This is a genomic window from Streptomyces sp. CA-288835 (assembly GCF_050936385.1).
GTDB lineage: Bacteria > Actinomycetota > Actinomycetes > Streptomycetales > Streptomycetaceae > Streptomyces.
The window spans coordinates 8,875,403-8,928,671 of record NZ_JBNJMW010000001.1 but is presented as its reverse complement, the minus strand read 5'-3'; the positions used below and the strand labels follow the sequence as shown (position 1 = coordinate 8,928,671).

59 protein-coding genes and 1 riboswitch (2 of these 60 cut by a window edge) are annotated in these 53,269 nt (G+C 69.8%); of the genes, 33 read left to right on the top strand and 26 right to left on the bottom strand.

Going from position 1 to position 53,269, the window contains the following annotated elements; translation table 11 throughout:
- Together ACQEVY_RS40375 and ACQEVY_RS40370 are read right to left on the bottom strand one after the other, a co-directional pair.
- On the bottom strand, positions 1-765 hold the 5' portion of the coding sequence (locus ACQEVY_RS40375; protein WP_432954847.1) for an NADPH:quinone oxidoreductase family protein. 213 nt of this gene lie to the left of the window's left edge; 765 of the gene's 978 nt are visible here — the first part of the coding sequence; it begins with the start codon at positions 763-765; the stop codon falls past the left edge of the window.
- An 87-nt stretch (positions 766-852) separates the two neighbouring features.
- Positions 853-1,467: a helix-turn-helix domain-containing protein gene (locus ACQEVY_RS40370; RefSeq protein ID WP_432954845.1), complete on the bottom strand. Its 615-nt coding sequence runs from the start codon at positions 1,465-1,467 to the stop codon at positions 853-855.
- Between the two features lie 77 nt (positions 1,468-1,544).
- On the opposite strand from ACQEVY_RS40370, the gene ACQEVY_RS40365 reads away from it, so the two are divergent.
- The 5 genes from ACQEVY_RS40365 to ACQEVY_RS40345 all read left to right on the top strand — a co-directional run bounded on the left by ACQEVY_RS40365 (position 1,545) and on the right by ACQEVY_RS40345 (position 6,928).
- The gene (locus ACQEVY_RS40365; protein ID WP_432954843.1) at positions 1,545-2,477 is read left to right on the top strand and encodes an NAD(P)/FAD-dependent oxidoreductase; all 933 of its coding nucleotides are present in this window, start codon (positions 1,545-1,547) and stop codon (positions 2,475-2,477) included.
- A 564-nt stretch (positions 2,478-3,041) separates the two neighbouring features.
- Complete coding sequence (locus tag ACQEVY_RS40360) at positions 3,042-4,589, top strand: ATP-dependent DNA ligase (protein ID WP_432954841.1); 1,548 nt, start codon at positions 3,042-3,044, stop codon at positions 4,587-4,589.
- The gene (locus tag ACQEVY_RS40355; RefSeq protein ID WP_432954840.1) at positions 4,586-5,053 is read left to right on the top strand and encodes an NUDIX domain-containing protein; all 468 of its coding nucleotides are present in this window, start codon (positions 4,586-4,588) and stop codon (positions 5,051-5,053) included. Before ACQEVY_RS40360 ends, ACQEVY_RS40355 begins: the two co-directional genes overlap by 4 nt.
- 224 nt (positions 5,054-5,277) lie before the next feature.
- Complete coding sequence (locus ACQEVY_RS40350; protein ID WP_432954838.1) at positions 5,278-6,663, top strand: NADP-dependent succinic semialdehyde dehydrogenase; 1,386 nt, start codon at positions 5,278-5,280, stop codon at positions 6,661-6,663.
- Positions 6,664-6,688: 25 nt separating this feature from the next.
- On the top strand, positions 6,689-6,928 hold the full coding sequence (locus ACQEVY_RS40345) for a DUF6213 family protein (RefSeq protein ID WP_432954837.1): 240 nt from the start codon (positions 6,689-6,691) through the stop codon (positions 6,926-6,928).
- A gap of 16 nt (positions 6,929-6,944) precedes the next feature.
- On the opposite strand, the gene ACQEVY_RS40340 is transcribed toward ACQEVY_RS40345, so the two are convergent.
- Both ACQEVY_RS40340 and ACQEVY_RS40335 read right to left on the bottom strand, forming a co-directional pair.
- A complete protein-coding gene (locus tag ACQEVY_RS40340) occupies positions 6,945-7,619 on the bottom strand; it encodes a transcriptional regulator (RefSeq protein ID WP_432954835.1) in 675 nt (224 codons plus the stop codon).
- 81 nt (positions 7,620-7,700) lie between these two features.
- Positions 7,701-8,927, bottom strand: a complete 1,227-nt coding sequence (locus ACQEVY_RS40335) for an acyl-CoA dehydrogenase family protein (RefSeq protein WP_432954834.1) — start codon at positions 8,925-8,927, stop codon at positions 7,701-7,703.
- Positions 8,928-9,098: 171 nt separating this feature from the next.
- Between ACQEVY_RS40335 and ACQEVY_RS40330 the strand changes: the two genes are divergently transcribed.
- Positions 9,099-9,743 (top strand): TetR family transcriptional regulator, encoded by a 645-nt coding sequence (locus ACQEVY_RS40330; protein WP_328773170.1) that lies wholly within the window; start codon positions 9,099-9,101, stop codon positions 9,741-9,743.
- A gap of 121 nt (positions 9,744-9,864) precedes the next feature.
- Here the strand turns inward: ACQEVY_RS40330 and def are convergent, their stop codons facing one another.
- Complete coding sequence (gene def, locus ACQEVY_RS40325) at positions 9,865-10,404, bottom strand: peptide deformylase (protein ID WP_432954833.1); 540 nt, start codon at positions 10,402-10,404, stop codon at positions 9,865-9,867.
- A gap of 147 nt (positions 10,405-10,551) precedes the next feature.
- Between def and ACQEVY_RS40320 the strand changes: the two genes are divergently transcribed.
- The 7 genes from ACQEVY_RS40320 to ACQEVY_RS40290 all read left to right on the top strand — a co-directional run bounded on the left by ACQEVY_RS40320 (position 10,552) and on the right by ACQEVY_RS40290 (position 18,318).
- On the top strand, positions 10,552-11,790 hold the full coding sequence (locus ACQEVY_RS40320; protein WP_432954831.1) for a MurT ligase domain-containing protein: 1,239 nt from the start codon (positions 10,552-10,554) through the stop codon (positions 11,788-11,790).
- A 53-nt stretch (positions 11,791-11,843) separates the two neighbouring features.
- The gene (locus ACQEVY_RS40315) at positions 11,844-12,572 is read left to right on the top strand and encodes a type 1 glutamine amidotransferase (RefSeq protein WP_432954829.1); all 729 of its coding nucleotides are present in this window, start codon (positions 11,844-11,846) and stop codon (positions 12,570-12,572) included.
- 226 nt (positions 12,573-12,798) lie between these two features.
- Positions 12,799-13,824: a 6-phosphofructokinase gene (locus ACQEVY_RS40310; RefSeq protein WP_432954827.1), complete on the top strand. Its 1,026-nt coding sequence runs from the start codon at positions 12,799-12,801 to the stop codon at positions 13,822-13,824.
- A 105-nt stretch (positions 13,825-13,929) separates the two neighbouring features.
- A complete protein-coding gene (locus tag ACQEVY_RS40305) occupies positions 13,930-14,883 on the top strand; it encodes a cytochrome c oxidase assembly protein (RefSeq protein WP_432954826.1) in 954 nt (317 codons plus the stop codon).
- Positions 14,884-15,058: 175 nt separating this feature from the next.
- Positions 15,059-16,249: a DUF6777 domain-containing protein gene (locus ACQEVY_RS40300; protein WP_432954824.1), complete on the top strand. Its 1,191-nt coding sequence runs from the start codon at positions 15,059-15,061 to the stop codon at positions 16,247-16,249.
- Positions 16,250-16,277: 28 nt separating this feature from the next.
- Positions 16,278-18,146, top strand: coding sequence for a protein kinase domain-containing protein (locus tag ACQEVY_RS40295; protein WP_432954822.1), 1,869 nt, complete (start codon positions 16,278-16,280; stop codon positions 18,144-18,146).
- 13 nt (positions 18,147-18,159) lie between these two features.
- Positions 18,160-18,318, top strand: coding sequence for a hypothetical protein (locus ACQEVY_RS40290; RefSeq protein ID WP_165264169.1), 159 nt, complete (start codon positions 18,160-18,162; stop codon positions 18,316-18,318).
- A 55-nt stretch (positions 18,319-18,373) separates the two neighbouring features.
- Here ACQEVY_RS40290 and ACQEVY_RS40285 read toward each other — a convergent pair whose 3' ends face one another.
- The 4 genes from ACQEVY_RS40285 to ACQEVY_RS40270 form a co-directional block, all read right to left on the bottom strand.
- Positions 18,374-19,588 (bottom strand): sensor histidine kinase, encoded by a 1,215-nt coding sequence (locus ACQEVY_RS40285; protein ID WP_432954820.1) that lies wholly within the window; start codon positions 19,586-19,588, stop codon positions 18,374-18,376.
- Between the two features lie 16 nt (positions 19,589-19,604).
- Positions 19,605-21,347, bottom strand: a complete 1,743-nt coding sequence (locus ACQEVY_RS40280) for a cation acetate symporter (RefSeq protein ID WP_432954818.1) — start codon at positions 21,345-21,347, stop codon at positions 19,605-19,607.
- 72 nt (positions 21,348-21,419) lie between these two features.
- On the bottom strand, positions 21,420-21,776 hold the full coding sequence (locus ACQEVY_RS40275; RefSeq protein ID WP_165339017.1) for a hypothetical protein: 357 nt from the start codon (positions 21,774-21,776) through the stop codon (positions 21,420-21,422).
- 13 nt (positions 21,777-21,789) lie between these two features.
- Positions 21,790-22,545, bottom strand: a complete 756-nt coding sequence (locus ACQEVY_RS40270; protein WP_328773159.1) for a LytR/AlgR family response regulator transcription factor — start codon at positions 22,543-22,545, stop codon at positions 21,790-21,792.
- 113 nt (positions 22,546-22,658) lie between these two features.
- On the opposite strand from ACQEVY_RS40270, the gene ACQEVY_RS40265 reads away from it, so the two are divergent.
- The 5 genes from ACQEVY_RS40265 to ACQEVY_RS40245 all read left to right on the top strand — a co-directional run bounded on the left by ACQEVY_RS40265 (position 22,659) and on the right by ACQEVY_RS40245 (position 27,191).
- Positions 22,659-23,153 carry an Lrp/AsnC family transcriptional regulator gene (locus ACQEVY_RS40265; protein ID WP_432954816.1) on the top strand — a complete coding sequence of 165 codons (495 nt, stop codon included), beginning with the start codon at positions 22,659-22,661 and terminating at the stop codon, positions 23,151-23,153.
- Positions 23,154-23,316: 163 nt separating this feature from the next.
- Positions 23,317-24,147 carry a dimethylargininase gene (gene ddaH / locus ACQEVY_RS40260; RefSeq protein ID WP_432954814.1) on the top strand — a complete coding sequence of 277 codons (831 nt, stop codon included), beginning with the start codon at positions 23,317-23,319 and terminating at the stop codon, positions 24,145-24,147.
- Positions 24,144-25,409 carry an ornithine--oxo-acid transaminase gene (gene rocD, locus ACQEVY_RS40255; RefSeq protein ID WP_432954813.1) on the top strand — a complete coding sequence of 422 codons (1,266 nt, stop codon included), beginning with the start codon at positions 24,144-24,146 and terminating at the stop codon, positions 25,407-25,409. The genes ddaH and rocD overlap by 4 nt, the downstream gene beginning before the upstream one ends.
- Before the next feature lie 108 nt (positions 25,410-25,517).
- Positions 25,518-26,342, top strand: coding sequence for an SAM-dependent methyltransferase (locus ACQEVY_RS40250; RefSeq protein WP_432954812.1), 825 nt, complete (start codon positions 25,518-25,520; stop codon positions 26,340-26,342).
- A gap of 120 nt (positions 26,343-26,462) precedes the next feature.
- A complete protein-coding gene (locus ACQEVY_RS40245; RefSeq protein WP_432954810.1) occupies positions 26,463-27,191 on the top strand; it encodes a lysophospholipid acyltransferase family protein in 729 nt (242 codons plus the stop codon).
- Between the two features lie 76 nt (positions 27,192-27,267).
- Here ACQEVY_RS40245 and ACQEVY_RS40240 read toward each other — a convergent pair whose 3' ends face one another.
- Positions 27,268-28,857 carry an alpha/beta hydrolase gene (locus tag ACQEVY_RS40240; RefSeq protein WP_432955650.1) on the bottom strand — a complete coding sequence of 530 codons (1,590 nt, stop codon included), beginning with the start codon at positions 28,855-28,857 and terminating at the stop codon, positions 27,268-27,270.
- 249 nt (positions 28,858-29,106) lie between these two features.
- On the opposite strand from ACQEVY_RS40240, the gene ACQEVY_RS40235 reads away from it, so the two are divergent.
- Positions 29,107-29,565 carry a hypothetical protein gene (locus ACQEVY_RS40235; RefSeq protein WP_432954808.1) on the top strand — a complete coding sequence of 153 codons (459 nt, stop codon included), beginning with the start codon at positions 29,107-29,109 and terminating at the stop codon, positions 29,563-29,565.
- Positions 29,566-29,603: 38 nt separating this feature from the next.
- Here ACQEVY_RS40235 and ACQEVY_RS40230 read toward each other — a convergent pair whose 3' ends face one another.
- The 8 genes from ACQEVY_RS40230 to ACQEVY_RS40195 form a co-directional block, all read right to left on the bottom strand.
- Positions 29,604-30,116 carry a hypothetical protein gene (locus tag ACQEVY_RS40230; protein ID WP_432954807.1) on the bottom strand — a complete coding sequence of 171 codons (513 nt, stop codon included), beginning with the start codon at positions 30,114-30,116 and terminating at the stop codon, positions 29,604-29,606.
- 261 nt (positions 30,117-30,377) lie between these two features.
- Entirely contained in the window at positions 30,378-31,169 is a 792-nt protein-coding gene (locus tag ACQEVY_RS40225) for an urease accessory protein UreD (protein WP_432954805.1), read from the bottom strand.
- Positions 31,166-31,840 carry an urease accessory protein UreG gene (gene ureG, locus ACQEVY_RS40220; protein WP_432954803.1) on the bottom strand — a complete coding sequence of 225 codons (675 nt, stop codon included), beginning with the start codon at positions 31,838-31,840 and terminating at the stop codon, positions 31,166-31,168. Before ureG ends, ACQEVY_RS40225 begins: the two co-directional genes overlap by 4 nt.
- Before the next feature lie 464 nt (positions 31,841-32,304).
- On the bottom strand, positions 32,305-32,979 hold the full coding sequence (locus ACQEVY_RS40215; RefSeq protein ID WP_432954801.1) for an urease accessory protein UreF: 675 nt from the start codon (positions 32,977-32,979) through the stop codon (positions 32,305-32,307).
- A gap of 12 nt (positions 32,980-32,991) precedes the next feature.
- Positions 32,992-34,713, bottom strand: a complete 1,722-nt coding sequence (locus tag ACQEVY_RS40210; RefSeq protein ID WP_432954800.1) for an urease subunit alpha — start codon at positions 34,711-34,713, stop codon at positions 32,992-32,994.
- Positions 34,706-35,017 (bottom strand): urease subunit beta, encoded by a 312-nt coding sequence (locus tag ACQEVY_RS40205; RefSeq protein WP_033324988.1) that lies wholly within the window; start codon positions 35,015-35,017, stop codon positions 34,706-34,708. The genes ACQEVY_RS40210 and ACQEVY_RS40205 overlap by 8 nt, the downstream gene beginning before the upstream one ends.
- A 16-nt stretch (positions 35,018-35,033) precedes the next feature.
- On the bottom strand, positions 35,034-35,336 hold the full coding sequence (locus ACQEVY_RS40200; protein WP_432955649.1) for an urease subunit gamma: 303 nt from the start codon (positions 35,334-35,336) through the stop codon (positions 35,034-35,036).
- A 148-nt stretch (positions 35,337-35,484) separates the two neighbouring features.
- Positions 35,485-36,114, bottom strand: coding sequence for a TetR/AcrR family transcriptional regulator (locus ACQEVY_RS40195; protein WP_432954798.1), 630 nt, complete (start codon positions 36,112-36,114; stop codon positions 35,485-35,487).
- Between the two features lie 123 nt (positions 36,115-36,237).
- On the opposite strand from ACQEVY_RS40195, the gene ACQEVY_RS40190 reads away from it, so the two are divergent.
- Complete coding sequence (locus ACQEVY_RS40190; protein WP_432954796.1) at positions 36,238-37,278, top strand: ABC transporter permease; 1,041 nt, start codon at positions 36,238-36,240, stop codon at positions 37,276-37,278.
- A gap of 130 nt (positions 37,279-37,408) precedes the next feature.
- Here the strand turns inward: ACQEVY_RS40190 and ACQEVY_RS40185 are convergent, their stop codons facing one another.
- Positions 37,409-38,143 (bottom strand): TetR/AcrR family transcriptional regulator, encoded by a 735-nt coding sequence (locus tag ACQEVY_RS40185; protein ID WP_432954794.1) that lies wholly within the window; start codon positions 38,141-38,143, stop codon positions 37,409-37,411.
- Positions 38,144-38,168: 25 nt separating this feature from the next.
- The gene (locus ACQEVY_RS40180) at positions 38,169-39,374 is read right to left on the bottom strand and encodes a serine hydrolase domain-containing protein (protein WP_432954792.1); all 1,206 of its coding nucleotides are present in this window, start codon (positions 39,372-39,374) and stop codon (positions 38,169-38,171) included.
- A gap of 179 nt (positions 39,375-39,553) precedes the next feature.
- Between ACQEVY_RS40180 and ACQEVY_RS40175 the strand changes: the two genes are divergently transcribed.
- Positions 39,554-40,381: an SDR family NAD(P)-dependent oxidoreductase gene (locus ACQEVY_RS40175; protein WP_432954791.1), complete on the top strand. Its 828-nt coding sequence runs from the start codon at positions 39,554-39,556 to the stop codon at positions 40,379-40,381.
- An 85-nt stretch (positions 40,382-40,466) separates the two neighbouring features.
- On the opposite strand, the gene ACQEVY_RS40170 is transcribed toward ACQEVY_RS40175, so the two are convergent.
- Positions 40,467-40,745: a type II toxin-antitoxin system Phd/YefM family antitoxin gene (locus ACQEVY_RS40170; protein ID WP_033324984.1), complete on the bottom strand. Its 279-nt coding sequence runs from the start codon at positions 40,743-40,745 to the stop codon at positions 40,467-40,469.
- 69 nt (positions 40,746-40,814) lie between these two features.
- Here ACQEVY_RS40170 and ACQEVY_RS40165 point away from each other — a divergent pair, with 69 nt between their 5' ends.
- From ACQEVY_RS40165 to ACQEVY_RS40150, 4 genes are all read left to right on the top strand, one after another.
- Positions 40,815-41,450, top strand: a complete 636-nt coding sequence (locus tag ACQEVY_RS40165; RefSeq protein ID WP_432954789.1) for an ATP-dependent Clp protease proteolytic subunit — start codon at positions 40,815-40,817, stop codon at positions 41,448-41,450.
- A gap of 7 nt (positions 41,451-41,457) precedes the next feature.
- Positions 41,458-41,769 carry a hypothetical protein gene (locus ACQEVY_RS40160; RefSeq protein ID WP_432954787.1) on the top strand — a complete coding sequence of 104 codons (312 nt, stop codon included), beginning with the start codon at positions 41,458-41,460 and terminating at the stop codon, positions 41,767-41,769.
- Between the two features lie 390 nt (positions 41,770-42,159).
- Positions 42,160-42,310, top strand: a riboswitch (cyclic di-AMP (ydaO/yuaA leader).
- A 3-nt stretch (positions 42,311-42,313) separates the two neighbouring features.
- Complete coding sequence (locus ACQEVY_RS40155; protein ID WP_328773142.1) at positions 42,314-42,787, top strand: C40 family peptidase; 474 nt, start codon at positions 42,314-42,316, stop codon at positions 42,785-42,787.
- 80 nt (positions 42,788-42,867) lie between these two features.
- Positions 42,868-43,422, top strand: coding sequence for a DUF6328 family protein (locus tag ACQEVY_RS40150; RefSeq protein WP_432954785.1), 555 nt, complete (start codon positions 42,868-42,870; stop codon positions 43,420-43,422).
- 16 nt (positions 43,423-43,438) lie between these two features.
- Here ACQEVY_RS40150 and ACQEVY_RS40145 read toward each other — a convergent pair whose 3' ends face one another.
- Entirely contained in the window at positions 43,439-44,062 is a 624-nt protein-coding gene (locus ACQEVY_RS40145; protein WP_432954783.1) for a LysE family translocator, read from the bottom strand.
- 100 nt (positions 44,063-44,162) lie between these two features.
- Between ACQEVY_RS40145 and ACQEVY_RS40140 the strand changes: the two genes are divergently transcribed.
- Complete coding sequence (locus ACQEVY_RS40140; protein WP_432954781.1) at positions 44,163-45,080, top strand: LysR family transcriptional regulator; 918 nt, start codon at positions 44,163-44,165, stop codon at positions 45,078-45,080.
- A 32-nt stretch (positions 45,081-45,112) separates the two neighbouring features.
- Here the strand turns inward: ACQEVY_RS40140 and ACQEVY_RS40135 are convergent, their stop codons facing one another.
- The gene (locus ACQEVY_RS40135) at positions 45,113-45,556 is read right to left on the bottom strand and encodes an ATP-binding protein (protein WP_432954780.1); all 444 of its coding nucleotides are present in this window, start codon (positions 45,554-45,556) and stop codon (positions 45,113-45,115) included.
- 286 nt (positions 45,557-45,842) lie between these two features.
- Here ACQEVY_RS40135 and ACQEVY_RS40130 point away from each other — a divergent pair, with 286 nt between their 5' ends.
- A complete protein-coding gene (locus ACQEVY_RS40130; protein ID WP_432954778.1) occupies positions 45,843-46,700 on the top strand; it encodes a helix-turn-helix domain-containing protein in 858 nt (285 codons plus the stop codon).
- Between the two features lie 9 nt (positions 46,701-46,709).
- Complete coding sequence (locus ACQEVY_RS40125) at positions 46,710-46,937, top strand: DUF397 domain-containing protein (protein ID WP_432954777.1); 228 nt, start codon at positions 46,710-46,712, stop codon at positions 46,935-46,937.
- On the opposite strand, the gene ACQEVY_RS40120 is transcribed toward ACQEVY_RS40125, so the two are convergent.
- Positions 46,918-48,054, bottom strand: coding sequence for an 8-amino-7-oxononanoate synthase (locus ACQEVY_RS40120; RefSeq protein WP_432954776.1), 1,137 nt, complete (start codon positions 48,052-48,054; stop codon positions 46,918-46,920). The genes ACQEVY_RS40125 and ACQEVY_RS40120 overlap by 20 nt on opposite strands.
- Before the next feature lie 196 nt (positions 48,055-48,250).
- Between ACQEVY_RS40120 and bioB the strand changes: the two genes are divergently transcribed.
- The 4 genes from bioB (at position 48,251) to ACQEVY_RS40100 (ending at position 52,192) form a co-directional block, all read left to right on the top strand.
- Positions 48,251-49,381, top strand: coding sequence for a biotin synthase BioB (gene bioB, locus ACQEVY_RS40115; RefSeq protein ID WP_432954775.1), 1,131 nt, complete (start codon positions 48,251-48,253; stop codon positions 49,379-49,381).
- Entirely contained in the window at positions 49,374-50,654 is a 1,281-nt protein-coding gene (locus ACQEVY_RS40110) for an adenosylmethionine--8-amino-7-oxononanoate transaminase (protein ID WP_432954773.1), read from the top strand. Before bioB ends, ACQEVY_RS40110 begins: the two co-directional genes overlap by 8 nt.
- A gap of 31 nt (positions 50,655-50,685) precedes the next feature.
- The gene (gene bioD / locus ACQEVY_RS40105; protein ID WP_432954771.1) at positions 50,686-51,405 is read left to right on the top strand and encodes a dethiobiotin synthase; all 720 of its coding nucleotides are present in this window, start codon (positions 50,686-50,688) and stop codon (positions 51,403-51,405) included.
- Positions 51,406-51,511: 106 nt separating this feature from the next.
- Positions 51,512-52,192, top strand: coding sequence for a class I SAM-dependent methyltransferase (locus tag ACQEVY_RS40100; RefSeq protein ID WP_432954769.1), 681 nt, complete (start codon positions 51,512-51,514; stop codon positions 52,190-52,192).
- 179 nt (positions 52,193-52,371) lie between these two features.
- On the opposite strand, the gene ACQEVY_RS40095 is transcribed toward ACQEVY_RS40100, so the two are convergent.
- Both ACQEVY_RS40095 and ACQEVY_RS40090 read right to left on the bottom strand, forming a co-directional pair.
- Positions 52,372-52,716, bottom strand: coding sequence for a fic family toxin-antitoxin system, toxin component (locus tag ACQEVY_RS40095; RefSeq protein ID WP_432955647.1), 345 nt, complete (start codon positions 52,714-52,716; stop codon positions 52,372-52,374).
- 37 nt (positions 52,717-52,753) lie between these two features.
- The gene (locus ACQEVY_RS40090) at positions 52,754-52,981 is read right to left on the bottom strand and encodes a hypothetical protein (RefSeq protein WP_033324966.1); all 228 of its coding nucleotides are present in this window, start codon (positions 52,979-52,981) and stop codon (positions 52,754-52,756) included.
- Positions 52,982-53,175: 194 nt separating this feature from the next.
- On the opposite strand from ACQEVY_RS40090, the gene ACQEVY_RS40085 reads away from it, so the two are divergent.
- Positions 53,176-53,269, top strand: partial view of an ABC transporter ATP-binding protein gene (locus ACQEVY_RS40085; protein ID WP_432954768.1) — the 5' end (the start) only. It continues 827 nt past the right edge of the window; only the first 94 of its 921 coding nucleotides appear in the window; it begins with the start codon at positions 53,176-53,178; its stop codon lies off the right edge, out of view.

Genomic DNA, 53,269 nt, shown 5'->3' with positions numbered 1-53,269 from the left:
CAGGCCCATGATCGAGTAGTTCTTCACCAGGGCGTGGTTCAAGGCCGGACTGGGAATGGACCCGCTCGCGAAGCCGACCACCACGATCCGCCCTTCGAAGGCGACGACCTTGGCGGACTGCGCATACGCCTCGCCGCCGACCGGGTCGTAGATCACGTCAGCGCCCCGGCCGCCGGTCGCCTCCTTCACGGCGCCGATGACGTCCTCGGCGCGCCGGTCGACGACGACGTCGCACCCCAACTCCCGTGCCACGTCCGCCTTGTCGGCCCCGCCGACGACCCCGATGACCGTGGCGCCCGCGGCCTTGCCGAGCTGCACGGCCGCGCTGCCGACCCCTCCAGCGGCAGCGTGGACGAGCAGCGTCTCGCCGGCCTCCAGACCCGCCCGGCGGTGCAGACCGAACCATCCCGTCTGGTAGCCGATGTGCAGCGCCGCGGCCTCGGCGTCGTCGAGCGCCTCGGGTGCGGGCAGTACGGCCGCCGCGTCCGCGACCGCGTACTCGGCGAAGCCGCCGTACGGCAGGGCGGGATTGCCGATGACCCGCCGCCCGTCCTCAGTCTCACCGCAGATTTCCACGCCGGGCGTAAACGGCAGCGGCGGCCTGATCTGGTACTGCCCGCGGCACAGCAGAGCATCCGGGAAGTTGATGTTCGCGGCACGCACCTTGATCAGCACCTGGCCCTCGCCGGGCACCGGCCGCTCCACCTCCTCGAGCCGCATCACCTCGCCCGGCTCACCGTTCTGGTGCACTTGCCATGCCTGCATGCGGGGCCTCCACGAGACTGCTTCGTCTGACCGGGGTCGCTCTGCATACTAAGCGGTCGCTTGCCGATCAGGCTAGCGTCACGCACATCAAGACCGCTTCGGCCGTGCCCGTACATGCATCCGCTCCCCCTGCGGCCCGAACAGGCTGAGGAACTCCACCGGCCCCTCCCCCGTCGACCCGAACCAGTGCGGCACGCGTGTGTCGAACTCGGCGGCCTCCCCCGCCGTGAACACCACGTCATGCTCGCCCAGCACGAACCGCAGCCGCCCGGAGAGGACGTAAAGCCATTCATACCCCTCGTGGACACGAGGTTCCGGCTCCTCGTTCCCCTGCGGTACGAGCACCTTGAACGCCTGGAGTCCGCCGGGCTGGCGGGTGAGCGGCCAGTAGGTGCGCCCGTGCCGCTCGATCGGCTGGGACCGAACCCGCGGATCCCGCACCGGCGGAGCCCCCACCAGCTCGTCCAGAGCCACCTCATGAGCCCGGGCGATCGGCAACAACAGCTCCAGGCTGGGCTTGCGCAGGCCGGACTCCAGCCGTGACAGGGTGCTCACCGAGATACCGGTCACCTCCGACAACCCGGCGAGCGTCGCGCCCCGCTCCTTCCGGATCCGCCGCAGTCGGGGGCCGACTCCGGCCAGCACCTCGTCGGTGTCGGTGTCGGTGTCCCGCTCATTCCGATCCGTCTCGTGCTCGCTCATGAGCACATTGCAGTTTCGGCAAAGACATTTGTCAATTCGGCAGCGGTGGGGCGACCTTGTGCATGGAGGTGGTCACCATGACCGATCGTTACGAAGTGGTCGTCGTCGGAGGCGGCGCGGCCGGGCTGTCTGCCGCACTCGTACTGGGGCGCGCGCGGCGCCAGGTGCTCGTCGTCGACGCGGGCGAGCCGCGCAACGCGCCTGCCGCGCACATGCAGGGCTATCTGTCGCGGGACGGGATGTCACCCGCCGAGTTCCTCGCCGAGGGACGGCGAGAGATTCAGGCGTACGGGGTTGATCTGGTCCGGGACCGGGCGGTGGACGTCGCGCGGGACGACGCCGAGGAATTCGACGTCACGCTGGAGTCCGGGCGTTCCGTCCACGCTCGCCGGCTGGTCGTCGCCACCGGGCTCGCGGACGAGTTGCCGTCGGTGCCCGGGGTCGCGGAGCGGTTCGGGCGCGATGTGCTGCATTGTCCGTACTGCCACGGCTGGGAGGTCCGGGACCAGGCGTTCGGGGTGCTTGCGACGTCCGTCATGAGCGTGCACCAGGCGCTGATGGTCACGCAGTGGTCCAAGCACGTCACCCTGTTCCTGCACACGGTCGCCGAATCCGAACTCTCGGACGAGGATCTGCGGCACCTGGCCACGGCTGGCGTGCACGTTGTCCCCGGCGAGGTGGCGGGGCTTGTCGTCTCGGACGACCGCCTCACCGGGGTGCGTCTCGCGGACGGGGCCGTGCACGAGCGCTCCGTGCTCTTCGTCGCCCCGCGACCGGTCCCGCGCACGGGGCTCCTTGAGCGGCTGGGCGCCGAGCTCAAGGAGACGCCGTTCGGCGTGTATGCGGACGTGGACGAGTCGGGGCGCACGAGTGTGCCGGGGGTTTGGGCGGCGGGCAATGCCGTGGGGTTCTCGGAACAGGTGATCAACGCGGCTGCGTTGGGGTACCGGGCAGGGGCCATGATCAACGGGGACTTGCTGTTCGGCGACATCGCGGCTGCCTCCGCCTGAAGGGGGTTTCTTTTCCCCAGCCCCGCCCCTTCCCGAAACTGGGGGCTGCGCCCCCAGGCCCCCTGCCTCCGGCGGGGTGGGTGGGGCGCCTACGGCGGGTGAGTGCCTACCGGGGTGGGGTGACATGTTGTGTCGCGGCTGCGGGTGCGTTGTGGCTGGTCGCGCAGTTCCCCGCGCCCCTAAACAGCCTGCGACTGCCCGCACCCCTGAAGAGCAAGCGAACCGGAAAAGCCCGCACCCCGACGAAACCGGCACCCTCCCGCCGGTGAGAGGGGACGTGGGCCGGTGCGTCCTATGCCCGTCGCTTAGCTTCGGTCTGGGCACAGCTACGCCCTGTGTCAGCAAGGGGCCGTATGCCCTGTTGGCGACGGGCTGACGCACCGGACCGCGGCCCCGCACCCACCAACCACCTAGGGGCGCGGGGAACTGCGCGAGCAACCACAACGAACCGTCAGTCGACAACGAACCCAACCGCCCAACCGCCGGAGGCACCCCGCGGGGCTGGGGAAAGAAAACCCCCCGCTCCGCCGCACGCGGAGCGCGTCGCCGTAGCACCATGGCCACATGCTGTTCGCCCGGCTAGCCCGCGTATCGCAAGAGGTCGCCGCCACCTCGGCCCGGTCCCGGAAGATCGGCCTCCTGGCCGAGCTGTTCCGGGACGCGGAAGCCGAGGAGGCCCCGATCGTGATCCCGTACCTGGCGGGACGCCTCCCGCAGGGACGGATCGGCGTCGGCTGGAAGGTCCTCAGCCGCCCCGTCGCCCCGGCCGAAGAGCCCACGCTCAGCGTGCGAGACGTGGACGCCCGCCTGACCACGCTCGCCAAAGTCTCCGGCCCCGGCTCCCAGGCCGAACGCCAACGCCTGGTCGGCGAGCTGCTGGCGGCAGCCACCGCGGACGAGCAACGGTTCCTGTTCGGCCTGCTCAGCGGAGAGGTACGACAGGGCGCCCTCGACGCCGTAGCCGTAGAGGGGCTCGCCGAGGCGACCGGGGCACCCTCCGCGGACGTACGGCGCGCGGTCATGCTGGCCGGTTCGCTGCAGACCGTGGCGCAGCGCCTGCTGGCGGACGGCCCAAACGCCCTCGCCGAGTTCCGGCTCACCATCGGCCGCCCGGTCCTGCCCATGCTGGCGCACAGCGCCACATCCGTGGCGGAGGCGATCGACAAGCTCGGCGCCTGCGCCGTCGAGGAGAAACTGGACGGCATCCGCGTCCAGATCCACCGCGACGGCGACGCCATACGCCTCTACACCCGCACCCTGGACGACATCACCGACCGCCTGCCCGAACTCACTGCCGCGGCAAGGGAGTTGAAGGGCGAGCGATTCATCCTGGACGGCGAGGTCATCGCGTTCGACGAGGACGGACGGCCGAAGTCCTTCCAGGACATCGCCGGACGCGTCGGCTCCCGCACGGACGTCGACACGGCGGCCAGGGCCCTGCCCGTCGCCCCCGTCTTCTTCGACGCACTGTCCGTGGACGGTCACGACCTGCTCGACCTGCCGTTCGCCGACCGCCACGCGGAACTGGCCCGGCTGGTGCCCGAGCCGATGCGAGTGCGGCGCACGCTCGTGGCGGATCCGGCGGACGGTGAGGCGCGCGAGGCCGCGGAACGGTTCCTCGCGGAGACGCTGAAGCGCGGCCACGAGGGCGTCGTACTGAAGGGCCTCGACGCCCCCTACAGCGCGGGCCGACGCGGTGCCTCCTGGCTCAAGGTCAAACCCGTACACACGCTGGACCTGGTGGTACTGGCCGCCGAGTGGGGGCACGGGCGGCGTACCGGCAAGCTCTCCAACCTGCATCTCGGGGCGCGGAATGCGGACGGCTCGTTCGCCATGCTGGGCAAGACGTTCAAGGGCATGACGGACGCGATGCTGGCCTGGCAGACCGAGCGGCTGCGCGAGCTCGCCGTCGAGGACAACGGCCACGTGGTCACCGTACGGCCCGAGCTCGTCGTCGAGATCGCCTACGACGGCCTGCAGAAGTCCACCCGCTACCCGGCCGGCGTCACGCTCCGCTTCGCCCGCGTCGTCCGCTATCGCGAGGACAAGACCCCGGCGGAGGCCGACACCGTCGAGACGCTGCTCGCCGCACACCCGGAGGTGACCCGGTGAAAGCCTCACGCCGCAGCGCGGGCCTGCTCCTGTTCCACCACACCGGCAACGGCCTGGAGGTACTGCTCGGCCACATGGGCGGCCCGTTCTGGGAGCGACGCGACGCCGGCGCGTGGACCGTACCGAAGGGTGAGTACGAGCCCGACGAGCCGGCCTGGGACGCGGCCCGCCGGGAGTTCCGCGAGGAACTGGGCCTGGAACCGCCCGACGGCGAGGCCGTACCGCTCGGCGAGGTCCGCCAGGCGAACGGCAAGATCGTCACCGCGTGGGCGATCGAGGCCGACCTCGACCCGGCGACGGTGGTCCCGGGAACGTTCGAGATGGAGTGGCCGAGGGGCTCGGGCCAGCGCCAGAAGTTCCCCGAACTGAGCCGGGTGGAGTGGCTCGGGCTCGACCAGGCACGAGCCGTGATCGTCAAGGCGCAGGCAGAGTTCCTGGACCGCCTCGAGGAGCACGTCGGCTAGAAGGCCGACACCTGGGTACGCGGATGCCGACAAGGTGCCCCGAAGGGGCGCGGGGCTGTGACATATGCGGCTCCGCCGCGATGGGGGTCCCCCCGCTCGAGCGCAGCCGAGAGTGGGGGAGCGACCAGCCACAACCAACCCGCAGACCTGGACGGCGCTTCAATGAACGGCGCTTCCAGTACTGGCGCCCCCCATCGAAGCGCGCCCGTATCAGGAGGTCAGCCATGCCCATAGCAACCGTGAACCCGGCAACCGGCGAGACACTCAAAACCTACGACGCCCTCGGCGCCGAAGAGATCGAGCGCAGGCTCGCAACCGCCGACGCAGCGTTCCGTACGTACCGCACCACCTCATTCGCCGAGCGCGCCCAGCGGCTACGCCGAGCCGCCGACCTGCTGGAAGCAGACACGCAGGACACCGCCCGCGTCATGACCACGGAGATGGGCAAGCCCATCAAGCAGGCCCGCGCGGAGGTCGCGAAGTGCGCGAAGGCGATGCGCTGGTACGCCGACCACGCCGAGGAACTGCTCGCCGACGAGGAGGGCCCGGAGTCGGAGGCGCGTGACTCCGGTGCCTCCAGGGTGATCGTGCGCTACCGGCCGCTCGGCCCGGTACTCGCGGTGATGCCGTGGAACTTCCCGCTCTGGCAGGTGATCCGGTTCGCCGCGCCCGCGCTGATGGCCGGCAACGTAGGACTGCTCAAGCACGCCTCGAACGTGCCGCAGACCGCCCTCTACCTGGAGGATCTGTTCCACCGGGCGGGCTTCCCGGAGGGCTGCTTCCAGACGTTGCTCATCGGCACCGGCGAGGTCGAGGGCATCCTGCGTGACGAGCGGGTCAAGGCGGCGACGCTCACCGGCAGCGAACCGGCGGGCCGCGCGGTCGCCTCGGTCGCCGGTGACGAGGTCAAGAAGACGGTCCTTGAGCTGGGCGGCAGCGATCCGTACGTGGTGATGCCGTCGGCCGACCTCGACCGGGCCGCGAAGACCGCGGTGACGGCCCGGGTGCAGAACACCGGGCAGTCCTGCATCGCCGCCAAGCGGTTCATCGTGCACGCGGACGTGTTCGACGCCTTCGCCGAGCGCTTCACGGTGGGCATGAAGGCGCTGAAGGTCGGCGACCCGCTGGACGAGGACACGGAGGTCGGCCCGCTCTCCAGCGAGCAGGGCCGCGACGGTCTGGCGGAGCTGGTGGACGAGGCAGTGGAGAGCGGCGCGACGGTGCTGTGCGGCGGCGAACGGCCCGACCGGCCCGGCTGGTACTACCCGCCGACCGTCCTCGCCGACATCACCCCCGCCATGCGGATCCATCGCGAGGAGACCTTCGGCCCGGTCGCCACACTCTATCGCGCCGACGGCCTCGACGAGGCGGTGACGATCGCCAACGACTCGCCGTTCGGGCTGAGTTCCAACGTCTGGACCCGCGACGAGGCCGACATCGACCGCTTCGTACGCGATCTGGAAGCGGGCGGTGTCTACGTCAACGGGATGACGGCGTCCCACCCGGCGTTCCCGTTCGGCGGGGTCAAGCGGTCCGGCTACGGGCGCGAGCTGGCGGGCCACGGAATCCGCGAGTTCTGCAACATCACCACCGTATGGCACGGAGCGTGAGCGTTCCGCAGTTACGATCGCCTGTGTGAACCGCGAAGTGACCCTCCCTCTGATCGTCGACGACCGCGGCACTTTGCAGGTGGCGGCCGCCGATGTCAGCAAGCTGCTGCGCAACGTCGGCGGCCGGTGGCTGCATCTGGTGGAAACCGGTCAGGAGGGCCTCGACGAGGACACGGTGGCGACCCTCACGATCGAACTCGCCAAGCTGGCCGACCGTATCGACGTGGCCTGCATCGCGCACAGCAGCGGGACGTCGCCCGACTAAGACTTGTTCGGGCTCGCTAGGACTCGCCCCGGTCCAGCTCCCACAGCGTGTGCCAGAACATCTCCTCGTAGCGCTGCAGCAGGCGTCCGTAGCGATGGACCGCCTCCTCGCTGATCAACTCCGCGTCCAGCCCGGCCTGTACGGCGGCCACCGCCTTCTGCTCCAGGTCGGGCGAGGGTTCCGCGAACAGGTCGAAGAACCCGCAGGCCGCGTCGTCGAAGCCGTACTGGCGGCGCAGCGCCTCCGCGATGGTGGCGCAATAGCCGCCCCACGCCGAGAAGTTGGCGCTCAGCGCGAGCACGACGTCGGCCGGTGCGCCGTTCAGGGCGAGCCAGGCGACGTACGCGGGATACGCCTGGGCCCCCGCCAGCGGTTCGTACGCCGCCACCCGTGCCTCGTCCGCTCCGCAGGCGGCGAGCAGCGGGCCGAGCCGGTCATGGGCGAGGGCCTCTCCCTCCGCGAGCATGGTGAAGAAGGCGGCGCACTCGGGCTCGGCGGCCGACCGTTCCGCGAGATGCTGGAACGCCCGGCGGTCCGCGGCGATCACATAGCGCTGTTCCAGAGCGAGCGTGGCGAGGGTGTCACGCCGTGCCGCGCCCCGGCCGATCAGGGGCAGCAGCCGGTTGGCTTGCGGGTCGGGGGCGAGCTTTCCGGTGGTCGTCTCCAGCAGTTCCCTGGCTGTCCGCGCCATCGCCGCACTCCTTCGGCTCGACTGCGCTGCCTTTCCCGTACTCTCCAGGCTCTCACGGCACCGCCGACGGCTCAGGTGCCGTCAGCGGATCGGCATACCCGCGAGGGTGCGCGCGATCACCAGCCGCTGGATCTCACTCGTACCCTCGAAGATCGTGTAAATCGCGGCATCCCTGTGCATGCGCTCGACCGGGTACTCACGCGTGTAGCCGTTGCCGCCAAGGATCTGGATCGCCTCCGCCGTCACCTTCTTCGCGGTCTCACTCGCGAAGAGCTTCGACATGGAGCCTTCAGCAGCGGTGAACGGCTTCCCGTTGACCGCCATCCACGAGGCCCGCCACACCAGCAGCCGGGCCGCGTCGATGGACGTACGCATGTCGGCGAGCTGGAAGGCGACACCCTGGTTGTCGATGATCGGGCGGCCGAACTGCTCACGCGTCCGGGCGTAATCGAGGGCGACCTCGTACGCGGCCCGGGCCGTGCCCACGGCCATGGCGCCCACCGCCGGGCGAGACGCCTCGAACGTCGCCATCGCCGCGTTCTTCACGCGCTCGCCACCGGCCTTCGCCCGCTCCCGGGCCCGGGCCAGCCGCTCGTCCAGCTTCTCCTTGCCTCCGAGCAGGCAGGAGCCGGGGACGCGGACGTCCTCCAGTACGACCTCGGCGGTGTGCGAGGCGCGGATGCCGTGCTTCTTGAACTTCTGGCCCTGGGACAGGCCGGGCGTGTCCGGCGGGATGATGAAGGAGGCGTGGCCCTTGGAGCCGAGTTCCGGGTCGACGACGGCGACGACGACGTGGACGTTGGCGATGCCGCCGTTGGTCGCCCAGGTCTTGGTGCCGTTGAGGACCCACTCGTCCTTGGCCTCGTCGTAGACGGCTCGGGTGCGCATGGAGGCCACGTCGGAGCCGGCGTCGGGCTCGGAGGAGCAGAAGGCGGCGACCTTGACGTCGCCCGCGTCGCCGTACATCTGGGGGATCCAGGTGCCGATCTGCTCCTCGGTGCCGTTGGCGAGGACGCCCACGGCGGCGAGGCCGGTGCCGACGATGGAGAGGGCGATGCCCGCGTCACCCCAGAACAGCTCCTCCATGGCCATGGGGATGCCGAGGCCGGTGGGGTCGAAGTACTGCTGGGCGTAGAAGTCCAGGGAGTAGATCCCGACTTTCGCGGCCTCCTGGATGACGGGCCAGGGAGTCTCTTCGCGCTCGTCCCATTCGGCTGCAGCGGGGCGGATCACATCGGCGGCGAAGCCGTGGAGCCAGTCCCGGACCTCCTTCTGCTCGTCGTTGAGCTCCATGGTGAACTCGGCCATGTCCCCTCCAGCTACGGCACTCGCCTGTTACTTGCGGTAACAGTAACCTGTTACCCGTGGGTAGGAAAAGTCAACTCCCGGTTCCCCTCCGGCAGCCCGTTCGATGCAGAATCACAGCAGGGTGTTACGTTGCGCAGGGCGTCGCCGAATCAGAACGGGTGGGGAGAGCTCATGGACACCACACAGCGGACCGAGCAGCAGCGGTCCGCCGACCGCCGTCGGCGAGAGCTGCTGGAAGCCGCCGACCGGGTGGTGCTCCGCGACGGCCCCGGCGCCTCGATGAACGCCATCGCCGCCGAGGCCGGCATCACCAAGCCCATTCTGTACCGGCACTTCGGTGACAAGGGTGGACTGTACGCGGCTCTCGCCAAGCGGCACACGGACGCCCTGCTCGAGGCGCTGCGGGCCGCGCTGGACGCGCCGGCCGAGCGCCGCGAGCGGGTCGAGGCCACGCTGGACACGTACCTCGCTGCGATCGAGGCACGTCCGCAGGTGTACCGCTTCCTGATGCATCCGTCGGAGGGCGGCCCACAGAGCGACCAGGGCTTCGACGTCGGCCTGCACTCCGCTCCCCTGCTGCGCCGCATGGGCGAGGAACTCGGCAAGGTCATAGAGGAACGAGTCGACCTCGGCCCCGACAGCGCTCAGCTCGCGCGGGTGTGGGGACACGGCATCGTAGGCATGATGCACGCGGCCGGCGACTGGTGGCTGGGCGAACGGCCTTGCTCACGCGCGGAGTTGGTACGCAGTCTGGCGGACTTGCTGTGGGGTCGCTTGGCGGCGGCGGGCGACAAGGTGGGCGGGCCCAGCTTCTAACTCCGGTGCGCTGGAGCGCCCCGTAAGGGGCGCGGGGCTGTATCAATTTGCGGCTCCGCCGCGTGGGCGCGACCAGCCACAACGGACCCGCAGACCGCGTCAAACCGCCCCCCAACGGCACTCACCGACTCCAAGAAGCCCGCGCAGCAGCCCGCATAACCCGCCGGTGGCGCCACCCCTGGAGCCGATCCACATACACCCCGCCGTCAAGGTGATCACACTCATGCTGAAGGCACCGGGCGAAGAACCCGGTGCCATGGACCCGCACCAACTCACCGTCCAGCGTGGAACCTTCGACGACCGCGTGGTCGTACCGCTCCGTCCCCGCCTCGAGGCCCGGCAGTGACAGACACCCCTCGGGCCCGCGCAACAACAGCCCGTCCGCCTCGACCAGACGCGGGTTCACCAAGTGCCCCACATGGCGCCGCTCCTCGTCGTCGGGGCAGTCGTACACGAAGACCCGCAACGACTGACCGACCTGGTTCGCGGCGAGTCCGACGCCCTGAGCCGCGTACATGGTGGCGAACATGTCTTCGACGAGACGCGCCAGTTGGGGGCCGAAGTCGGTGACTTCCTCGCATGGTGTGTGCAACACGGGGTCGCCGAGGAGGGACAGCGTGAGGACGCGCCCTTGGGCGCCCGGGATCGAGCCGTGTCGCATGGCGGCAAGGGTACGGTCCTCAATGTCGCGCGGGCGCCGGGGAGGTGCCGCGAACCGGGCCCGTCGTGGATCTCGATAGGCTGAGGGCCACACGTTGCCGGCAGCAGGGCAGGGCGCGGCGTCGTACGCAAGGAGGATCGAGAACTGATGGCAGGCAACTCGGACCCGCTGTCGCCGCGGGCCAAGCTGGCCGTGACGGCGGGCAAGGCGGTCGCGGCTGCGTCGCGGGCCGCGGGCCGCGGCAGCGGATCGGTGATCGGCGGCCGGGTGGCGCTCAAACTCGACCCCGACCTGCTGGCCCGGCTCGCCCAGCACCTGGACGTCATCCTGGTGTCGGCCACCAACGGCAAGACCACCACGACGCGGCTGATCGCGGAGGCGCTGCGCGCCGCGGGCCCCGTCGTCTCGAACGCCCTGGGTGCGAACATGCCCGCCGGCATCACCTCCGCGCTGGCCGGTGGCTCGGACGCGCGGTACGCCGTCATCGAGGTCGACGAGAAGTACCTCGCAGGTGTGGCACGTGACACCGACCCGAAGGCCATCGCGCTCCTCAACCTCTCCCGCGACCAGCTCGACCGCGCCGCCGAGACCCGCATGCTCGCCGAGCACTGGCGGGAGGGCCTGGCCGGTTCGAAGTCCGTCGTGATCGCCAACGCGGACGACCCGCTGGTCGTGTGGGCCGCGTCCTCCTCGCCGAACGTCGTGTGGGTGGCCGCCGGGCAGATGTGGAAGGACGACGCCTGGTCCTGCCCGTCCTGCGGCGGTGTGATGCAGCGGCCGGGCGACGACTGGTTCTGCGGTGAGTGCGGTTTCCGCCGTCCGACGCCGAGTTGGGCGCTGGACGGCGACCATGTCCTCGACCCGCACGGTTCCGCCTGGCCGATCCACCTCCAGCTGCCGGGCCGCGCCAACAAGGCCAACGCCGCCTCGTCGGCCGCCGTGGCCGCCGTCTTCGGTGTGCCGCCGCAGGTCGCCCTGGAACGCATGTACCAGGTCCAGGCGGTGGCCGGACGCTACGACGTCGTGCAGTTCATGCAGCGTGACCTTCGGCTGCTGCTCGCCAAGAACCCGGCGGGCTGGCTGGAGACGTTCTCGCTGATCGACCCGCCGCCGACGCCGGTCATCCTGTCCGTGAACGCGCGTGGGGCCGACGGCACCGACACCTCCTGGCTGTGGGACGTCGACTACACCCGGCTGAGCGGGCACCCGATCTTCGTCATCGGCGACCGGAAACTGGATCTCGCGGTGCGTCTGGAGGTCGCGAACCAGACCTTCCAGGTCTGCGAGAACCTCGACCAGGCCGTGCAGATCGCACCGCCGGGGCGGATCGAGGTCATCGCGAACTACACCGCGTTCCAGGACCTGCGCCGCCGTGTCGGCAACTGACCGGCGTCAGCACGTGATCCGCGTCGGCAACTGACCACAGAGGACGATCATCAATGAGTGACAACAGCCTGCGTCTGGTGTGGATCTACCCGGACCTGCTGAGCACGTACGGCGACCAGGGCAACGCCCTCGTGGTGGAGCGCCGGGCCCGGCAGCGCGGCCTGGACGTGGCCCGGCTCGACGTACGCAGCGACCAGCCGATCCCCACCTCCGGCGACATCTACCTGATCGGCGGCGGCGAGGACCGGCCGCAGCGGCTCGCGGCCGAGCGGCTGCGCCGCGACGGCGGTCTGCACCGCGCGGTCGGCAACGGCGCGATCGTCTTCTCCGTGTGCGCCGGCTACCAGATCCTCGGCCACGAGTTCATCAACGACCTCGGGCAGCGCGAGCCCGGCCTCGGCCTGCTCGACGTGGTCTCCACCCGCGGCGAGGGCGAGCGCTGCGTCGGGGACGTACTCGGGGACATCGACGCGCCCCTCGGCCTGCCGCAGCTCACGGGCTTCGAGAACCACCAGGGCATCACCCATCTCGGCCCCACCGCGCGCCCGTTCGCCCAGGTCAGGCTCGGCAAGGGCAACGGCACGGGAGACGGTACGGAGGGCGCGTACAACGACACTGTCTTCGGGACGTACATGCACGGGCCGGTGCTCGCTCGCAACCCGCTGATCGCGGATCTGCTGCTCAAGCTCGCGCTGGACGTCAACGCGCTGCCGCCGATCGACGACCGGTGGTACGAGGCGCTGCGCGCCGAGCGGATCGCGGCCGCCCAGCAGCCTGCCTGAGATGGACTGATACGCGGATACGCCGATAAACGCGGCCAACAGCCCGTCCGGGACAGCCCGAGAGATGGTTCACAGCCCTTCTGGCGGCCCGGCCGCTCACCTGTGCGGGGGCGTCCAGCAGGCGGACGCGTGATGCGGACCCGCCCCCTGCCGCCGGTACGCTTGCCGGGTCCAGCCGGACAGCGCGGTCCGGTACCCGGCCCACGTTGAGAAGGTATTTCGGGCTATGCGCATTGGTGTCCTCACGTCCGGCGGCGACTGCCCCGGCCTGAACGCCGTCATCCGGTCCGTCGTACACCGCGCCGTCGTCGACCACGGCGACGAGGTCATCGGCTTCCGGGACGGCTGGAAAGGCCTTCTGGAGTGCGACTACCTCAAGCTCGACCTCGACGCGGTGAGCGGAATCCTGGCTCGCGGCGGCACCATCCTCGGCTCCTCCCGCGTACGACCCGAGCACCTCAGGGACGGCGTGGAGCGAGCCAAGGGGTATGTCGAGGAACTCGGGCTCGACGCGATCATCCCGATCGGCGGGGAGGGCACGCTCAAGGCGGCCCGCCTCCTGTCGGACGGCGGCCTGCCGATCGTCGGCGTGCCGAAGACCATCGACAACGACATCGCGGTGACGGACGTCACCTTCGGCTTCGACACCGCCGTCGGTGTCGCGACCGAGGCGCTTGACCGTCTGAAGACCACCGCCGAGTCCCATCAGCGCGTGCTGATCGTGGAGGTCATGGGCCGCCACACCGGCTGGATCGCGCTGCACTCGGGCATGGCGGCCGGCGCGCACGCGATCGTCGTGCCGGAACGCCCTTTCGACATCGAAGAGTTGGCCGCCAAGGTCGGCGAGCGTTTCTCGGCGGGCAAGAAGTTCGCCATCGTCGTGGCCGCGGAGGGCGCGAAGCCTCGCGAGGGCTCGATGGAGTTCGACGAGGGCGGCAAGGACATCTACGGGCACGAGCGGTTCGCGGGTATCGCCCGCCAGCTCTCCCTTGAGCTGGAGCACCGGCTCGGCAAGGAGGCCCGTCCGGTGATCCTCGGGCATGTGCAGCGTGGCGGCACCCCGACCGCGTACGACCGCGTCCTCGCGACCCGGTTCGGCTGGCACGCGGTGGAGGCGGTGCACCGCGGTGAGTTCGGCCGGATGACGGCGCTGCGCGGCACCGAGATCGCGATGGTGTCGCTCGCGGAGGCGGTCGAGAAGCTGAAGACGGTTCCGGATGAGCGGTACGCCGAGGCGGAGTGCGTCCTCTGATACGTACGTAACTGGCACTGCCCCCGCTCGCGACCGCGACTGGGGGCAGTTCTAGTCTGGGTGCGGACAGACAGCGCGCAACCAGTACGAATCAGGAGCCGGCGGATGGATCACAGCGGGCACGGCACGACCATGGATCTGCCGCCGTTCACGCTGGGACGAGGCCTCGAGTGGTCCGCGGACCCGTTCTTTCTCGTCGCCTGTCTGTTGGGGCTCGCCCTGTACGGGTGGGGCGTTGTGCGGCTGGTGCGGCGTGGGGACAAGTGGCCGGTCGGGCGGACCGTGGCGTTTGTCGTGGGCGTGCTGAGTGTGCTGCTCGTGATGTGCACCGGGCTCAATGACTACGGCATGGTCATGTTCAGCGTGCACATGGTGCAGCACATGGTGATCAGCATGCTGACGCCGATCCTGATCCTGCTCGGTGCGCCGATCACGCTGGCGTTGCGTGCCCTGCCGGTGGCCTCCCGTCGGGGCCACAAGGGGCCGCGTGAGCTGCTGCTGGCGCTGCTGCACAGCCGGTTCATGCGGATGATCTCGCATCCGGCGTTCACGATCCCGCTGTTCATCGCGAGCCTGTACGCGCTGTACTTCACCCCCATCTTCGACTTCCTGATGGGTTCGAAGACGGGCCACACCGTGATGATGTGCCACTTCCTCGCCGTCGGGCTCGCCTTCTTCTGGCCGATCATGGGCGTGGATCCCGGTCCGCACCGGCCTGGCTATCTGCTGCGGATGCTGGAGCTGTTCGCGGGCATGCCGTTCCACGCGTTCTTCGGTATCGCGCTGATGATGGCGTCCGGGCCGATGGTCGAGACGTACAAGAACCCTCCCGCGTCCCTCGGCATCGACGCGCTCTCGGACCAGAACGCGGCGGGCGGTATCGCCTGGGCGTTCAGCGAGATCCCGTCCGTACTCGTGCTGCTCGCGCTGCTCTTCCAGTGGTACCGCTCCGAACAGCGGCAGGCCCGGCGCACCGACCGGGCCGCGGATCGCGACGGGGACAAGGAGCTGGAGGCGTACAACGCCTATCTGGCCTCATTGAACGCGCGCACCCGCTGAGATAACAATTCCCACGCAAGGCCACTGAGTGCCCCTCCGCCACTCTGGGCACTCTGCCTAATTAATGCCTCTTCCAATTAAAGCGTGACTGAAAGGCTTTTCCATTCAGTAGCATGGCGCGCAAGCCCTGCTTCCGCTCTGCGGGGTGACGGGGGAACCGCCGGGGGGAGCGGTAATGACATTTCGCGCGCCCATGTACAAGGGCATTCAATCTTCAGTCCGCAGGACCGCATTTCTGCTGGTCGCTTTGCTGATCCTCAGCGGCTGCACTCAGGCCGACCGCCTCGTCCTCGTGAAGGCCGTGGCGGCCGGAGTTCCGGCTCTCGATCCTTTTTTCGATGAGAAAACCGGGCTCGGTGTGGATGCCGAGGTGCGTGGGGAACGGCCTCGGGGCGGCTTGCAGCAGGGCAACACGCCTGGGCTGTACGGGGGTTCGCGTAAGCAGGGCACCTGTGACGTCGACCGGCTCAAGGAATTCCTCATCGATCCGGAGAACCGCCGGAAGGCTCGGGAATGGGCACGAGTTGCCGGAATTTCTCCGGATGCGATCGAGGAGTACGTCGATCAACTCACACCGGTTCTCCTGCGTCACGACACTCTCGTGCGGAACCATGACTACAAGAAGGGCAGGGCGGTTGCCTACGACGCCTTGCTGGAGGCGGGAATCGCGGTTCTCGTGAACGATCAGGGATTGCCCGTCGTGAAGTGCTCCTGCGGTAATCCACTGCGTACTTTCGAGGGGGACCGCGAAGAGATCTCGGTGCGCTTCGAGGACGGCAACGAGAAGTGGCCGAGTTTCCGCGAGGACGCCGTGGTGTCGGTCGAACCGTCGCCCACCAAGCTCGACCGGATCGCGCTCGTGGACGTGGCCGACCCGGACAAGGGCATCGAACGGCCCGTCGGCACCGACGGCTCGGAGGACCGGACGTTCGACGCACGACGCGACGGCGGGGCCACGGGAGAGCCAGGCACCTCTGGGGAGCCGGGTTCCACCTCGCCCACCGAGACCTCGAGCGACTCTCCGGCTCCGACCGATCCTGCGGAACCCAATCCGACGGACCCCAGCGATCCGACGGAGCCCGATCCCGCGACGCCTGATCCGACGCAGACCTCCACGCCACCCACCGACACCCCTCCCCCGCCGACGCCGACCGACACGGAGCCCGCCGTTACCTCGCCGCCGGCGTCGACGGACAGCGCGACTCCACCGAGCGACGATCCGCCCCGTACGAGCTCATCACCGCCGACGAGCGAGCCGGTCACCAGCGAACCCGTCACCAGCGAGCCCGCTACCGGCGCACCCGCCACCAGCGACCCCGCGACCGACGCCCCCGCGAGCGGCGAGCCTGCCGCGAGCGCGGTCTGACCCACGACAGCACCCAGGGAGGGACGGGATGGCACCAGGCACATCGCAGTCGGGAGTGGGCCGGGTCATCGCGGGCCGGTATCTGCTGCTGAACCGGCTCGGCACCGGTGGCATGGGACACGTATGGCTCGCCCACGACCAGCAGCTCGCCTGTGAGGTCGCGCTCAAGGAGATCGTGTTCCGCGATCCCGCCGAGGCCGGCCGGCAGCGGGCGGCACGGGTCGCCCGGGCCCGCGCGGAGGCCCGGAACGCGGCGGGGCTGCGCGGCCATCCGCATGTGGTGACCGTGCACGACGTACTGGAACACGAGGGCCTGCCGTGGATCGTGATGGAGTACGTCGCGGGCGCCCTCGACCTGCGCGACCTGGTCACCCAGCGGGGCCCGGCGGCGCCCGCCGAGTGCGCCCGGATCGGTCTCGCCGTGCTGGACGCGCTGACCGCGGGCCACGAGCGGGGCGTCATGCACCGCGATGTGAAGCCCGCGAACATCCTTCTGGCGCCGGACCGTTCGGGTTCGCCGTACGCACGTGTCCTGCTCACCGACTACGGGATCTCCGTGCAGCCGGACTCCGCGGAGCCGCGCTGGACCATGACGTCCATGCTCGTGGGCACGGCCGGGTATCTGGCGCCCGAGCGGGCCCAGGGCGGGCCGCCCACCGCGGCCGCCGATCTGTTCTCGCTGGGCTGCACGCTCTACTACGCGGTCGAGGGCTGCGGTCCCTTCGACCGCGACACCGATCTGGCCGCGCTCACCGCGGTCGTCCTGGAGGAGCCCCGGCCGCCCCTGCGCGCGGGCGCGCTGGAACCGATCCTGGCCGCCCTGCTCACCAAGGACCCGGTCCACCGCGCCACGGCGGAGCAGACGCAGGCCGCGCTGTCCGCGATCGTCACGCCGCAGTCCCCACAGCGCACCCATGTCGATCCGGGTTCGCAACCGCAGTGGGCGCACGCCGAGACGGAGGTATCAGCCGTACCGACGCCAGGGCCTGCGCCAGGTCCCGGATTCGGGCCGCCTATCGCGTTGCAGTCACCCGTCCCGCCCAAATCGCCGACGTACGGGCCGCCGCCCGGCAGCCGGCGTCGCAAGCGCTCGAACGTCCTGCAGTCCGTGCTCGCGTGCCTCCTCGGCGTGGGCCTGACGCTCGGCGGGGTCTGGTACGCGATGGGCCGGCAGGCGGACGAGGGCGGTGCTGCGCAGCCGTACGGCGGGACCATCGGGCTCGCCGAGCCGCTCAAGGACGGCGACTGCGTCATCGCCGACTGGCCCGAGAGGCGTTTCGAGGGCACGCCACGGCTGAAGCTCGAGGACTGCCTCAAAGGGTCACCGGACGGGCAGGTCATGGCGGTGGTCGAGGCCGGATCCGCCGAGGAGGCGCGTACGAACGGGCCCTTCTACTGCGAGTCGCGCACCGAGGAGACCCGTAAGAAGCTCGCGGACGTACGCGGCTACGCCGTGCTGCCCACCGAAGCGGGCTTCGAGGCCGCAGGCCGGCGCACCGTATGTCTGCTGCTCGGGGTGAACGGTGGGGTGTACGGGCCGCTCGGGGACCACCGGGAGACGGGGCTGACATTCATCGACACGGCCAATATGCAGAAGCAGGACTGCCTGGACGAACGGTCCGACCGGGATGCCCGGCTGGCCTCCTGCGACGAGCCGCACGACCAGCGGGTGCTCGGCTTCACCCGGCTCGGCCCGGACACCACGCTCGAAGACGCGAAGCGGGAGTCCGTCGAGGCCTGCGCGGCGGATGTGCCGCCGATCCAGTACGGCTACGACCCGGGCCGCTACGAATCGGCGGCCTGGGCCGGGGAGAGCGGCTGGAAAACAGGCACCCATTTCGTCGTATGCACCGTGAAAAGGCAGGACGGGGGCACCATGGAGAGGGACGAACCATAAGGAGGGTGTTGCGATGCCCGGTTCTACGAAGACCATGGGGGTGCTCACCGTAGGCGGCCTGGTCATGGTCACGGCCTACACGGTGGCGCTCGGCAGCAATGGCTGGCTGTGGTTCGGCTGGGTCGTACTCGGCCTGATCACGCTGGCGATGGTGGCCTCACGCAGCACCTGATGCCCTTCGCGCGTCCTCCCCGGACCACCGGTCCAGAACCGGTCCGGGGAGGCTTTCATTCGCGGGACAGCCGTCCCGCGGAGTGCACGCCGGGCTGGTATTTGGGCAGCCTGGCGGTGATTTTCATGCCGGCGCCGAGGGCGGTCTCGATGACGAGGCCGTAGTCGTCTCCGTAGACCTGGCGCAGCCGGTCGTCGACGTTCGACAGGCCGATGCCGCCCGAGGGGCTGATCTCGCCTGCCAGGATGCGGCGCAGCCAGTCGGGGTCCATGCCGGGGCCGTCGTCCTCGATGGTGACGAGGGCCTCGGCTCCCGCGTCCTGTGCGGTGATGCTGATGTGGCTCTTGTCGACCTGGCCTGTGCCGCCCTCGAGGCCGTGTTTCACGGCGTTCTCCACGAGGGGTTGCAGACACAGGAAGGGCAGGGTCACCGGGAGTACTTCGGGGGCGATCTGCAGGGTGACCGAGAGGCGGTCCCCGAAGCGTGCCCTGACCAGGGTCAAGTAGTGGTCGATGGCGTGGAGTTCGTCGGCGAGCGTGGTGAAGTCGCCGTGCCTGCGGAACGAGTAGCGGGTGAAGTCGGCGAATTCCAGCAGGAGTTCCCGGGCGCGCTCGGGGTCGGTGCGGACGAACGAGGCGATCACCGCGAGCGAGTTGAAGATGAAGTGCGGGGAGATCTGGGCGCGCAGTGCCTTGATCTCGGCCTCGATCAGCCGCGTACGGGACTGGTCGAGATCGGCGAGCTCCAGCTGGACCGAGACCCAGCGGGCGACCTCTCCAGTGGCCCTGACCAGTACGGCGGACTCGCGGGGCGCGCAGGCGACGAGCGCGCCGTGTACTCGGTCGTCGACCGTGAGCGGGGCGACGACGGCCCAGCGCACCGGGCAGTCCGGTTCGACGCAGTCGAGGCGGAAGGCTTCGCCGCGGCCGTTCTCCAGCGGTCCGGCGAGCCGGTCCATGATCTGCGTCTTGTGGTGCTCGCCGACGCCTTCCCAGGCGAGGACGGTGTCCTGGTCGGTGAGGCAGAGGGCATCGGTGCCGAGCAGGGTGCGCAGTCGCCTGGCCGACTTGCGGGCCGTCTCCTCGGTGAGGCCCGCGCGCAGCGGAGGCGCGGCGAGCGAGGCGGTGTGCAGGGTCTCGAAGGTGGCGTGCTCGACGGGGGTGCCGAGTCCGCCGAGGCTCCGTGGGCGCGTGGTGCGCCTGCCGAGCCAGAAGCCGGCCGCCAGCAGCGGGAGTACGGCCACCAGGAGCCCGGCCAGGAAACCGCTCATGTCTCCACCACCCGCCTCATGCGTCAACTTCCTTCGCGCTCACGGCCGTTCGCACCTGCCCGCCCGACAACTGCTCCGGCAGATGGAAGCGGGCGAGGATCGCTGCCGTGCCCGCCGGTACCCGCCCGGGCGTGGCCAGCGACACCAGCACCATGGTCAGGAAGCCCAGCGGCACGGACCACAGCGCGGGCCAGGCGAGGAGTGCGTGCAGCGGGCCCGTGCCAGGGAAGCCCGCCATGGTCGCGGCGACCGCGAGCAGCGCCGAGCCGCCGCCGACCAGCATCCCGGCCGCCGCTCCGGGCGGGGTGAGCCGCCGCCACCAGATGCCGAGGACGAGGAGCGGGCAGAACGAGGACGCGGAGACGGCGAAGGCGAGCCCCACGGCGTCCGCGACGGGCAGCCCGCCCACGACCACGCTGGCCATCAGCGGCACGATCATCGAGAGCACCGTGCCCAGCCGGAAGTGCCGTACGCCCCGTGCCGGGAGCACGTCCTGGGTGAGCACGCCCGCCACCGCCATGGTCAGCCCGGACGCCGTGGACAGGAACGCGGCGAACGCCCCGCCCGCAACGAGCGCGCCCAGCAGGTCCCCGCCGAGTCCGCCGATCACGCGGTCGGGCAGCAGCAGTACGGCGGCGTCGGCGTCCCCTGTGAGGGTGAGCTCGGGGGCGTACAGGCGGCCCAGTGCGCCGTACACCGGTGGCAGCAGATAGAACGCGCCGATCAGGCCGAGTACGACGACCGTCGTGCGGCGGGCGGCGACGCCGTGCGGGCTGGTGTAGAAGCGGACGACCACATGCGGCAGTCCCATGGTGCCGAGGAAGGTGGCGAGGATCAGTCCGTACGTGGCGTAGAGCGGGCGGTCCTCGCGGCCTTCGGCGAGCGAGGTGGACATGCCGCCGTTACTGCCGCGGTCAGCGACGGGGACGTGGTCGCCCTTGGTGAAGCCGAGCCGGGTGCCCTGTTCGATGCGGTGGACGCCCTCGGAGAGCCGTACCTTCTCGTCCTCGTACCGCTCGCCGTCCACGGTGCCCGTCGCCGTGACGTTCAGCGGTTCGGCGAGCTTCAGGTCGAGGCCGCTGTCGACGCGGACGACGCGGTGTTCGCGGAAGGTCGCGGGTTCGTCGAAGGCGTTCCGTGGCGAGCCGTCGCCCTGCCAGGCGAGAACGAGGAACAGTGCGGGGACGAGGAGGGCGGTGAGTTTCAGCCAGTACTGGAAGGCCTGCACGAAGGTGATGCTGCGCATGCCGCCGGCGGCGACGGTGGCGACCACGACGACGGCGACGATGATTCCGCCGAGGGACTTGGGGGCGCCGGTCAGCACGTTCAACGTCAGCCCGGCGCCCTGCAGTTGGGGCAGCAGATACAGCCAGCCGACCCCGACGACGAAGGCGCCGGCCAGCCGTCGCACCGACTGGGAGGCGAGCCGTGCCTCCGCGAAGTCGGGCAGCGTGTAGGCGCCGGAGCGGCGCAGCGGGGCGGCCACGAAGAGCAGCAGGACGAGATAGCCCGCCGTGTAGCCGACGGGGTACCAGAGCATGTCGGGGCCCTGGACGAGGACGAGGCCCGCTATGCCGAGGAAGGAGGCGGCGGACAGGTACTCGCCGCTGATGGCGGCCGCGTTCAGCCGGGGGCCGACGGTGCGTGAGGCGACGTAGAAGTCCGAGGTGGTGCGTGAGATGCGCAGGCCGAAGGCGCCGACGAAGACGGTCGCGACGACGACGAGGGCGACCGCGGGAACGGCGTAGTTCTCGTTCACGGCTCAGCGGACCTCGTTCGGGTTCATGGCTACGGCTCAGCGGTCCTCAGTCATGGGTTCTCGGTCCCGTTCTCAGCGGTCCTCGACGAGGCGGACGAAGTCCCGCTCGTTGCGGTCGGCCCGGCGGACGTACCAGCGGGCGAGCAGCACCAGCGGCGGGTAGACGCAGAAGCCGAGGACGAGCCATTCGAGGTTGGTGCTGTCGTTCATGGAGGTGAAGACGAGCGGCAGCGGTCCCACGAGCAGAACGAGTACGCCGAACACCGTGAGTGCGGCGCGCAGCTGGCTGCGGATGAGCGAGCGGACGTAGGTGTGGCCGAGAGTCGTCTGCTCGTCGATCTCGGTGCGGGGACGGTAGCCGTTCAGCCGGCGGGTGCGGCGGGGCGGCCCCGTGACGACCACGCGGCGATCGGTCGGATCCTGTGCCACTGTCCGCGCCTCCTCAGCTTGCGGTCCGGCGCATCAGCAGTTCACGCAGCTCACGGGCGTGACGGCGGCTGACCTGCAGTTCTACGGGGCCGACCAGGACGCTCACGGTACCCGCGTCAAGCCGGAGCTCGCTGATGTGGCCGAGGGCGACGAGATGCCGACGGTGGATGCGGACGAAGCCGCGCGAGCGCCAGCGCTCCTCCAGGGTGGACAGCGGGATACGCACCAGATGGCTGCCCTGCGCGGTGTGCAGTCGCGCGTAGTCGCCCTGGGCCTCGACATGCGTGATGTCCTCGACGGACACGAACCGGGTGACCCCGCCCAGCTCGACCGGGATCTGGTCCGGGTCGGGCTCGTGCACGGGGATCAGCGGAGCCGCCTCCTTCAGTTCGGCGGCCCGGCGGACGGCCTCGGCCAGCCGTTCCCGGCGTACCGGCTTCAGGACGTAGTCGACGGCCTTGAGGTCGAAGGCCTGCACCGCGAAGCCCTCGTGGGCGGTGACGAACACGACGAGCGGGGGTTTGGCGAGGCCCGCGAGCAGCCGTGCCATGTCCAGGCCGTCGAGGCCGGGCATCTGGATGTCGAGGAAGATCACGTCGATCGCGTCGTCGCCGTCGGGGCCGCACTCCAGTGCGCGGTTGATCCGGCGCAGCGCCTCGGTCGCGTCGCTCGCGCCCTCGACGCTCTTCACCCGTGGATCGGCCTCCAGCAGATAGAGCAGCTCTTCGAGGGACGGCGGTTCGTCGTCGACGGCGAGGGCGCGCAGCATGAGGCTGGAGTCTAGGAGCAATCCGGACGTCTGCACACGGGCGAGACGGGCCTGTGACCTCTGGGCCTGCCGAGCCCTGAGGTGTGGCCGTCGGCGCTGGATACAGTGCGCGCATGAGCCCCAAGTCCGCGCCGTTCGACGAGCTCGACCGCAAGATCGTTACGGCCCTGATGGCGAACGCCCGCACCAGCTTCGCCGTGATCGGCGCGGAGGTGGGCCTGTCGGCCACCGCGGTCAAGCGCCGCGTCGACCGGATGCGCGAGACCGGTGTGGTCACCGGGTTCACGGCCACGGTGAAGCCTGCCGCGCTCGGCTGGCGTACGGAGGCGTACGTGGAGGTGTACTGCGAGGGCGCCGCCCCGCCGCGGCGGCTGGCGGAGGTGGTGCGCAACCATCCGGAGATCACCGCCGCGATGACGGTGACCGGGGGCGCGGACGCGCTGCTGCATGTACGGGCCCGGGACGTGGACCACTTCGAGGAGGTGCTCGAGCGGATCCGTACAGAGCCGTTCATCCGCAAGACGATCAGTTACATGGTGCTGTCGCATCTGCTTCCCGAGAGCCCGGAGGCGGGCGCGAACCAGCCCGCACCGGCCCCGGAGGAGTGAGCATCCGGATCCGCGCACCGATCGTGCGCTGAACCGCCTCAAGACGCAGCGTTCCTGCGCCGACGCGCAATTGTCGATGCTTGTCGCCCGTCTCCCCCGCTTCCTACCTTTGACTCACCCCCAGTCGTCACCTCGTCACCGTAGGAAGCGGAGGAACCCCTCTGTGCCCAACAGCCGTGTGTCGCGCCCGAAGCACTTTCTGGTCTGCGAACCCAGACACTTCGCCGTGCAGTACGCCATCAACCCATGGATGCATGAGGACACACAGGTCGACGTCGATCTGGCCCGCGGCCAGTGGGCGGAGCTGATCCGCGCCTACCGCGCCCACGGCCACACCGTCGACAGCGTCGAGCCGGTCGCCGGTCTCCCCGACATGGTCTTCGCGGCGAACTCCGCGCTGGTCGTTCAGGGCCGCGTCTTCGGCTCGCTCTTCCACGCGCCGCAGCGGCGGCCTGAATCGACCGCGTACGAGACCTGGTTCAAGAACGCGGGCTTCGACGTCCAGCACCCCGAGTCGGTCTGCGAGGGCGAGGGCGATCTCGTCCCGGTGGGCCCGTACATCCTGGCCGGCACCGGATTTCGTACGACTCCGGAGGCGCACCGCGAGGTGCAGGAGTTCTTCGGCGTCCCGACGATCAGCCTGCAGCTGGTGGACCCGTACCTCTACCACATGGACACCGCGCTGTTCGTCCTCGACGACGGAGGCGACGGCGCCGAGGCGAACATCGCGTACTACCCCGAGGCCTTCTCCCCGGGCAGCCGTGAGGTGCTCCAGCGGCTGTTCCCGGACGCGGTGATCGCCACGCGCCAGGACGCGATGGCGTTCGGGCTCAACTCCGTCTCGGACGGCCGCCATGTCTTCATCTCGCCCCGCGCCGAGACGCTCGCCGACCAGCTGACCCGCCACGGCTACGTTCCCGTCCCCGTCGACCTGTCGGAGCTTCACAAGGCCGGCGGCGGCATCAAGTGCTGCACTCAGGAGATCCGTTCATGACCGCTCCCGCGCGTACGCGTACCTCCGCAGACCTGATCCGCGCCGAGGAGCCCGTCCTCGCGCACAACTACCACCCGCTGCCCGTGGTCGTCGCGCGCGCCGAGGGCGCCTGGGTCGAGGACGTCGAGGGCCGCCGCTACCTCGACATGCTGGCCGGCTACTCGGCCCTCAACTTCGGCCACCGCCACCCGGCGCTGATCCAGGCCGCGCACCGTCAGCTCGACCAGCTGACGCTCACCTCGCGCGCCTTCCACAACGACCGGCTGGCCGAATTCGCCGAGTCCCTGGCCGAGTTGACCGGCCAGGACATGGTGCTGCCGATGAACACGGGCGCCGAGGCCGTGGAGAGCGGCATCAAGGTCGCCCGCAAATGGGCGTACGAGGTGAAGGGCGTCCCCGCGGACCAGGCGACCATCGTGGTGGCCGACGGCAACTTCCACGGCCGTACGACCACCATCGTCAGCTTCTCCACCGACGAGTCGGCCCGCGCGGGTTTCGGCCCGTTCACGCCCGGCTTCCGCATCGTCCCGTACAACGATCTCGCCGCGCTCGAGGCGGCGGTCGACGAGACGACGGCGGCCGTCCTGATCGAGCCGATCCAGGGCGAGGCGGGCGTGCTCATCCCGGACGACGGCTACCTCGCCGGCATACGCGAACTGACCCGGCGGGCCGGGTGCTTGTTCATCGCGGACGAGATCCAGTCGGGCCTCGGGCGTACGGGCCGGACACTGGCCGTCGAGCACGAGGCGGTCGTCCCGGACATGGTGCTGCTCGGCAAGGCGCTCGGCGGCGGCATCGTCCCCGTCTCCGCGGTCGTCGCGCGCCGCGACGTGCTCGGCGTGCTGCGGCCCGGCGAGCACGGCTCGACGTTCGGCGGCAATCCGCTGGCCGCGGCGGTGGGTTCCGCGGTCGTCGAGCTGCTCGGGACCGGTGAATTCCAGCGCAGGGCCGCCGAGTTGGGGGTGACGCTGCGTGAAGGGCTGGCCGCCCTCGAGGGCAAGGGCGTACGGAGCTTCCGGGCGCGGGGACTGTGGGCGGGCGTCGACGTCGACCCCGCGATCGGCACCGGCCGCGAGATCAGCGAACGCCTCATGCGCGAGGGAATTCTCGTCAAGGACACCCACGGCTCGACGATCCGCCTTGCACCGCCGCTGACCATCACCGACGAGGAACTCCGTTCGGCTCTCGGGACTCTGGAGAAGGTTCTGGCGGAAGGGGCCTGCGGGCAGAAGGGGACTGAAGGGAGAAAGAACCCGCGGTAGCCGGGGCCGGAGCCACGAACTGCTTTATCCTTTATGGTGATTGGTTCCGGCCAAGCGGGCTAGATTGTGCACTGTCCCAGTCAGTGATGAGCGAAAAGAGCCACAGGGATGTCCGAAATCTCGACTCCAGACACCCAGGGCACCAAGCGGAATCCCAAGCTCAAGACCAATGTGTCGCACTCCGCGCGTATCTGGAACTACTGGCTGGGCGGCAGGGACAACTACCAGATAGATCAGCAGGTCGGCGATCAGATCCTGTCCTACGTACCGGAAATCTCCCGCTCGGCTGTCGCGGACCGGCACTTTCTGGCGCGCTCAGTGCGGTTTCTCGCCGGTGAGGCGGGAATCCGGCAGTTCCTGGACATCGGCACGGGCCTCCCGATCGTCGACAACACCCACGAGGTCGCCCAGCGCGTCGATCCCGCCTGCCGCGTCGTCTACGTGGACAACGACCCCATCGTGCTGAGCCACGCCCGCGCCCTGCTCACCAGCACGCCCGAGGGTGCCACCGACTACATCGACGCCGACGTGCACGCCCCCGAAACGATCCTCCAGGCCGCCGCCCGGACGCTGGACTTCAGCCGGCCCGTGGGGATCACGATGCTGGGCATCCTCAACTTCGTACTCGACACCGATGAGGCCCGCTCCATCGTGCGGCGGCTCATGGACGCCGTGCCCTCCGGCAGCCACCTGGTCGTCTCCCACCCGACCACGGAGGTCGACGGCCTTGCGATGGCCCGGGCCGTCCACTACTGGAACACCCAGGGATCGGCGCCGATGACGCTGCGTACCCGCGAAGAAATCCTGGGACTCTTCGACGGACTGGAACTCCTCGAGCCGGGCGTCGTCTCCTGTCCGCGCTGGCGACCCGACTGCCCGCGGGAAGAGATCGTCGACGTGACGCATTTCTGCGGAGTCGCCCGCAAGCCATAGCGCCCCCACGGTTAACACAGGCCCGCGCCTGCACATACACTGGCGTCTCTCCCGCGTACCTATTGACCTGCTAGAACACGGCGGTTGAGCCGATCCGGCGGAGTGAGGAGCGACAACCCCATGTTCTATTACGTGCTCAAGTACGTGATCTTGGGACCCCTGCTGAGACTGGTCTTCCGTCCCAAGATCGAGGGGCTCGAGCACGTACCGGCGGAGGGCGCGGCCATTGTCGCCGGTAATCATCTGTCGTTCTCGGACCATTTCCTGATGCCCGCGATCCTCAAGCGGCGGATCACGTTCCTGGCGAAGGCGGAGTACTTCACGGGCCCCGGTATCAAGGGCCGGCTGACGGCCTACTTCTTCCGCAGCGCCGGGCAGATCCCGGTGGACCGCTCCGGCAAGAAAGCAGGTCAGGCGGCCATCCGCGAAGGGCTCGGGGTGCTGAGCAAGGACGAACTCCTCGGCATCTATCCGGAGGGCACGCGCTCGCACGACGGCCGCCTCTACAAGGGCAAGGTGGGCGTCGCGGTCATGGCGCTCAAGGCCCAGGTCCCCGTCATTCCCTGCGCGATGATCGGCACCTTCGAGGCCCAGCCGCCCGGAAAGAAGATCCCGAACATCCACCCCGTGGTGATCCGCTTCGGCAAGCCCCTCGACTTCTCCCGCTATGCCGGCATGGAGAACGAGAAGGCGATCCTGCGCGCCATCACCGACGAGATCATGTACGCCATCCTCAGCCTCTCCGAGCAGGAGTACGTCGACCAGTACGCGGCTGTCGTCAAGGCCGAGGAAGCCGAGAAGAAGGCCGCCGAGAAGGGACGCAAGTTCCCGCGGCTGCCGCTGAGTTGAGCGTACGAGGAAGGGGGCGGCCGGAGCTTCCGGCCGCCCCCTTCTCCTTTCGTACGGGTCGTACGGGTCGTACGGGCTACGGGGTGGGCGTGGCGTGCGGGGCGCACGTCACGTCGGCCGCGTCGACCTTGCCGGTGAGCAGGTAGGCGTCCACCCGCTCGTTGATGCACGGGTTGGCGAGCCCGGTGACGCCGTGCGAGCCCGCGTTCTTCTCGGTGATCAGACGGGAGCCCTTGAACCGCTTGTGCAGCTCGAGCGCGCCCTCGTACGGAGTGGCCGCGTCCCGGGTGGCCTGCACGATCAGCACGGGCGGCAGACCCTTGCCGGTCTTCACGTTCACCGGCGTCTGCTGCTTGACCGGCCAGGTGGCGCAGGGCAGGTTCAGCCAGGCGTTGGCCCACGTCATGAACGGGTACTTCTTGTGCAGCTCGGTGTTGTCGTGGTCCCACTTCTTCCAGCTGGTGGGCCACTTGGCGTCGGTGCACTCGACGGCGGTGTAGACGGCGTTGCCGTTCTCCGAGGCGGCGTTGCCCGCGGTGTCCGACGGGTCCGGAGCGGCGGCGTCGACAAGCGCCTGGGTGTCACCGGCGACGTACTTGCTCCACACCTGCGCGGTGGGCGCCCACGAGGAGTCGTAATACGGAGCGCTCTGGAAGAAGCTGATGAGCTCGGCCGGACCGACGACCCCGCCGATCGGGTTCTTCTTGGCCGCGGCCCGCAACTTCAGCCACTGGGCCTGGACTTCGGCCCGCGTGTCGCCCAGGTGATAGGTCGCGTCGTTCTTGGCGACCCAGTCCTGCCAGTCCTTCCAGCGCATCTCGAAGGCGACGTCCTGGTCGAGGTTGGCCTCGTACCAGATCTTCTCGCGCGAGGGGTTCACGACGCTGTCGGCGACCATGCGGCGCACATGCGTCGGGAACATCGTGCCGTAGACGGCGGCGATGTATGTGCCGTACGAGACGCCGAGGAAGTTGAGCTTCTTCTCGCCGAGGGCGGCCCGGATGACGTCCAGGTCGCGCACGGTGTTCGGCGTGGTCATGTGCGGCAGCATCTCGCCGCTGCGCTCCTTGCAGCCGGCCGCGTACTCGGCGGCGAGCTTGCGCTGGGCGCGCTTGTCGGCCTCGGAGTCCGGCACCGGGTCCATCTTGGGCGCCTTCACGAACTCCTGGGGATCGGCGCAGGAGATGGGCGCCGAGTGGCCGACACCGCGCGGGTCGAAGCCCACGAAGTCGTACGCCTTCGCCGTGTTCACCCACAGCGGCGCCTTGGTGGTGACCCGGCGCGGGAAGCGCAGGCCCGAACCGCCGGGGCCGCCGGGGTTGTAGATGAGGGCGCCCTGGCGCTCCGCCTTGGTGCCCGTGTTGCCGATGCGGTCGACGGCGAGCTTGATCTGCTTGCCGTTCGGCTTCGCGTAGTCGAGCGGCACCGTGACCCAGCCGCACTGGATGGGCTTCTCAAGTCCCCAGTCGGCCGGACAGTCCTGCCATGTGATGCCGGCCTTGGCGGCCCGTGCCGCCGCGATCGCCGTACCGCGCGCCTCGCGATCCTGGCCATGGCGGCTGTCCGCACTGGCCGACGGTGCCGCGACGGCTCCGGCTATCAGCGTCGCCGTAACGAACACTCCGGCCGAGCCGAGCGCTGCCGCCTTCTTCTTCGGCGGTCTCATACCCGTCAAGTGGGCCTCCCCGTACGTGTGATGGTCGGTACGGGGATCCTTCCGGCTGCGACCTCCCTGAGAACAGGGGTGACTTGGCTTCTTTGCCAATCCGATAACCGGTAACTACTTGCCCGTTGAGCGGAGATGACGTGTCCTCACGGAAGATCGGCCGATCTCACTGAGAACCTTGACCGATGCCGTGGGCGTTCATCTCACGACGTTGACGACCGTACGGCGGGTCACTCAGAGTGCTTCCTCATGGAGAGCGACGATGAAGATCTGGTGGGCGAGGGGAGCCTGACGGCCGAGGAGGAAGCAGAGCTCGTCGATCTGATCCAGGACCTGATCGGGCTGATGCTGTCGGTGAGGATCGAAGCAGAACCACCCGTACCCGGGGTGGCCGAGCGGCTCGCCCGGCAGATCCGGATGGGCATCGGCGAGCCGGACTGTCGCATCCAGGTCAGCGACGACGGCGCGGATGCGGTGCTCGGGCCGATGAGACTGGACGCCGACGACTCTGCCGGTGCGTTGCGAAGTGCCATGATCACCCTCGGCGGCTCCTGGGGTGACGTCGTCAACATCACGACGAGTACAGACCCGGTCCATTACGCCAACCGGGCCGCCGTCGACGGCCCGGATGAGGCCGGGGTCGCACGGATCCACCTGTGGGCGGCAAACGCGTGGGACCTGGCGCGATACATCGAGGAGCACTCCTGAGCACACGGCCACTGCTCCCACTCCGCCGACCGGCGCGGCTACCGGCGGGAACGGGCGCGCAGTTTGGCGCGCACTTTGGTGCGCAGTTTGGACATCCAGTTCGGCCGCCAATGCATCACGGCCAACGTCGCGACCAAGCTGCCGAGTGTCGCGAGGAAGGCCCCCGGATAGAGGAGTTCCACCCAGCATGGCTGCCACTCACTGTGGCAGGGGCCCGAGGAGCCCTTTGCGGGGATCACGCGGGATGCGGCCAACGCGCTCACCAGGGCCACGGCCGCGTACACGATGCCGGCCACGACCCACCGGGGTGAGTACTTGCTCCCGTTCGAGGAGCCCCGGCGGAAGGAGCGCTTGGCAGCCGTGAACGTGATCGGGAGCAGCGCGCCGACGGTGGCGCCGAATCCGATGCCCGACGCCGGCCAGTACTCGGACAGCTGCCACAGCTCATCACCGAGCCACAGCGACAGTGCAAGAAATCCGATGACGGCTACGACCGCAGCGGCCTGCTTGGCGTTCTTCTTCCAGCTCGTGCTGGGCCCCGAACGCTTCATCAGCGATCCTCTCGATGGTCTTGTGCGTGCGGCCGGTGCGTAGTCGCTCAGCTCAGGTGCGTGCAGCCCATAGATTCTCGGCACGCTGGTGAGGGCGCGCCAACTGATCCCCCGCCCGTCCAGCCCGCAACCGATCCGGCTCGCAGAAGACCTCCAAGAGCCTGTCGGCCAAGCCCGGATCCGCGTACGCTCCCACGCGCGCTCCCGACTCCGCCCCTGACGACCAGCACGTTGTGCCACTCGATCTTCGGTGGCACAAACCTAATGATCATCACGCTTCGCTGGCACCGAGACCAGGATGCGCAGGGCCTCGTCGAGGGTGCGGCGCAGTTGCAGGGCGTCCGGGGCGAGTGCGGTGACGAGGACGCCGGGGCCTGCGAGCGGGGTGAGTGCGGCGTACTCCCCCAGGAGCTGCGCGCTGGGCGGTGCCTCGGCGAATTCCGGTCGTACGACGATGAGTTGCCCTACCGCGCGATGTCCAGCCAGCACCGCGGGGCCGTCCCAGCCGCCAGGGGCGCCGGGGCCGCAGGACAGTTCCTGGTCGAGCAGCGGGCGCCCGCCGAGGCGGACGGTGAGGCGGCTGGTGAGGCGGCCCGGTTCCTCGTGGGCGCGGCCGAGCACCTGTTCCTCACGGAGCGTCAGTCGGGCGCCCGGAGCGAGGTCGGCGCGGGTGGTGACGTACAGATCGCTGCCGTTCGCGGAGATCAACTGCTCGGGCATCCAGCGCAGTTCGGCGCCCTCGGCCACCGTGAGGCGCACGTCGTAGCGGGCCTCGCCCTTGGCCTGGCCCGGCAGGGCGATGGTGGCGGCGGCGGATCCGATGTGCAGTTCGGCGCCTTCTACGGCGGTCGCCTCGACGGTGAAGTGGTCGCCGCCGAGGGGGCCGCTCATGGCCCCGACGAGCATCACTCGCGCTTCGGAGCCGCTCGCCCGTACGCGGCGCAGCGCGAGCGGACCCTCGCCGGCCAGGGTGGGCAGTTCGGTGCCGCCCCGGTCGTCGGAGCGGGCGACGATGCGTGCGGTGGCCGTTACCCCGGCTGCACCGCCCGTCATGCCGTCCACGCGGCGAGTTGGCCGCGTACCCAGTCGGCGACGTCCGCGACCCCGCTCTCGGCCCTCAAGGACTGGAAGATGACCGGCAGTTCGCGCCGCTGGGCCTTCGCGTCGGCGGCCATCCGACCGAGGTCGGAGCCGACGAACGGCGCGAGGTCCGTCTTGTTCACCACCAGCAGATCGGCCGTGGTGACGCCGGGCCCGCCCTTGCGTGGGATGTCATCTCCGCCGGCCACGTCGATCACGAAGATCTGCGCGTCGACGAGGCCCCTGGAGAAGGTCGCGGTGAGGTTGTCACCGCCGGACTCGACGAGGATCAGGTCCAGCGGACCGATCTCGTCCTCCAGATCCTCGACGGCTTCGAGATTCGCGGAGATGTCGTCCCGGATCGCGGTGTGCGGGCACGCGCCCGTCTCAACGGCAGTGATCCGCTCGGGCGGCAACACGGCCTCACGGAGCAGGAACTCGGCGTCCTCGCGGGTGTAGATGTCGTTCGTGACGACGGCGAGGGAGAGTTCGTCGCGGAGTTCTCGGCAGAGGGCAGCGACGGTGGCGGTCTTGCCGGAGCCTACGGGGCCGCCCAGTCCGATGCGTAGTGCGCGGCGGGTGCCGTCGGGGCGGTGCGCGTCGGCGCTTACGGCTCCGCCAGCGTGGGAGTGGTCGAGGTGCATGCGTGCTCCTGTCGCTTGCGTGTCGTTTGGTGGTTGTTGTGCGTCTGCCGGGTCCGCGCCGGGGTTGTTTCGCCCCCGCCGCCCCTACCCGTCCCATACCAAAGGGCTCCGCCCCTGGACCCCGCTGGGGGCTGCGCCCGCAGACCCCCTTCGGGTCTCCGCCCCGGACCCCGTTTCGGGGACCAGCCCCCGGACCTCCGGGTCCTCAATCGCCGGACGGGCTGATTTTGCGCGGCTCGGGCTGACTTTCGCCGGACGGCGCTGATTTCCGCCGGACGGGCTGAATTTCTGCCGGGCGGCGCTGATTTCAGCCCGTCCGGCGTTTGAGGACGAGGCCGTTCAGGCCGATGCGGGGTCTGGGGCGGCAGCCCCAGCGGGGTCCAGGGGCGGAGCCCCTTGGTGGGGGTTCGGGGCGAAGCCCCGGGGATGGGACGGGTAGGGGCGGCGGGGGCGAACCCAACCGCCTAAGACGCGAACAGACGAACCGGCCACGCGGCATGCACCTCCGCACTGATCTCCAACAGCGGCGCCGAGGCCGCAGGCAGGGCGTCGACGCCCGACTCCGCGGCACGGCGCGCCGCCTCGGCCGCCCGGTCCGCGACCCGGTCGAGGTCCGGAGTCAGCCGAGCCAACACCCCGGTGGCGTCGAACGGGTCCAGGCTGAGCAACCGCACCGTCGCCGAAGCCGCCCCGCTGACACTCTCGTACGCGGAGCAGTACGCGGCATCCACAGCCCCCAGCCCCGCCACCCGAGCAGCCACCCCGAGGACAACCGGCTGATGGGCCCCCTTGGGGAACGCCTGCGCCAGCGCGTCGAGTTCAGGCGACGGCCACGTCGCTCGAGCCGCCCGCGTCAGCTGCCGCCCGAGCTTGCGGGCAGCAACCCGCAGGGCGGCCGACGGCGTACGGGCGTCCGCCGCGGCGTCCAGAGCCAAGGGATCAAGCCCCAGCGCCCCCGCCGCGGCCAGTGAGGCCGACACCAGCCCCGCCGTGTGCAACCGCCCACGGCAGAACTCCTCAAGACTCGAAGCCCCGGTGATCCGCCCGGCCTTGACGGCCGCCTCGGCCCCGCCGGAGTGCGCATGCCCACCGGCAGGAAAGCGGCCATCGGCCAGAACGAGAAGCGCGGCTCGCGACATGATGACAGCCCCTCAGAAGAGGAAGTACCGCTGAGCCATGGGCAGTTCGGCGGCGGGCGTGGCCTCGACCAGCTCACCGTCGATGTGCACGGCAAAGCTGTCCGGATCGATCCGCACCTCAGGCCGCGCGTCGTTCTCCCGCATGTCCGCCTTGGTCACCCCACGCGTCGACTCGATCGCCACGAAGCGCTTCCCGAGCCCGAGCCGCTCCGGCAGCCCGTCCTCGACGGCGAGCGGCGCCACGAAGTTGAAGGAGTTGGAAGCGGGGGCCCGACCGATCGCCCCGAACATCGGCCGCGGCAGGATCGGCTGCGGCGTCGGAATGGACGCGTTGGCGTCGCCCATCTGCGCGTACGCGATCTGCCCGCCCTTCACGACGAGTTGAGGCTTGACCCCGAAGAACGCGGGCTCCCACAGCACGAGGTCGGCGAGCTTCCCGGTCTCGACGGAGCCGACCTCGCGCGCGAGCCCCTGCGCGAGGGCCGGGTTGATCGTGTACTTGGCGACATAGCGACGTACGCGGTGATTGTCGGCCCGCCCGTCCCCGGGCAACGCGCCCCGCCGCCCCTTCATGACGTGCGCCGTCTGCCACGTACGCATGATGACCTCGCCCACCCGCCCCATCGCCTGGGAGTCGGACGAGATGATCGAGATGGCGCCGAGGTCGTGCAGGATGTCCTCGGCCCCGATCGTCGACGGCCGGATACGGGACTCGGCGAAGGCCAGATCCTCGGGCACGGCAGGGTTCAGGTGGTGGCACACCATCAGCATGTCGAGGTGTTCCTCGGCGGTGTTGACGGTGTACGGCCGCGTGGGGTTGGTGGAGCTGGGCAGGACGTGCGGCTCGGAGACCACGGTCATGATGTCCGGGGCGTGGCCGCCGCCCGCACCCTCCGTGTGGTACGCGTGGATGCCGCGCCCGGCGATGGCGGCGAGCGTGTCACCGACGAACCCGGCCTCGTTCAACGTGTCTGTGTGGATGGCGACCTGGATGCCGGTCTGGTCCGCGACGGTCAGCGAGGCATCGATGACGGCCGGGGTCGACCCCCAGTCCTCGTGCAGTTTCAGCCCAAGCGCCCCGCCGCGGATCTGCGACAGCATGGCCTCGTGCGAGACGGTGTTGCCCTTGCCGAGGAAGCCGATGTTGAGCGGGTACTGCTCCATCGCCTCCATCATCCGCGCCAGATGCCAGGGGCCCGGTGTGACCGTGGTGGCCTTCGACCCCTCGGCCGGACCGGTGCCGCCGCCCACCAGCGTCGTAATGCCCGCCGAGAGCGCCTCGTCGGCGATCTGCGGGCAGATGAAGTGGACGTGCGCGTCGATGGCCCCTGCCGTCAGGATGCGCCCGTTGCCCGCGATGATCTCGGTCTCTGGGCCGATCACCAGATCCGGGTGCACCCCGTCCATCGTGTCCGGGTTGCCCGCCTTGCCGATGCCGGTGATCCGGCCGTCGCGGATGCCGACGTCGGCCTTGACGATGCCCCAGTGGTCGACGATCACGGCGCCGGTGATGACGGTGTCCGGGGTGCCCTCTGCGCGCGTAGCACGCGACTGGCCCATGGACTCGCGGATGACTTTGCCGCCGCCGAACACCGCCTCGTCGCCGGCGCGCCCGGGCCCGCCGGAACGGTCCTCCTCGATCTCGATCAGCAGATCGGTGTCGGCGAGCCGGATCCGGTCGCCGGTGGTGGGGCCGAACAGATCGGCGTACGCGGCACGCGAGAGCTCAGCCATCGAGGGCACCTCCGGTCTCGCCGCGCAGTCCGGGCACCACGCGGGCGCCGGCGAGCGGAACGAGTTCGACGTCTACGGGAATGCCGGGCTCGAAGCGCACAGCGGTGCCGGCGGCGACGTTCAGCCGCTTGCCGCGCGCGGCGGCACGATCGAAGTCCAGACCGGGGTTGGCCTCGGCGAAGTGGTAGTGGGAGCCGACCTGGACGGGCCGGTCGGCGGCGTTGAGGACGGTGAGCCGGGTGACCTCACGGCCTTCATTGAAGGCGACGGGTCCGTCGGCGAACAGGAACTCTCCGGGAATCATGGTGGCCGCTCCCCCGTCAGACGATCGGGTCGTGGACGGTGACGAGCTTGGTGCCGTCCGGGAAGGTGGCCTCCACCTGGACGTCGTGGATCATCTCGGGGATGCCCTCCATGACGTCCTCGCGGGTGAGGATCTTGCGGCCGGAGGCCATGAGTTCGGCCACGGTACGGCCGTCCCTGGCGCCTTCGAGGATGTGCGACGTGATGAGCGCGACGGCTTCGGGGTGGTTCAGCTTCAGTCCGCGGGACCTGCGCTTCTCGGCCACGTCGGCGGCCACATGAATGAGCAGCCTCTCCTGCTCGTGCGGGGTCAGTTGCACGGCGTCCACCTCACAGTCCTCGCTCCGGACCGTGCGGGGTCCGGTTTCCGCAGCCGCCGGGCAAAATCCCTGGTGGCGTGGAGGCGCAGGCTAATTGGGCGGCGTTTCAGCGACGTTAACCGGCGGTCGGCCGGCACAGGCACCGGTGTCATGTGCGCACGTCGGGGCTCTCCATGCTCATCAGGCCCCGCAGCCCCTCCTGCAGCACCTCCACCGGTGCGGCGCCGAAGATCGCCATCTGTGCCACAAAGCCCTGGACCATCGCGATCATGGTCCGGGCCACGCTTTCGGCCGGTACGTCGGCCCGCATCATCCCCGCGTCCTGATAGCCCTGGACGACCTTCACCCAGGCCGCCCGCACACTGCTGTAGCCGTCATAGATCACGGCCATCAGCTCCTTGTTGCGCAGGGTCTCCGCCCAGACCTGGATGATCAGCCGGGGAAACACGAACTCCCCGTTGTCGACCACCGCCCGCTTCCCTTCGATGGCGGTGCCCATGACGTGCCCCACCAGCTCATCGGGAGGCGGAGGCGGGCTCTGCTTGGCGGCGGCCTCGAAGCCTTCGCGAACCTCCGCCAGCACCTCGGTGACGATCGCGTTGATCAGCTCGTCCTTGCCGCTGAAGTAGCGGTAGACGGCTCCCGCCGAGAGATTCACTTCCTTCAGTACGTCCTGCATGGACGTGGCATGGAAGCCGTTGCGGGCGAAGCAGAGGGCCGCGCCATCGAGGATCTGACGGCGACGGGCATCGAGGTGTTCCTGAGTTACACGGGCCATGGACAGAAACGTAAAACGAACATTCCTTCTTGACAAGCTCGCGAGGTCGCAGGATGGTGGCCACGAACCTAAAACGAACGATCCTTCTTTTTGAGCGATCGAGCCTCGACCTGAGGGGAAGCCATGTCCGCCACCTCCGCTACCGACACCAGGGCCACGTCACCGCCGCAGACAACACCCTCGCCGTCGCACGGCCGCCGCGTCGTCGCCGTCGTCGTACTGATCCCCGTCCTGGTCGCCCTCGCGCTATGGGCGTTCGCCTGGCCCGCGGCCCGTACCGCGCCGCATGACCTGCCGCTCGGCGTGGCGGGTCCCGCCACCGCGACGGCCCAGGTGGAGCAGCGGCTCGAGGCGCGCGAGGGCGCCTTCGAGATCCACCGTTACGCCGACGAGCGCGCCGCTCGCGACGCCATCGAGGACCGGACCGTATACGGAGCGGTCGTCGCCACCGAGCAGGGGCCGAAGCTGCTCACAGCCTCGGCCGCGAGTCCGGTCGTCGCCCAGCTGCTCCAGCAGGCGGTGACCCAGCAGGCGGGCGGCGCTCAGGTGCAGACCGTCGACGTCGTACCGGCCCCCGCGAACGACCCGCGCGGGGCGGCCCTGACGTCGAGCGTGCTGCCGATGGCACTGGCCGGCATCGGTGCGGGTGCCGTCGTGACTCTGCTGGGACTGCGTGGCTGGCGTGCGCTCGGGGCGCTGGTCGGCGCGGCTGTCCTGGTCGGCGCGGTGGCCGCCGCGATTGCCGACGGCTGGCTGGGCGTACTCACCGGGAACTGGTGGGCCGAGGCGGGCACTCTGGGGCTGTCGACGCTGGCCGTGAGCGCCGGCATCGCAGGTCTCGCGGCCCTGTTCGGCACGCCGGGCATCGGACTCGGGGCGTTGGTCATGATGCTGCTCGGCAACCCGTTCTCCGGCGCCGGATCGGCACCCGAGATGCTGCCCGAGCCGGTCGGCGTGATCGGCCAGTGGCTGCCACCGGGCGCGGGCGCTTCACTGCTGCGCTCGGTCTCGTTCTTCGACGGAGCCGCCGCGGCCGGTCCCGCGCTCACCCTGACCTGGTGGGCAGCGCTGGGCCTGGGCGCGGTCCTGCTGGGCGGCGCGCTCCAGCGGCGTAAGACACCCGCCGAGGCGGTCGTCGCCGAGCGGGAACCTGCCCGGGGCTGACCCCTCGCCCGTTCACACGGCGAAATCGAGGCCGAGGACGGCAACGTCTCCCCAGGCCGGCAGAGACTCCGCCGGCGCCTGCGCGGTCTCGCCCATTGCCCTGTTGCTTGCCCTGTTGCCCGACGAGGCGTCAGCTCTCCGTGTGTCCGCCTCCTTCTCCGCGGGCGCGCTGCGCGCGGAGCTCCACGGCGTCGAGGAACAGGCCGATCGCGGTCTCGAACTGGTCCTCTTCGTCGATCTCCGCGAGATAGGGGGCGACCTGTGCCAGGTTCGGGTACCGCTGTGGCGAGGCCGTCAGGTACTCGCGGCGCCAGGCCAGCCGGTCACCGTCCTGAGCGCCCTTGTCCAGCACGTTGAAGGAAGCCTCGAAGGCGCCGGCGGCGAGTGCCGTATCGGCCAGGACCCGGTAGTACGAGGCCGCTTCGCGTCCCTGGAGGCCGGCCTCGAGCAGGGCACCGATGACCACGTCGGCGCCCTGAAACTCCGGCTCGCGCCGCGAGGTGCGGGCCGCGACCAGGACGGCCACACCCGGGTGCCGTAGGCATGCGGCACGGATCCGTCGGGCGAGCGACGCGAGGGTCTCGCGCCAGCTTTCCAACGGTGCGAAGTCGTGCAGGGCATCGCTGACCAGCCGGGCGGCCAGGCCGAGCAGCAGGTCGTCCTTGCCGCGGAAGTGCCGCAGGACGGCTGTGTGGTCGGCGCCCAGATCGGTGCCCAGCCGGCGGAAGGTGAGCGCCTCGGGACCGTCCGTCTCGATCACGGCCATCGCGGTGTCCAGGATCAGCTCCGGGGTGAGGAAGGAAGCCGGACGCTGCTTCCGCCGCGCGGAAGTGGCCCCTGCCGAGTTGGTCTTCGCGCGAGTCATGCCCGTCATCTTATCGACGGCGTTGTCAACGCTGGTCCGCCTGCAGATGGTCGGCCACCGCCCGCAGCGCCGTGACGGACTCCGCGTCACGCGAGGGGTCGTCCGCCGTCGGCCACGCGCTGGTCTTGACGATCACCACGTCGGCGTCCGGGTCCACATACAGGTACTGGCCGTGGATCCCCACCGCGGTGAACGGACGTCGCTCGCCGCCGAGTGTCCACCACTTGTTGCTGTACCCGTAATACGGGTAGCCGCTGGGGCCCAGCGCGCCGACCTCCAGGTGCGGCACCCCACGTCCCCGGCTGCGCGTCACCCATTCCTCGGGCAGGATGCGCTGCCCGTTCAGCTCTCCACCACGGGACATCAGCAGACCCAGCCGGGCCATGTCGCGGGCGGTGGCATTGAGCGAGCCGCCGGCGATCGCGGTACGCGGATGCCCCCGGGTGAGCCAGTAGTACGCGTCGTACTCAGCGCCGATGCGGCTCCAGAGGCGTTCCGCGGCGTACTGCGCGAGAGAGCGGCCGGTGGCGGACTCCAGCACCCATCCCAGGACCTGGGTGTCGATCGTCGAGTAGCTGAACTGCGTGCCGGCCTCGGTCGCACGCTCGGCCGAGGACACCACCTCGTGCAGTGAGCCGCCACCTGTAGCGGCCTTGGTGAACCGGTTGATGAGACTGTCCCGAACGGTGTGGTCCTCCACCAGGTCGCCCACCCCGCTGCTCATGTCGAGCAGATGCTCGATGGTCACCCCGTCGAAGGCGGAGCCCACCAGCCACTCGCAGTACACCGTCACCGGATCGGTCACATCCTTGATCGCCCCCTCGTCGAGGGCGATCCCGATCAGCATCGACGTCACCGACTTGGTCATCGAGAACAGCTGGAACCGTACGTCGTCCCCGGCGAAGCACCCCGGATACGACTCGTGGACCATCTCGCCGCCATGCAGCACGACGAAGGAGGTGGTGTGCGTTCGAGCGTGCAGTTCGGCAAGGCTCCGCTCCCGCCCCTCGAAGCCGTACGTCACTTCCAGGGGGCGCGGTCGCCGGGGCAGGGGGAACGCATCCCCGCCGCGGCGGACGTCTTCGGTGGGCATGAGGAGATTCATGTGAGTGAACGTCCACTCATTGACCGGACGGCGGGTCATCACCTCGTCCTGGTGACGCCACAGCCACACCGCCCCGGCGCCCGCCGCGGCAGCTCCCAGCAGCCATCGACCCGCTTCACTGCGCATTGCTGATCTCCTTCATCGCATGGACATGCCGAGCTCCGGTGCCCTCACTCTGGCTTTCCGATCCACCGGTGTCAACAGTGGTGCTAACCATGGTGTCACCAGTGTTGACTAGCTTTGGGTGAGTGGGCATGATGACGGCGGGCCGTTGGGCCCCCTCTCCGACACTGGAACGGTGACCGATGAACGGCACTGCACTGCCCACCGCGCGCCGCCTGCTTGGGAAGCTGCCCTTCGTCGACCCGGGTCGGCCTCCGCTGCCCGCGAGAACCGCGTTCCTGACCGGTGCCAGCTCGGGCATCGGCAAGGCGCTGGCAGCCGAGCTGTGCCTCCGCGGCTACGACGTGCACCTCACCGCGCGCAGAATCGAGGTCCTGGAAGAACTGCGGGCACGGCTCACCGCAGCGTTCCCGCAGCGTTCGGTGACCGTGGCCGCCCTCGACGTGACCGAACACGAGGCCGTGGCGCGGGCGGTCGACGACGCGGCCCGGCAGTTCGGCGGGCTCGGAATGGTCATCGCCAACGCGGGGGCCGACGACTGGGGCAACATCGGGGAGGGCCGCTTCGAGGCGCACCGCGCGGTGGTCGACGTCAATCTGCTGGGTGCGATGGCGACCATCGATGCGGCCGTCGCACACTTCCGCAGCAAGGGCGGCGGGCAGGTGGTTGGCCTCACCTCCGTCGTGGCCGCGGCGGGCCTGCCGGGTGCGGCGCCGTACTGCGCCTCCAAGGCAGGGCTCACGACGTACCTTCAGTCGCTCCGAGGCGAGCTGTGGACCAGCGGCATCACCGTGACCACGGTCGCCCCCGGCTACATAGACACCCCGATCAACGAGTCCCTGGGCGACAAACGCCCGTTCCTCATCGACACCCTCACAGGCGCCCGCAAGATCATGGACCGCATCGAGGCCGGCGCCGTCCACGCGACGGTGCCCCGAGTGCCCTGGGCGGTCGTCGAATACCTGCTGGCCCGGCTCCCGACCCGCCTGCTGCGCAAGGTCAAGGCCTGACCGCCCGAGCCCGGGGGCCACTGAGCCGCCGGCGCCGAGCCGCCATCACGTCGAAGACGTCCCGGGTACTCGAAGTGCCGTACCCCTACGAAGCGTTGGGCCCCCGGTGTTCCGCCGCGATACCGAAGCGCTGCTGTTCGCGGGGAGCGGACGTGACCTCGCGGACGCTGGAGACGGCGCTGATCACCTGCTCCTCGGCGGGGTCCTGAAGGTCCTCGAGTCGTTCCAGGTCAGCGGCGGAGACAAGGGCGACGAGGGGCTTTCCGTGCCGCGTCACGACGACGCGCTCACCGCCGTACACCACTTTGTTGATCAGGTCGGCGAGCTCAGCCCTGGCTTGCGTCACCGGAATCTCATAGGCCATGGTTCCCATCGTAACGTCTGTACGTCCTGTACATTTTTTACAGGACCTCACCCAGAGGAGGCGTGTGCCATGACCCGACCGTCCGCCCGCTACGTCCTGCCCGAGTTCACCGAACGCACCAGCGCGGGGCAGCGGACCATGGATCCGTACTCGAAGCTGCTGGAGGAGCGGATCGTCTTCCTGGGGACGCCGATCGACGACACGTCGGCGAACGACGTGATGGCGCAGTTCATGCACCTCGAGTACCAGTCGCCGGACCGGGACATCTCGCTCTACATCAACTCCCCCGGCGGCTCGTTCAGCGCGATGACGGCCATCTACGACACGATGCGGTTCATCACCTGCGACGTGGAGACGGTCTGCATGGGGCAGGCGGGGGCGTCCGCGGCGGTGCTGCTGGCGGCCGGCTCGCCGGGCAAGCGGTCCGCGCTGCCTGGCGCGCGAGTGCTGATCCACCAGCCGGCGCTGCCCGAGCCCGTGCAAGGCCAGACGTCCGATCTGGCCATCCAGGCCGAGGAGTTGATGCGTACGCGCAGGCTCCTGGAGGAGATGCTCGCCCGGCACACGGGTCAGAGCCAGGAGCGGGTCAGCGAGGACATCGAGCGGGACAAGATCCTGGAGGCCCCGCAGGCGCTGGAGTACGGGCTGATCGACCGCATCATTCCGAGCCGTAAGACCTCGCTCGCCACACCCGGCTCGAGGTGAACGCCGGATGCTCCCACCCGAGTTGCCCCCGCTGCCGGCGCTGACCCGGGCGGAGGGCGAACTGATCGACCGTTATCTGGAGGTGCTCGATCTGCTCGGCCGGATCAATCCCGCGCACCGCGGCGACACCTACGGCGGACTGCGCGCGGCCCAGGCACTGGTCACCAAGGCCACCGCACTGCGCGACGCACTGACCCTGATGCACCAGCGGGGCGAGCACGAGCTGCACGCGCCGACCCTGACGCGGGCGCTCAGGGTCCTCGACGGTGAACGGCGGGCGGCTCGCGTCGCCTTGCCGCCGGGATCCCCCGACAGCTGACGCACACCCAGCAACGGTCCGGGGGCTCCACAAAGGCGACTGACGGGGCGTCCAGGCAAGGTCTGAAACGGACCAAATGACGTACCCCTGAAAGGAGTAGACGGAGCTACGTTTATGGGCCCGTTCAACTTGCGCAGTACGCCTAGCCCCGCGCCGGAACCAGACATTCCGGTGCTGGTACGAGGGTCCCCGACCCCTCGACGCTCCTCCGAAAACAGGCCTGCCCACCCGAACGGGTGAGTGGTGAGTAAGCCCACAAACCCCCGTTTCCGTTCGGCTTTTCCGACATTCGTGCTGCAAGATCCCTTCCGACGACAAGCCCCCGCCGCAGCGGCGGGGCGGTCCGGGCGGACGCCGAGTCCTGCCGCCGCCCGGATGACGGGTCGACAGGAAGTGGATCGGCAGGAGTGGAGGACCCAAGCACGACGGGCCGCCGGAGAGTTCCGAGTGGTCCTTGGGGTGAAGCCGCACACCGCGGCCGGGCAACTTCGCCAGCCCGAATCCGACAGGTCATCCTTCACAGGCGGCTGACGAAGGGTTGCGCATGTCTGCGCTCAATCGTGTCCCGTCGCTGTTGACCAGGGCAGGTACCGCCTCAGCTCTCACCGTCGCCGTTGTAGGCGGCAGCGTTGTGGCCCCCGGTATCGCATCTGACGCCGAAGCAATCACCCCAGCGAAAAAGGCACTTCAGGTAGCGGCCTCCAAGAAGGGCGCCCCGTACAAGTGGGGAGCCGAGGGGCCCAGGCGCTTCGACTGCTCCGGCCTCACCCTCTACGCGTTCAAGAAGGCGGGGAAGAAGCTGCCCCGCACGGCCGCGCAGCAGTACAACAAGACGCGCCACATCTCGGCTTCGAACCGTAAGCAGGGAGACCTCGTGTTCTTCCACTCGGGCCGGAACGTGTACCACGTCGGCGTCTACGCCGGTAAGGGCCGGATCTGGCACGCCCCGAAGACCGGGGAAGTGGTGAAGCTGCAGAAGATCTGGACGAAGAGCGTCTGGTACGGCCGGGTCAGGTGACGCGCGTGGGGGTGGCGGCGTTTCCCGCCGCCACCCCCACGGGGCGGTATTCGGGCGGCTGACGGGTTACTTATTCATCCATGGCCCATCAACCGCCCAGCGAGCGAGATCCCGACGAGCGACGTCCTGGCGACGAGCTTCCGCCCGCCGTACGCCCCACAGAGCGGCGCGAGACTCCGCTCGAGCGCGCCGACCGCAACTTCATCGAGCTGCTCCAGGAGTTGAGGGTCACCCAGACGGGTGTACAGATCCTCTTCGCGTTCCTGCTGAGCCTGGCGTTCACGCCGCGCTTCCCGGATCTCGACTCGGTGCAGCGCGGCATGTACATCACGACCCTGCTGCTCGCCGTGCTGGCCTCCGTGCTCCTCACGGCACCGGCCGCCCTGCACCGCCGGCTGTTCCAGCAGGGCGCCAAGCCGCAGATCGTGGCGGTCTCCTCGCATCTCGCCCAGATCGGGATGGGCGTACTGGCCTTCGCGCTCACCGGCTCGGTCCTGCTGGTCGTGGACGTGACGGCGGGCCGCATTGAAGGGATCCTGGCCGGCGCGGCCACCATCGTGATCTGCCTCGGCCTGTGGGGACTCGTACCGCTCCTGATGAAACGCGCCGGTAGCAGGAACCCGGACGATTCCTGAGCCCTGCTCGCGAGGCTCAGGCCAGCACCGCTTCGAGAACCAGCCCCAGTCCCAGCACCGTGAGGGCCGTTCCGGTGACGGCCTCGATGGCCCGCGCCGTACGCGGCCTGCGCAGCCACCGGCCGAGCCGGTCCACGAGCAGCGCCACCACCGGGAACCACACCAGGGCGAGCGCGACCACGATCAGCGCGAGGATCAGCGTCCGGGGCATCGCGGGACTTCCCGCCGGTACGAACTGCGGCAGCAGACTGAGGAAGGTGAGCGTCGCCTTCGGGTTGAGCGCGTTGGTGACGAATCCCTGCCGCAGGGCTCCGGCCCCGGACACGACCGGCGCATCCTCGGCCCCCGGCGCACGCCTCTCGCGCACCCACTGCAGCGTCCGTACGCCGAGATAGAGGACGTAGGCACCGCCCAGCAGTTGGAGCGCGCGGAACAGCGGGGGCACGGCGGTCAGCACCGCGGCCACCCCGGCGACGGCGAGCGCCGTGTGGACCAGCAACGCCGCCGCGATCCCGAGCGCGCAGGCGATACCGGCCCGGCGGGAGACCAGGGCGTTGCGGACCACGACGGTGAAGTCGGCGCCGGGCATGGCGACCAGACCTGCGGCGATCCCGGTGAAGGCGATGAGTTGTCCGTCCATGAGCACCACAGTGCCCGCTCCAAGCCTTCAGCAGGTATGTGCAATATCCTGGGTGGGCCTTAAGCAGTTCTTTAGCTCGCCATTCAGCCGGGAGCCTCGTATGTACGACCCGACGCGGCTCGCGGCGCTGGTGGCCGTCGCGGAGGCCGGTTCAATCACCCGGGCCGCCGAGCGCCTCGGCTACACGACGCCCGCGCTCTCCCAGCAACTGGCCAAGCTGGAGCGGGAGGCGGGCACGGCGCTTCTCGTACGTCACCACCGCGGCGCCCGCTTGACCGGCGCGGGCGAACTCCTCGCGGCCCGGGCGCGCCGGGTGCTGGACGAGATGGACCGGGCGCGGCATGAACTGGCGCGCGTGACCGGGCTGTCCGGCGGCACCCTGCGGCTCGGCACCTTCCAGACGGCCGGGATCCACCTGCTGCCGCCGGTGCTGAGCGCGTTCCGCAGGGCCTATCCCGATGTGGAGCTGACCGTGGCGGACTACGAGCCGCAGGCCGGTATCGCCGCGGTGGCCGCGGGCGAGGTGGATCTGGCGCTGACGCACGCCTACCAGCCCGCGGAGCCGGTGCCGCTGCCCGCCGCCGTGTCCGCGGAGCCGGTCCTGGTCGAGGAGTTGGTGCTGGTGACCGCTCCCGGGCACGCCTTGACGAGCGGCTCGTCCCGGCTGCCACTGACCGAGCTGGCCGGCCAGCAGTTGATCAGCATGGCCCCGGACCACCCGGCCCGGCAGGGCGTGGAGGCCGTGCTCGCCCGGGCGCGCACCGCCTCTTCGGTCCTCGTGGCGACTCCCGGCTACGCCCTGGTCTGCGCCCTCGTCAGCGCCGGCCTCGGCATCGCGGTGGTACCGGAGATGGTCGCCAGAACCGCCGCCACCCCGGTGAGCATGCGCCTCCTGGAACCGGGAGACCTACGCAGGACGATCTCTGTGGCCTACCGCACCGACGAGCAGGCCCCCGCGGCCGACGCTTTCCGCGCGCTGCTGCGCGGCGCCTTCGGCCGCGCGTCCCAGCCGAGTTGACGGCCGCGATCACCAACGACTCCCCGAGCCCTTCAATCGGCAGGGACCGGCTGAACCGGAGTCGTCCACGGCAGCATGATCGACACCGTTTTGCCGCCCTCACGGGTGGGCCGGACCGTCACCTTGCCCCCGCACTCGGCGGTGAGGAAGCGGATGATGACCAGGCCTCTGCCGTTGTCCTGCTGGACGGCTGCCGGGAGTCTCTTCGGGAAGCGTGGATGGCTGTCCGTCACGCCGATGCGCAGCTGCTCGTCACGGTCGAGCTCGAGGTCCACCGTGAAGGTCGGTGACTGACCGAAGGTGTGCTGCACGGCGTTGGTGGCGAGTTCGGAGACGATGAGACGGACGGTGTCGGCGGCTTCCGTGTCCGACGGAAGGCCCCATTCGGCAAGGACGTTGACGACGTAGGTACGAGCGGTGGAGACCGAGGCGGGATCGCTCGGCAGAGTGACGGAGGCTTCCAGGTGGTCTGCCATGGCGAGGTCGTCCCTTTCCCACGGGACCGGAGTCCGACACGGAGCGGCGGTTCGAGTACGGTCCCGGACTGGTGCTGCGCGCCAGACTGCCACTAGCGGGCCGGTCTCGGTGCCGATCCCCCAAGATATGCATATATCTGTCCCTCGAAGCGGTGAACTCTCCGACGACCGACCGTATTTGGGTGGCGCTCAGGGTGGTCATTCGGACGGGTGACCGGGTCGTCTTCTCCCGTCGTCATGGCGCCCGACGCTATAGCGTCGGCGCGACGGTCGGAAGGAGACGGCCATGCAACACGGTCCCGCGGTACGCCGCCGAAAGCTCGGCGCCCAACTGCGCGCCCTGCGCACCCGCGCGGGTCTCACGAGCGGCGAGGCCGCCCGGCGTGTCGGCTGGCACCAGTCGAAGGTGAGCAGGATCGAGACCGGCCACAGCGGGGTCAAAGCCGCGGACCTACGGCGACTCCTCGACGCGTACGACGTCCGCGACCCGAAGCTTCTCGAGTTCCTCGTCGTACTCGCGGGCGCCGAGGGCGACGACCGGCACCGCTGGTGGAACGCCTACCGAGGTCTGCTGCCGCCCACGTACCGCGACTTCATCAGCCTGGAGTCGCAGGCCAGCGCGATGCGCACCCTGGAGAACTCCGTGGTCCCCGGGCTCTTGCAGACACCGGAGTACGCCCGCGAGGTGACGCGGGCCGCCCTGGACGGGCTGCCGGACGGCAAGGTCGACGCGCTGGTGGAAGTGCGTCTCGCCCGCCAGGAGGTGCTGCGCTCGGACACGCCGCTGCGACTGAGTGCGGTCCTGGACGAGGGAGTGCTGCGGCGCTCGGTCGGCGGACCGGGCGTGATGGCACGGCAGTTGAGGCTTCTACGGGACGCCGCCCAGCTGCCTCACGTGCGGATTCAGGTGTTGCCGTTCGGAGTTGGGGCCCATGTCGGGGTGACCGGGCCTTTCGTTATCTTTTCATTTTCGACTACTTCTGATCTGGATGTGGTTGTTCTCGACCACTTGACGAGTAGCCTCTATCTCGAAAGGGAAGAGGACCTTCAGGCCTATACCGAGGCCTTCAACTCCCTTCAGATCCACGCCCTTTCGCCCGAGGACTCGTTGGATTTCATCGCCGGTCTGGCTGACGGCGAGTAAGGAGGCACCATGTCCACCACCCTGCCTCGGTCCGTACCTACCAGTACTCAACTGCACGGTGTGCGGTGGCGGCGCAGCAGCCGCAGCACGGGAATGAACAACTGCGTCGAGACGGCCCGTCCGGCCTCCGGCCCATGGGCCGGCCTTCTCGCGGTGCGCGACTCGAAGAACACGTCGGGTCCCGCCCTGCTCTTCGCCCCCTCGGCCTGGGAGGGCTTTATCGACGCGCTGCGCTGATCACCCGTACGGCATGGTCGAGTTGCCCGTCGGTGAGGTCCGCGCGGGCGGTGAGCCGCAGCCGTGAGATGCCGTCCGGCACCGACGGGGGACGGAAGCAGCCGACGGCCAGTCCCGCCTCGCGGCAGTCCGCCGCCCAGCGCACGGCCTGCTCCGGCGAGGACGCGCGCACGGAGACGACGGCGGCGTCCGGCCGTACGGCTTCCAGGCCTTCGGCGGTCAGGCGGGAGTGCAGTGTCGTGGCCACGGCACGCACGCGTGCCGCTCGTTCCGGTTCCCGGCGCAGCAGGCGCAGGGCCGCGAGGGCGGCGCCCGCGGCGGCCGGGGCCAGGCCCGTGTCGAAGATGAAGGTGCGGGCCGCGTTGACCAGATGGTCGATCACGTGGGCCGGGGCGAGGACGGCGCCGCCCTGGCTGCCGAACGACTTCGACAGCGTGACGGTGGTGACGACGTCGGCCGCGCCCGCGAGCCCGGCCGCGTACGGTGCACCCCGGCCGCCCTCCCCGAGCACGCCGAGCCCGTGCGCGTCGTCGACGACCAGACCGGCGCCGAACTCCCGGCAGGCACCGGCGAGTTCGGCGAGCGGGGCCGCGTCGCCGTCCACAGAGAAAACCGTGTCGGACACGACGACGGCGGGTCCGGCGTGTGTGCCCAGCACCTTGCGCACGGCCTCGGGGTCGGCGTGCGCGACGACCTGCGTGGTGCCGCGTGCGAGACGGCAACCGTCGATCAGCGAGGCATGGTTGCCCGCGTCCGACACGACGAGCGAGCCGTGCGGCGCCAGCGTGGTGACGGCGGCGAGGTTGGCGGCGTAACCCGAGGAGAAGACGAGCGCGGACTCGAAGCCGCAGAACTCGGCCAGCTCACGCTCCAGTTCGGCATGCAGCTCCATGGAGCCCGTGACGAGCCGGGACCCGGTGGCGCCGCCGCCCCATACCTTCGCCGCGCGGGCGGCGGCCTCGGTGATCTCGGGGTGCCGGGCCAGGCCCAGATAGTCGTTGCTCGCGAGATCGAGCAGCGGGGAGTCGGCGGGGCGTGGGCGCAGGGTGCGGACGAGTCCGGCCCGGCGCCGCGTACGCGCCTGTTCGTCGATCCACGCGAACGGCGATCCGGCCATGTGTCCTCCGGGCCTTGGGGGTTGTGCATGAGGGTGCCCCTGCGGGCAGTGCTCCGCAGGGGGTTTTGTAGGCAGTGCACAGACCCTAGCCGCCCGGCCCGCTGCCCATGATGTGGAAAAAACCACACCTCGAACGGGCTGTCTTGTACGAACTCTCCTTGGCCCCGCCCACTCGCATAGGCCAGGATCTGACCCCATGGACCTGCTGAACACGCTGGTGGACAAGGGGCTTCGGCGCGAGCTGCCGACCCGCGACGAGGCGCTGGCCGTGCTGGCCACCTCCGACGACGAACTCCTCGATGTGGTGGCCGCGGCCGGAAAGGTACGGCGGCAGTGGTTCGGCCGACGGGTGAAACTCAACTATCTGGTCAACCTGAAGTCGGGCCTGTGCCCGGAGGACTGCTCGTACTGCTCCCAACGCCTCGGCTCCAAGGCGGAGATCCTCAAGTACACCTGGCTCAAGCCCGATCAGGCCTCCGAGGCGGCGGCGGCCGGTCTCGCGGGCGGCGCCAAGCGGGTCTGCCTGGTGGCGAGCGGGCGCGGACCGACGGACCGTGACGTCGACCGGGTCTCGGACACCATCAAGGCGATCAAGGACCAGAACGAGGGGGTCGAGGTCTGCGCCTGCCTCGGCCTCCTCTCCGACGGCCAGGCCGAGCGGCTGCGCGCGGCGGGTGCGGACGCCTACAACCACAACCTCAACACGTCCGAGAGTACGTATGGGGACATCACGACCACCCATACGTATGCCGACCGTGTGGACACGGTCGAGAAGGCGCACGCGGCAGGCCTGTCCGCCTGCTCCGGCCTGATCGCCGGCATGGGCGAGAGCGACGAGGACCTGGTCGACGTCGTCTACGCACTGCGCGAGCTGGACCCGGACTCGGTCCCCGTGAACTTCCTGATCCCCTTCGAGGGCACCCCGCTCGCCAAGGAGTGGAACCTCACCCCGCAGCGCTGTCTGCGCATCCTCGCGATGGTCCGCTTCGTCTGCCCGGACGTAGAGGTACGCATTGCGGGCGGCCGTGAAGTCCATCTCCGTACGATGCAGCCGCTCGCCCTCCACCTCGCCAACTCGATCTTCCTCGGCGACTACCTCACCAGCGAGGGCCAGGCCGGCAAGGCGGACCTGGAGATGATCGCGGATGCCGGGTTCGAGGTGGAGGGCACGGACGAGGTGACGCTGCCGGAGCATCGGGTGCCGGGCGGATGTGGCTCGGGGAGCGTCTGCGGTTCCGGCGATGCGGAGGCGATCCCCGAGGCTCGTACGGATCTGGTCGCGGTACGCCGCCGGGGTGCCGGAACGGATCTCGCGCCCAATGCCTGACCTGCCTGTGAGCGAGCTGCTCGATCTCGACAGGCGGCACGTATGGCATCCGTACGGGCCGATGCCCGGCCGGCAGGAACCGCTCGTCGTGGAGTCGGCGAGCGGGGTGCGACTGACGATCGCCGGTCAGCCGGACGAGCTGGTGGACGGCATGTCGTCCTGGTGGTCGGCCATCCACGGCTACAACCACCCCGTGCTCAACGACGCGGTGCGCGAGCAGCTCGGGCGGATGAGCCATGTCATGTTCGGCGGGCTCACACACGAGCCCGCCGTACGGCTCGCGAAGCGCCTTGTCGACATGTCGCCGGATGGACTTGAGCATGTCTTCCTCGCCGACTCCGGCTCGGTGTCGGTCGAGGTGGCGGTCAAGATGTGCCTGCAGTACTGGCGTTCGCTCGGCCGCCCGGCCAAGCAGCGCCTGCTGACCTGGCGCGGCGGCTATCACGGCGACACCTGGCAGCCGATGTCGGTGTGCGATCCCGAGGGCGGGATGCACGAGCTGTGGCAGGGCGTGCTGCCCCGGCAGGTGTTCGCGGATCCGCCTCCGGTCGCGTACGAGGAGTCGTACGCCGATCATCTCCACTCGCTGATCGAGCGCCACGCCGATGAACTGGCCGCGGTGATCGTGGAGCCGGTGGTGCAGGGCGCGGGCGGGATGCGGTTCCACTCCCCCGGCTATCTGCGGGTGCTGCGCGAGGCCTGCGACGCGTACGGCGTGCTGCTCGTGTTCGACGAGATCGCGACCGGGTTCGGGCGTACGGGGGCGCTGTTCGCGGCCGACCATGCGGGCGTGACGCCGGATGTGATGTGCCTGGGCAAGGCGCTGACCGGCGGCTATATGACGATGGCGGCGACGCTGTGTACGTCGCGGGTCGCCGAGGGGATCTCGCGGGGCGAGGTCCCGGTGCTCGCCCACGGCCCGACCTTCATGGGCAATCCGCTCGCCGCCGCGGTGGCCTCAGCCTCCATCGATCTGCTCCTCGGCCAGGACTGGCGGACGGAGATCAAGCGCATCGAGACAGGCCTGCGGGAGGGCCTGGCACCGGCTTCAGAGCTTCCGGGGGTACGGGACGTACGCGTCCTCGGTGCCATCGGTGTCGTGCAGTTGGATCACGATGTCGACATGGCGGCGGCGACGCGGGCGGCGGTGCGGGAGGGCGTGTGGCTGCGGCCGTTCCGCGACCTCGTCTACACGATGCCGCCGTACGTGACGGGCGACGCGGACGTGGCGCGGATCGCGCGCGCGGTGTGCGCGGCGGCGCGGGAAGGGTGAGCGTGAGCAGGGAGATGCGTGGGGAGGTGCCATGCCGGTACTGGTGATCACGGGGACGGGCACGGAGGTCGGCAAGACGGTCACGACGGCGGCCGTCGCCTCGGCCGCCGTCGCCGCCGGGCGGTCCGTGGCGGTGCTCAAGCCGGCGCAGACGGGCGTACGACCCGACGAGCGCGCCGACGCCGACGAGGTGGCCCGGCTCGCGGGCCCGGTGACCACCCTCGAACTCGCCCGTTATCCCGAGCCGTTGGCGCCCGCGACGGCTGCCCGGAGGGCCGGTCTGGCGCCGGTGCGGGCATCCGAAGTGGCGGAGGCGGCGGGCAAGCTGGCCGCCGAGCACGAGGTCGTGCTGGTCGAGGGGGCGGGCGGGCTGCTCGTACGGTTCGACGACGAGGGCGGCACGCTGGCGGACGCGGCCCGCCTGCTGGACGCCTCTGTGCTGGTGGTGGCCTCCGCCGGCCTCGGCACCCTCAACACGACGGAGCTGACCGCCCGCGAGCTGCGCGCCCGGCAGCTGGACTTGCTGGGTGTCGTGGTGGGCAGCTGGCCGAGCGAGCCGGACCTCGCGTCGCGTTGCAACCTCGCGGATCTGCCGGTGGTGGCGGGGGCGCCGCTGCTGGGGGCGGTTCCGGAGGGCGTGGGGCGGCTGCGGCCTGCGGACTTCCGTGCTGCTGCGCCGAGTTGGCTGGCCCGGCCGCTGGGCGGGACGTGGGATGCGGAGGAGTTCGCTGCGGGGCAGGGGGCGGGGTAGGCACAAGCGGGTCGGCACAGCGGGAGCCGGGGCAGCCGACGGGTGGGTGAGCGGGCGGATGCGGGGGGACAATCGCCGTAGCGCAAGTCGCCCAGGGGAGGTCTCCATGCGACCACGCCGTTCCCGGACCGGCAAGGCCGGCCGGATGGCCCCGGCTCCCGTGCACCACCCGGTGTTCGCCCGCTTCTACGCCAAGATCAGCGTCGCCTCCGAGCCCGCCATCGGCCCACACCGCGACGAACTGCTCGCCGGGCTCTCCGGCCGGGTCATCGAGATCGGCGCCGGCAACGGACTGAACTTCGCCCACTATCCGAGCACCGTCTCGGAGGTCGTCGCGATCGAACCCGAGCGCAGGCTGCGGCAGTTGGCGGTGACCGCCGCCCTGCGCTCCGAGGTGCCCGTCGACGTGGTGCCGGGCGTCGCGGAGGGGCTGCCGGTCAAGAGCGAGGCGTTCGACGCGGCGGTGCTGTCGCTGGTGCTGTGCAGCGTACGGGACGTGCCGCGGGCCCTGGCCGAGGTCCGCCGCGTCCTGCGGCCGGGCGGTGAGCTGCGGTTCTTCGAGCACGGCAAGGGTGGGGGCGCGGTGATGGGGGTTACCCAGCGCGCCCTGGACCAGACCGTGTGGCCGCTGCTGTTCGGCGGCTGCCACGTTGGCCGGGACGTGCTGGGCTCGCTGCGCGACGCCGGGTACGAACTGGGGCCGTATCGGCGGGTGTTGGTGCCGGAGAAGGGGGTGCGGATGCCGACGTCTTACTGCGTGCTCGGCACGGCGCGCTCCGCTGGGTGAAGCAGGGGGCGACTAAGCACCGAGGGCTGCAGGTTCTTTGTCGACTGCGGCGCCGTCGTGGCTTGTCGCGCAGTTCCCCGCGCCCCCTGAAAGGACGGCCTGCGGCCGCCTTTCAGGGGGCGCGGTGCCGCACCGGAAATCGGCACGTCCGCCAGGGGACGTGTCAGGCCCGGGATACCTCAAGGTTCCAGGCTCCACCTGCGCAGTTCCTGCGTGATGTCCTGCACCGTCGCCTCGCCCGTCTTGACCAGGCGGGCCAAGTCGCGGACCTGCTCTGGTGACGTGACTACCTTCAGGCCGCTGGCGACCAGATAGGCGTATGCGACCGCCGTGGCGAACATCGCGTTGGAGCGTTCCAGCGCTGGGACGTGGAGCAGGAGTTGGAGCAGTGCTGCGGCTCGGGCGTGTGGGGTGTCGTAGACGGGGACGCCGAAGATCTCCGCCTCGTGCCGGCTGACCGCGGCGACGAGGGCTCCCCAGTCGGTGACCTGGGGATCTCCGGGGGTCTTCTGTTCGGCGACCATGAGTAGCCAGGCGAGGTCGACGTGGACGTTCAAGGGTTCAGCGACGGCCTTCTCGCTCCGGGCCGAACTCCTCGGCGAACACGGACTCGTACTGCTTCATGAAGTCGGCGGCGGCCTCCACGAAGGTGTGGCCCACTTCCCCGGTGTCCTGTCTGACCAGCTCTTCGATATAGCGGTTGACGCTCATGCCGCGGGCCAGGGCTCGCTCGCGCGCGGCCCGGGCGGTGCCCTCGTCCACGCGCACGTTCAGTTGGGTCTTCGCCATACTTTGAAGCTAGCGCCTGGGCGCTAGCAGGGGCAAGGGGGCACCCATAGGGAATCCAGTAAGGGTGCCCCTTACATCAAACTCAGGGGCACCGACCTGCGCAGGAGAGGGGCTCGGACTTCGGGTGGATACCGAGTGTGCGCGGGATCACACTAAGCTCGCCCGCGGACACCGAACCCACCTAGGAGGCGGCCTTGTCCACTGCAGCTGCGGAGCACGCCCTCGGGCGCACGGACGCCGAGGAGATCGCGGCCCGCGCCCGTGGTCTCACCAAGGCATACGGCACGG

Excerpts from the sequence above, each read along its gene's own strand:
- ACQEVY_RS40370 (WP_432954845.1), bottom strand. The coding sequence starts at position 1,467 with ATGAGCGAGCACGAGACGGATCGGAATGAGCGGGACACCGACACCGAC.
- ACQEVY_RS40365 (WP_432954843.1), top strand. The coding sequence starts at position 1,545 with ATGACCGATCGTTACGAAGTGGTCGTCGTCGGAGGCGGCGCGGCCGGG.
- ACQEVY_RS40360 (WP_432954841.1), top strand. The coding sequence starts at position 3,042 with ATGCTGTTCGCCCGGCTAGCCCGCGTATCGCAAGAGGTCGCCGCCACC.
- ACQEVY_RS40350 (WP_432954838.1), top strand. The coding sequence starts at position 5,278 with ATGCCCATAGCAACCGTGAACCCGGCAACCGGCGAGACACTCAAAACC.
- ACQEVY_RS40340 (WP_432954835.1), bottom strand. The coding sequence starts at position 7,619 with ATGGCGCGGACAGCCAGGGAACTGCTGGAGACGACCACCGGAAAGCTC.
- ACQEVY_RS40335 (WP_432954834.1), bottom strand. The coding sequence starts at position 8,927 with ATGGCCGAGTTCACCATGGAGCTCAACGACGAGCAGAAGGAGGTCCGG.
- ACQEVY_RS40330 (WP_328773170.1), top strand. The coding sequence starts at position 9,099 with ATGGACACCACACAGCGGACCGAGCAGCAGCGGTCCGCCGACCGCCGT.
- def (WP_432954833.1), bottom strand. The coding sequence starts at position 10,404 with ATGCGACACGGCTCGATCCCGGGCGCCCAAGGGCGCGTCCTCACGCTG.
- ACQEVY_RS40320 (WP_432954831.1), top strand. The coding sequence starts at position 10,552 with ATGGCAGGCAACTCGGACCCGCTGTCGCCGCGGGCCAAGCTGGCCGTG.
- ACQEVY_RS40315 (WP_432954829.1), top strand. The coding sequence starts at position 11,844 with ATGAGTGACAACAGCCTGCGTCTGGTGTGGATCTACCCGGACCTGCTG.
- ACQEVY_RS40310 (WP_432954827.1), top strand. The coding sequence starts at position 12,799 with ATGCGCATTGGTGTCCTCACGTCCGGCGGCGACTGCCCCGGCCTGAAC.
- ACQEVY_RS40305 (WP_432954826.1), top strand. The coding sequence starts at position 13,930 with ATGGATCACAGCGGGCACGGCACGACCATGGATCTGCCGCCGTTCACG.
- ACQEVY_RS40300 (WP_432954824.1), top strand. The coding sequence starts at position 15,059 with ATGACATTTCGCGCGCCCATGTACAAGGGCATTCAATCTTCAGTCCGC.
- ACQEVY_RS40295 (WP_432954822.1), top strand. The coding sequence starts at position 16,278 with ATGGCACCAGGCACATCGCAGTCGGGAGTGGGCCGGGTCATCGCGGGC.
- ACQEVY_RS40290 (WP_165264169.1), top strand. The coding sequence starts at position 18,160 with ATGCCCGGTTCTACGAAGACCATGGGGGTGCTCACCGTAGGCGGCCTG.
- ACQEVY_RS40285 (WP_432954820.1), bottom strand. The coding sequence starts at position 19,588 with ATGAGCGGTTTCCTGGCCGGGCTCCTGGTGGCCGTACTCCCGCTGCTG.
- ACQEVY_RS40270 (WP_328773159.1), bottom strand. The coding sequence starts at position 22,545 with ATGCTGCGCGCCCTCGCCGTCGACGACGAACCGCCGTCCCTCGAAGAG.
- ACQEVY_RS40265 (WP_432954816.1), top strand. The coding sequence starts at position 22,659 with ATGAGCCCCAAGTCCGCGCCGTTCGACGAGCTCGACCGCAAGATCGTT.
- rocD (WP_432954813.1), top strand. The coding sequence starts at position 24,144 with ATGACCGCTCCCGCGCGTACGCGTACCTCCGCAGACCTGATCCGCGCC.
- ACQEVY_RS40250 (WP_432954812.1), top strand. The coding sequence starts at position 25,518 with ATGTCCGAAATCTCGACTCCAGACACCCAGGGCACCAAGCGGAATCCC.
- ACQEVY_RS40245 (WP_432954810.1), top strand. The coding sequence starts at position 26,463 with ATGTTCTATTACGTGCTCAAGTACGTGATCTTGGGACCCCTGCTGAGA.
- ACQEVY_RS40240 (WP_432955650.1), bottom strand. The coding sequence starts at position 28,857 with ATGAGACCGCCGAAGAAGAAGGCGGCAGCGCTCGGCTCGGCCGGAGTG.
- ACQEVY_RS40235 (WP_432954808.1), top strand. The coding sequence starts at position 29,107 with ATGGAGAGCGACGATGAAGATCTGGTGGGCGAGGGGAGCCTGACGGCC.
- ACQEVY_RS40230 (WP_432954807.1), bottom strand. The coding sequence starts at position 30,116 with ATGAAGCGTTCGGGGCCCAGCACGAGCTGGAAGAAGAACGCCAAGCAG.
- ACQEVY_RS40225 (WP_432954805.1), bottom strand. The coding sequence starts at position 31,169 with ATGACGGGCGGTGCAGCCGGGGTAACGGCCACCGCACGCATCGTCGCC.
- ureG (WP_432954803.1), bottom strand. The coding sequence starts at position 31,840 with ATGCACCTCGACCACTCCCACGCTGGCGGAGCCGTAAGCGCCGACGCG.
- ACQEVY_RS40215 (WP_432954801.1), bottom strand. The coding sequence starts at position 32,979 with ATGTCGCGAGCCGCGCTTCTCGTTCTGGCCGATGGCCGCTTTCCTGCC.
- ACQEVY_RS40210 (WP_432954800.1), bottom strand. The coding sequence starts at position 34,713 with ATGGCTGAGCTCTCGCGTGCCGCGTACGCCGATCTGTTCGGCCCCACC.
- ACQEVY_RS40205 (WP_033324988.1), bottom strand. The coding sequence starts at position 35,017 with ATGATTCCCGGAGAGTTCCTGTTCGCCGACGGACCCGTCGCCTTCAAT.
- ACQEVY_RS40195 (WP_432954798.1), bottom strand. The coding sequence starts at position 36,114 with ATGGCCCGTGTAACTCAGGAACACCTCGATGCCCGTCGCCGTCAGATC.
- ACQEVY_RS40190 (WP_432954796.1), top strand. The coding sequence starts at position 36,238 with ATGTCCGCCACCTCCGCTACCGACACCAGGGCCACGTCACCGCCGCAG.
- ACQEVY_RS40185 (WP_432954794.1), bottom strand. The coding sequence starts at position 38,143 with ATGACTCGCGCGAAGACCAACTCGGCAGGGGCCACTTCCGCGCGGCGG.
- ACQEVY_RS40180 (WP_432954792.1), bottom strand. The coding sequence starts at position 39,374 with ATGCGCAGTGAAGCGGGTCGATGGCTGCTGGGAGCTGCCGCGGCGGGC.
- ACQEVY_RS40175 (WP_432954791.1), top strand. The coding sequence starts at position 39,554 with ATGAACGGCACTGCACTGCCCACCGCGCGCCGCCTGCTTGGGAAGCTG.
- ACQEVY_RS40170 (WP_033324984.1), bottom strand. The coding sequence starts at position 40,745 with ATGGCCTATGAGATTCCGGTGACGCAAGCCAGGGCTGAGCTCGCCGAC.
- ACQEVY_RS40165 (WP_432954789.1), top strand. The coding sequence starts at position 40,815 with ATGACCCGACCGTCCGCCCGCTACGTCCTGCCCGAGTTCACCGAACGC.
- ACQEVY_RS40160 (WP_432954787.1), top strand. The coding sequence starts at position 41,458 with ATGCTCCCACCCGAGTTGCCCCCGCTGCCGGCGCTGACCCGGGCGGAG.
- ACQEVY_RS40155 (WP_328773142.1), top strand. The coding sequence starts at position 42,314 with ATGTCTGCGCTCAATCGTGTCCCGTCGCTGTTGACCAGGGCAGGTACC.
- ACQEVY_RS40150 (WP_432954785.1), top strand. The coding sequence starts at position 42,868 with ATGGCCCATCAACCGCCCAGCGAGCGAGATCCCGACGAGCGACGTCCT.
- ACQEVY_RS40145 (WP_432954783.1), bottom strand. The coding sequence starts at position 44,062 with ATGGACGGACAACTCATCGCCTTCACCGGGATCGCCGCAGGTCTGGTC.
- ACQEVY_RS40140 (WP_432954781.1), top strand. The coding sequence starts at position 44,163 with ATGTACGACCCGACGCGGCTCGCGGCGCTGGTGGCCGTCGCGGAGGCC.
- ACQEVY_RS40135 (WP_432954780.1), bottom strand. The coding sequence starts at position 45,556 with ATGGCAGACCACCTGGAAGCCTCCGTCACTCTGCCGAGCGATCCCGCC.
- ACQEVY_RS40130 (WP_432954778.1), top strand. The coding sequence starts at position 45,843 with ATGCAACACGGTCCCGCGGTACGCCGCCGAAAGCTCGGCGCCCAACTG.
- ACQEVY_RS40125 (WP_432954777.1), top strand. The coding sequence starts at position 46,710 with ATGTCCACCACCCTGCCTCGGTCCGTACCTACCAGTACTCAACTGCAC.
- ACQEVY_RS40120 (WP_432954776.1), bottom strand. The coding sequence starts at position 48,054 with ATGGCCGGATCGCCGTTCGCGTGGATCGACGAACAGGCGCGTACGCGG.
- bioB (WP_432954775.1), top strand. The coding sequence starts at position 48,251 with ATGGACCTGCTGAACACGCTGGTGGACAAGGGGCTTCGGCGCGAGCTG.
- ACQEVY_RS40110 (WP_432954773.1), top strand. The coding sequence starts at position 49,374 with ATGCCTGACCTGCCTGTGAGCGAGCTGCTCGATCTCGACAGGCGGCAC.
- bioD (WP_432954771.1), top strand. The coding sequence starts at position 50,686 with ATGCCGGTACTGGTGATCACGGGGACGGGCACGGAGGTCGGCAAGACG.
- ACQEVY_RS40100 (WP_432954769.1), top strand. The coding sequence starts at position 51,512 with ATGCGACCACGCCGTTCCCGGACCGGCAAGGCCGGCCGGATGGCCCCG.
- ACQEVY_RS40095 (WP_432955647.1), bottom strand. The coding sequence starts at position 52,716 with ATGGTCGCCGAACAGAAGACCCCCGGAGATCCCCAGGTCACCGACTGG.
- ACQEVY_RS40090 (WP_033324966.1), bottom strand. The coding sequence starts at position 52,981 with ATGGCGAAGACCCAACTGAACGTGCGCGTGGACGAGGGCACCGCCCGG.